Source organism: Campylobacter concisus (assembly GCF_003048605.1).
GTDB lineage: Bacteria > Campylobacterota > Campylobacteria > Campylobacterales > Campylobacteraceae > Campylobacter_A > Campylobacter_A concisus_BM.
The window spans coordinates 166,484-224,154 of sequence record NZ_PIRX01000002.1 but is presented as its reverse complement, the minus strand read 5'-3'; the positions used below and the strand labels follow the sequence as shown (position 1 = coordinate 224,154).

Annotated in this window: 47 protein-coding genes and 5 pseudogenes (2 of these 52 running past the window's edge); 41 read left to right on the top strand and 11 right to left on the bottom strand. The window is 41.0% G+C overall.

Annotated elements, in window-relative coordinates:
• Window positions 1-333 carry the beginning of a DNA polymerase III subunit beta gene (gene dnaN / locus CVS86_RS02350; protein ID WP_021088742.1) on the bottom strand. Its footprint begins 735 nt before the window's first position, so only the first 333 of its 1,068 coding nucleotides appear in the window; the start codon lies at window positions 331-333; its stop codon lies beyond the left edge, outside the window.
• Between the two features lie 153 nt (window positions 334-486).
• Window positions 487-1,797: a chromosomal replication initiator protein DnaA gene (gene dnaA / locus CVS86_RS02345; protein WP_103645462.1), complete on the bottom strand. Its 1,311-nt coding sequence runs from the start codon at window positions 1,795-1,797 to the stop codon at window positions 487-489.
• A 122-nt stretch (window positions 1,798-1,919) separates the two neighbouring features.
• On the opposite strand from dnaA, the gene ruvC reads away from it, so the two are divergent.
• From ruvC to CVS86_RS02320, 6 genes and pseudogenes are all read left to right on the top strand, one after another.
• On the top strand, window positions 1,920-2,399 hold the full coding sequence (ruvC, locus tag CVS86_RS02340) for a crossover junction endodeoxyribonuclease RuvC (protein ID WP_103567041.1): 480 nt from the start codon (window positions 1,920-1,922) through the stop codon (window positions 2,397-2,399).
• 16 nt (window positions 2,400-2,415) lie between these two features.
• A complete protein-coding gene (locus CVS86_RS02335; protein WP_107790847.1) occupies window positions 2,416-3,105 on the top strand; it encodes an MOSC domain-containing protein in 690 nt (229 codons plus the stop codon).
• Between the two features lie 105 nt (window positions 3,106-3,210).
• Window positions 3,211-3,942: pseudogene (locus CVS86_RS10215) on the top strand (cache domain-containing protein); the annotation flags it as partial.
• 822 nt (window positions 3,943-4,764) lie between these two features.
• A pseudogene (locus CVS86_RS10210) lies at window positions 4,765-5,136 on the top strand (methyl-accepting chemotaxis protein); the annotation flags it as partial.
• Window positions 5,137-5,233: 97 nt separating this feature from the next.
• Window positions 5,234-5,749 carry an S-ribosylhomocysteine lyase gene (gene luxS / locus CVS86_RS02325; protein WP_107790845.1) on the top strand — a complete coding sequence of 172 codons (516 nt, stop codon included), beginning with the start codon at window positions 5,234-5,236 and terminating at the stop codon, window positions 5,747-5,749.
• 1 nt (window position 5,750) lies between these two features.
• Entirely contained in the window at window positions 5,751-6,857 is a 1,107-nt protein-coding gene (locus tag CVS86_RS02320; RefSeq protein ID WP_107790844.1) for a DNA adenine methylase, read from the top strand.
• A 45-nt stretch (window positions 6,858-6,902) separates the two neighbouring features.
• Here the strand turns inward: CVS86_RS02320 and thyX are convergent, their stop codons facing one another.
• The 3 genes from thyX to CVS86_RS02305 all read right to left on the bottom strand — a co-directional run bounded on the left by thyX (window position 6,903) and on the right by CVS86_RS02305 (window position 11,574).
• Entirely contained in the window at window positions 6,903-7,532 is a 630-nt protein-coding gene (thyX, locus tag CVS86_RS02315; protein WP_103595906.1) for an FAD-dependent thymidylate synthase, read from the bottom strand.
• A gap of 103 nt (window positions 7,533-7,635) precedes the next feature.
• Window positions 7,636-10,080 carry a flagellar hook protein FlgE gene (gene flgE, locus CVS86_RS02310; RefSeq protein ID WP_107790843.1) on the bottom strand — a complete coding sequence of 815 codons (2,445 nt, stop codon included), beginning with the start codon at window positions 10,078-10,080 and terminating at the stop codon, window positions 7,636-7,638.
• Window positions 10,081-10,206: 126 nt separating this feature from the next.
• On the bottom strand, window positions 10,207-11,574 hold the full coding sequence (locus CVS86_RS02305) for a Na+/H+ antiporter NhaC family protein (protein ID WP_107790842.1): 1,368 nt from the start codon (window positions 11,572-11,574) through the stop codon (window positions 10,207-10,209).
• A gap of 119 nt (window positions 11,575-11,693) precedes the next feature.
• Here CVS86_RS02305 and pyrE point away from each other — a divergent pair, with 119 nt between their 5' ends.
• The 18 genes and pseudogenes from pyrE (at window position 11,694) to CVS86_RS02220 (ending at window position 28,949) form a co-directional block, all read left to right on the top strand.
• Entirely contained in the window at window positions 11,694-12,302 is a 609-nt protein-coding gene (gene pyrE / locus CVS86_RS02300) for an orotate phosphoribosyltransferase (protein WP_107790841.1), read from the top strand.
• 197 nt (window positions 12,303-12,499) lie between these two features.
• Window positions 12,500-13,354: pseudogene (locus tag CVS86_RS10205) on the top strand (cache domain-containing protein); the annotation flags it as partial.
• 351 nt (window positions 13,355-13,705) lie between these two features.
• Window positions 13,706-13,895: pseudogene (locus CVS86_RS10200) on the top strand (methyl-accepting chemotaxis protein); the annotation flags it as partial.
• A 485-nt stretch (window positions 13,896-14,380) separates the two neighbouring features.
• Entirely contained in the window at window positions 14,381-15,070 is a 690-nt protein-coding gene (locus tag CVS86_RS02290) for a response regulator transcription factor (RefSeq protein ID WP_107790839.1), read from the top strand.
• Window positions 15,060-16,487 carry a DUF3365 domain-containing protein gene (locus CVS86_RS02285; protein ID WP_107790838.1) on the top strand — a complete coding sequence of 476 codons (1,428 nt, stop codon included), beginning with the start codon at window positions 15,060-15,062 and terminating at the stop codon, window positions 16,485-16,487. The genes CVS86_RS02290 and CVS86_RS02285 overlap by 11 nt, the downstream gene beginning before the upstream one ends.
• Before the next feature lie 95 nt (window positions 16,488-16,582).
• Entirely contained in the window at window positions 16,583-18,649 is a 2,067-nt protein-coding gene (locus CVS86_RS02280) for a cytochrome c (RefSeq protein ID WP_009295151.1), read from the top strand.
• 44 nt (window positions 18,650-18,693) lie between these two features.
• Window positions 18,694-19,452 carry an FKBP-type peptidyl-prolyl cis-trans isomerase gene (locus CVS86_RS02275; protein WP_103638523.1) on the top strand — a complete coding sequence of 253 codons (759 nt, stop codon included), beginning with the start codon at window positions 18,694-18,696 and terminating at the stop codon, window positions 19,450-19,452.
• Between the two features lie 19 nt (window positions 19,453-19,471).
• A complete protein-coding gene (locus tag CVS86_RS02270) occupies window positions 19,472-20,143 on the top strand; it encodes a 4Fe-4S dicluster domain-containing protein (protein ID WP_199906503.1) in 672 nt (223 codons plus the stop codon).
• Between the two features lies 1 nt (window position 20,144).
• Complete coding sequence (nrfD, locus tag CVS86_RS02265; protein WP_107790836.1) at window positions 20,145-21,074, top strand: NrfD/PsrC family molybdoenzyme membrane anchor subunit; 930 nt, start codon at window positions 20,145-20,147, stop codon at window positions 21,072-21,074.
• 16 nt (window positions 21,075-21,090) lie between these two features.
• The gene (gene ccsA, locus CVS86_RS02260; protein ID WP_107790835.1) at window positions 21,091-23,715 is read left to right on the top strand and encodes a cytochrome c biogenesis protein; all 2,625 of its coding nucleotides are present in this window, start codon (window positions 21,091-21,093) and stop codon (window positions 23,713-23,715) included.
• A gap of 5 nt (window positions 23,716-23,720) precedes the next feature.
• Entirely contained in the window at window positions 23,721-24,548 is an 828-nt protein-coding gene (locus CVS86_RS02255) for an SEL1-like repeat protein (RefSeq protein ID WP_107790834.1), read from the top strand.
• On the top strand, window positions 24,548-25,087 hold the full coding sequence (locus tag CVS86_RS02250) for a hypothetical protein (RefSeq protein ID WP_107790833.1): 540 nt from the start codon (window positions 24,548-24,550) through the stop codon (window positions 25,085-25,087). Before CVS86_RS02255 ends, CVS86_RS02250 begins: the two co-directional genes overlap by 1 nt.
• Window positions 25,084-25,542: a nitrous oxide reductase accessory protein NosL gene (locus tag CVS86_RS02245; protein ID WP_107790832.1), complete on the top strand. Its 459-nt coding sequence runs from the start codon at window positions 25,084-25,086 to the stop codon at window positions 25,540-25,542. The genes CVS86_RS02250 and CVS86_RS02245 overlap by 4 nt, the downstream gene beginning before the upstream one ends.
• Before the next feature lies 1 nt (window position 25,543).
• Window positions 25,544-25,729, top strand: a complete 186-nt coding sequence (locus CVS86_RS02240) for a hypothetical protein (RefSeq protein WP_107790831.1) — start codon at window positions 25,544-25,546, stop codon at window positions 25,727-25,729.
• On the top strand, window positions 25,719-26,828 hold the full coding sequence (locus CVS86_RS02235) for an ABC transporter permease (protein WP_107790830.1): 1,110 nt from the start codon (window positions 25,719-25,721) through the stop codon (window positions 26,826-26,828). Before CVS86_RS02240 ends, CVS86_RS02235 begins: the two co-directional genes overlap by 11 nt.
• Window positions 26,825-27,493, top strand: coding sequence for an ABC transporter ATP-binding protein (locus tag CVS86_RS02230; protein WP_107790829.1), 669 nt, complete (start codon window positions 26,825-26,827; stop codon window positions 27,491-27,493). The genes CVS86_RS02235 and CVS86_RS02230 overlap by 4 nt, the downstream gene beginning before the upstream one ends.
• Window positions 27,490-28,443, top strand: a complete 954-nt coding sequence (locus CVS86_RS02225; protein ID WP_107790828.1) for a hypothetical protein — start codon at window positions 27,490-27,492, stop codon at window positions 28,441-28,443. Before CVS86_RS02230 ends, CVS86_RS02225 begins: the two co-directional genes overlap by 4 nt.
• Window positions 28,440-28,949 (top strand): hypothetical protein, encoded by a 510-nt coding sequence (locus CVS86_RS02220; RefSeq protein WP_107790827.1) that lies wholly within the window; start codon window positions 28,440-28,442, stop codon window positions 28,947-28,949. Before CVS86_RS02225 ends, CVS86_RS02220 begins: the two co-directional genes overlap by 4 nt.
• Window positions 28,950-29,006: 57 nt before the next feature.
• Here CVS86_RS02220 and CVS86_RS02215 read toward each other — a convergent pair whose 3' ends face one another.
• From CVS86_RS02215 to rsmA, 5 genes are all read right to left on the bottom strand, one after another.
• Window positions 29,007-29,837: a tetratricopeptide repeat protein gene (locus CVS86_RS02215; RefSeq protein ID WP_107790826.1), complete on the bottom strand. Its 831-nt coding sequence runs from the start codon at window positions 29,835-29,837 to the stop codon at window positions 29,007-29,009.
• Window positions 29,838-29,909: 72 nt separating this feature from the next.
• Entirely contained in the window at window positions 29,910-30,683 is a 774-nt protein-coding gene (locus CVS86_RS02210; RefSeq protein ID WP_009295179.1) for a pseudouridine synthase, read from the bottom strand.
• Between the two features lies 1 nt (window position 30,684).
• Window positions 30,685-31,638 carry a KpsF/GutQ family sugar-phosphate isomerase gene (locus CVS86_RS02205; RefSeq protein WP_107790825.1) on the bottom strand — a complete coding sequence of 318 codons (954 nt, stop codon included), beginning with the start codon at window positions 31,636-31,638 and terminating at the stop codon, window positions 30,685-30,687.
• A gap of 9 nt (window positions 31,639-31,647) precedes the next feature.
• Window positions 31,648-33,858 (bottom strand): ribonuclease J, encoded by a 2,211-nt coding sequence (locus CVS86_RS02200; RefSeq protein WP_199906502.1) that lies wholly within the window; start codon window positions 33,856-33,858, stop codon window positions 31,648-31,650.
• Window positions 33,824-34,666: a 16S rRNA (adenine(1518)-N(6)/adenine(1519)-N(6))-dimethyltransferase RsmA gene (gene rsmA, locus CVS86_RS02195; protein ID WP_107790853.1), complete on the bottom strand. Its 843-nt coding sequence runs from the start codon at window positions 34,664-34,666 to the stop codon at window positions 33,824-33,826. Before rsmA ends, CVS86_RS02200 begins: the two co-directional genes overlap by 35 nt.
• Window positions 34,667-34,772: 106 nt before the next feature.
• Here rsmA and CVS86_RS02190 point away from each other — a divergent pair, with 106 nt between their 5' ends.
• The 4 genes from CVS86_RS02190 to rlmN are packed head-to-tail and all read left to right on the top strand — an operon-like array spanning window position 34,773 to window position 40,631.
• Complete coding sequence (locus tag CVS86_RS02190; protein WP_107790824.1) at window positions 34,773-38,051, top strand: DEAD/DEAH box helicase; 3,279 nt, start codon at window positions 34,773-34,775, stop codon at window positions 38,049-38,051.
• 2 nt (window positions 38,052-38,053) lie between these two features.
• Window positions 38,054-38,809, top strand: coding sequence for an imidazole glycerol phosphate synthase subunit HisF (gene hisF / locus CVS86_RS02185; protein WP_021087091.1), 756 nt, complete (start codon window positions 38,054-38,056; stop codon window positions 38,807-38,809).
• On the top strand, window positions 38,809-39,489 hold the full coding sequence (locus tag CVS86_RS02180) for a purine-nucleoside phosphorylase (protein WP_107790823.1): 681 nt from the start codon (window positions 38,809-38,811) through the stop codon (window positions 39,487-39,489). The genes hisF and CVS86_RS02180 overlap by 1 nt, the downstream gene beginning before the upstream one ends.
• Window positions 39,486-40,631, top strand: coding sequence for a 23S rRNA (adenine(2503)-C(2))-methyltransferase RlmN (rlmN, locus tag CVS86_RS02175; RefSeq protein ID WP_107790822.1), 1,146 nt, complete (start codon window positions 39,486-39,488; stop codon window positions 40,629-40,631). Before CVS86_RS02180 ends, rlmN begins: the two co-directional genes overlap by 4 nt.
• 295 nt (window positions 40,632-40,926) lie before the next feature.
• Here the strand turns inward: rlmN and CVS86_RS02170 are convergent, their stop codons facing one another.
• A complete protein-coding gene (locus tag CVS86_RS02170) occupies window positions 40,927-41,850 on the bottom strand; it encodes a pseudouridine synthase family protein (RefSeq protein WP_107790821.1) in 924 nt (307 codons plus the stop codon).
• Between the two features lie 187 nt (window positions 41,851-42,037).
• Here CVS86_RS02170 and purB point away from each other — a divergent pair, with 187 nt between their 5' ends.
• The 13 genes and pseudogenes from purB to CVS86_RS02100 all read left to right on the top strand — a co-directional run.
• Window positions 42,038-43,369 carry an adenylosuccinate lyase gene (purB, locus tag CVS86_RS02165; RefSeq protein ID WP_107790820.1) on the top strand — a complete coding sequence of 444 codons (1,332 nt, stop codon included), beginning with the start codon at window positions 42,038-42,040 and terminating at the stop codon, window positions 43,367-43,369.
• 361 nt (window positions 43,370-43,730) lie between these two features.
• Entirely contained in the window at window positions 43,731-46,106 is a 2,376-nt protein-coding gene (locus CVS86_RS02160; RefSeq protein WP_103581244.1) for a ribonucleoside-diphosphate reductase subunit alpha, read from the top strand.
• Window positions 46,097-46,744, top strand: a complete 648-nt coding sequence (locus CVS86_RS02155; RefSeq protein WP_159070807.1) for a hypothetical protein — start codon at window positions 46,097-46,099, stop codon at window positions 46,742-46,744. The genes CVS86_RS02160 and CVS86_RS02155 overlap by 10 nt, the downstream gene beginning before the upstream one ends.
• A gap of 113 nt (window positions 46,745-46,857) precedes the next feature.
• A complete protein-coding gene (locus CVS86_RS02150) occupies window positions 46,858-47,373 on the top strand; it encodes a hypothetical protein (protein ID WP_107790819.1) in 516 nt (171 codons plus the stop codon).
• Between the two features lie 536 nt (window positions 47,374-47,909).
• Window positions 47,910-50,192 (top strand): annotated as a pseudogene (locus CVS86_RS02145) (ribonucleoside triphosphate reductase).
• A 68-nt stretch (window positions 50,193-50,260) separates the two neighbouring features.
• On the top strand, window positions 50,261-50,965 hold the full coding sequence (locus CVS86_RS02135; protein WP_107790817.1) for an anaerobic ribonucleoside-triphosphate reductase activating protein: 705 nt from the start codon (window positions 50,261-50,263) through the stop codon (window positions 50,963-50,965).
• Window positions 50,966-51,049: 84 nt separating this feature from the next.
• Window positions 51,050-52,195 carry an iron-containing alcohol dehydrogenase gene (locus CVS86_RS02130; RefSeq protein ID WP_107790816.1) on the top strand — a complete coding sequence of 382 codons (1,146 nt, stop codon included), beginning with the start codon at window positions 51,050-51,052 and terminating at the stop codon, window positions 52,193-52,195.
• Between the two features lie 29 nt (window positions 52,196-52,224).
• Window positions 52,225-52,866 (top strand): NAD(P)H-binding protein, encoded by a 642-nt coding sequence (locus CVS86_RS02125; RefSeq protein ID WP_107790815.1) that lies wholly within the window; start codon window positions 52,225-52,227, stop codon window positions 52,864-52,866.
• The gene (locus CVS86_RS02120) at window positions 52,863-53,633 is read left to right on the top strand and encodes an SDR family NAD(P)-dependent oxidoreductase (RefSeq protein WP_107790814.1); all 771 of its coding nucleotides are present in this window, start codon (window positions 52,863-52,865) and stop codon (window positions 53,631-53,633) included. The genes CVS86_RS02125 and CVS86_RS02120 overlap by 4 nt, the downstream gene beginning before the upstream one ends.
• Before the next feature lie 39 nt (window positions 53,634-53,672).
• Entirely contained in the window at window positions 53,673-55,109 is a 1,437-nt protein-coding gene (locus CVS86_RS02115) for a subtype B tannase (protein ID WP_107790813.1), read from the top strand.
• A 16-nt stretch (window positions 55,110-55,125) separates the two neighbouring features.
• On the top strand, window positions 55,126-55,614 hold the full coding sequence (locus tag CVS86_RS02110) for a hypothetical protein (protein WP_234399213.1): 489 nt from the start codon (window positions 55,126-55,128) through the stop codon (window positions 55,612-55,614).
• A 13-nt stretch (window positions 55,615-55,627) separates the two neighbouring features.
• A complete protein-coding gene (locus CVS86_RS02105; protein WP_107790812.1) occupies window positions 55,628-56,308 on the top strand; it encodes a putative quinol monooxygenase in 681 nt (226 codons plus the stop codon).
• 8 nt (window positions 56,309-56,316) lie between these two features.
• Window positions 56,317-57,671, top strand: partial view of a tannase/feruloyl esterase family alpha/beta hydrolase gene (locus CVS86_RS02100; protein ID WP_107790811.1) — the 5' portion only. The gene runs 217 nt beyond the window's last position; only the first 1,355 of its 1,572 coding nucleotides appear in the window; it begins with the start codon at window positions 56,317-56,319; its stop codon lies beyond the right edge, outside the window.

Below are 57,671 nucleotides of genomic sequence, written 5' to 3'. Positions count from 1 at the left end.
TTTATACATTGGAAGTTTGTATTTTGAGTTTTTTTGTTTGATGTAAAGATAGTTATTAACAGTTTCAAGCGTTACCTCTTCATCTTTTAGGCTTTTTATTATGTCAAGTAGCTTTTTACCATTTGCTGTTGCATAGCCCTCATCAACGATCTTTGCGTTGCTTAGTTTATATGCTAGTCCTATCTCATGATCAGTCGCTTTTATGTTTAAAACTCCATCTTTTGCAGAGATATAGATGTGAGAAGTGATAGCACTAAGATCTCTTTTTTCGAGATATGGATTAGTGTTTGTTACTATGCTCTCAAGCATGTTTTTGTTTATTAAAACCTTCATTAAATACTCCCTCTTATTTTTAATTTTCTTTTTGTTGTATTAGTTGGTAGCGTGAAAGTGTGAAAACCATCTTTTCTCACGCCAGCATCGTTATTTAAAATGTGAAAAGAATTTTTCATTTCTTCACATTTATTCACGAATTTCATTCTGTTTTTATCCTTTTGTTAAAATTTTGTTCTTTATCTCAGTCACTCTGAGATTGAAAATTTCGTTGCTCTCCATGAGCTCGTTTATCTTTTTTATGTTGTGACTAACGGCGCTATGGTCTTTCATACCAAAATAGTTTGCGATTTGAGGCATCGAATTTGCAGTGAGCATCTTCGCAAGGTAGATGATGATGCGTCTAGCTTCTACGATGTTTTGCACTCTTGACTTGCTTTTTATGTCGCTTGGCTTGATGTTTAGCTCTTTGCTAACGATCTCTATAATGGTTTCAAGATTTATATTTTCATGCTTCTCTTTGATGAGATCTTTTAGTGTATTTTTAGCAAATTCAAGCGTTATCTCAACTCTCATCAAGCTTGCATAGGCGTTTAAATTTATGATAGCGCCCTCGATCTCACGGATATTATCGCCCATGTTTGTAGCGATGTAGTCGATCACTTCTTTGTTTAGATAAATTTTATCAAATTCACATTTTTTGATGATGATAGCTATCTTTGTATCAAGCTCAGGTGGCGTGATATCAGCCATTATGCTTTGTTCAAACCTAGACTTTAGCCTCTCATCAAAGCCTTTTAGTATCTTTGCTGGGCGGTCTGAAGTCATGACGATCTGACCTTTTTTGGCGATGAGCTCGTTAAAGGTGTTGAAAAACTCCTCTTGAATTTTATCGGTTTTACCTAGAAACTGAACGTCGTCTATTAGTAAAACGTCGCAGTTTCGGTACTTTTCACGAAATTTAGTCATCGAGTGGCTATTTAGATGCGTGGTAAAATCAATCATAAACTGATCACTCGTCACGCAGATGACGACCTTGCCTTGATCTAGGCAATAATTACCAACTGATTGAAGCAGGTGCGTCTTGCCAAGGCCGGTTGTGCCATATATAAAAAGTGGGTTGTAAAGCACGCCAGGCTTGTCTGCAACTGCTTTTGCGTTTAGAAAGGCAAACTGATTTGAGTCACCGCAGACAAAATTTTCAAATGTATATCCAGGGTTTAAAATGCTGCTTTGCGCCTTGATCTGCTTTACATTTACTTGGTTTTGCTTTATGTTTTTTAGCTTTGTTTGACTAGTTATCTCGACCTCTGGCTTTTTGCCGGTTTTTACTTCGTAAAGGTAGGCGATCTTTTCTGCGTATCTAGTTTTTATAAATTTAGCCATCAATTCACTCGTGGCGTTAAAAACTATAAAATCTTCGTTTGAAGCCTTTTCATTAAATTTTAATTGTTTGATGTAGCAGTCAAATTCATTAGCTGATATTTTTGTCTGTAAAAGCTCTAAAATCTCGTCTGCTAGCAAATTTCAACCCTTTTTATTTAATGAATTTTATTAGCGATTTTATCTTAAATTTAATAAAACCTTTGTTAAACTCTGACAAACTTTTTCACGGCGTGAAAAAGTCGTGAAAAAGTATTGAAAAGATTGTGATGAAAATTTTAGGAATCGATCCAGGTACGAAAAATTGCGGTTACGCGATACTTGAAAAGAGCAAATTTAAAACTACTCTTCTTGAAGCTGGGCTTATAAAGATAAAGCCAAATACTCTTCAATACCAAATAACAGAGCTTTGCGAGGGGCTTGATCTCATCTTTAAAAACCATAAATTTGACGAGGTCGCGATAGAGGACATCTTCTTTGCCTACAACCCAAAAACGGTCTTAAAGCTCGCTCAGTTTCGCGGGGCACTTAGTCTTAAAATTTTGCAGCTTCATGGTGACTTTGCCGAATATACGCCACTTCAAGTGAAAAAAACGGTCACTGGCAAGGCAAAGGCTGACAAAGAGCAAGTGGCATTTATGGTGAAGAAAATTTTAGGCATAAACAAAGAGATAAAACCGCTTGATATCACCGATGCTATCGCGATCGCGCTAACTCATGCGAATAATTTAAGAATAAACTAAATTTGATAGGGATGAAATGGCAACACTAAAAGCTTTACTAATCGGAGGCGTGAAAAACTACGGCTCGCAAGGTGCGACTGATAAGCTAAATTTACCTTGGAGCTCGGCTATTTTTAAAGTAGCTCAAAATGGCGAAATTTTTGCAAATGAGCTTGGTTTTGAGGGCGATAGCGTCGCTGATACGAAGCACCACGGCGGCCCTGAAAAGGCAGTCTTTGCAAATTCGTTTGCAAACTATACCGAGTGGGAGAAATTTTTAGGATTAAAAAACATGGCTTATGGGGCGATGGGAGAGAATTTATGCGTTGATGGGCTTGATGAGAGCTGCGTCTATGTGGGCGATATCCATAAGATCGGCTCACTTGTGCTTCAAGTCTCACAGCCTAGAAAGCCATGTTTTAAGCTCTCAAAAAGATGGGGCAATGAAAATATGGCTACTCACATCTTCGAAACAGGCCTTACTGGCTGGTACTACCGCGTTCTTACGCCAGGCTCATGCAAAGCAGGCGACGCGATAGAGGTTATAGAAAGTGACCCAGTTCATATGAGCATTTTAGAGATAAATAGGCTATTTTACGCGCCAAGTGAAAATTTAAATTTACTAGAGAAATTTAACGCCCTCACCACTCTTACAAATGGCTGGCATGATGATATGAAAAGACGCATCGAGGGAATTTATAGCACCGAATTTATGAGAACACTATAAACATTTATACTTTTGCTCCGATTTTGTTTTGCAAATGGATTTCAAACAAAATTTAAAGGAGCAGAGGTGTTTCGTTCTATCACAAATAAGATAGCACTCGCCTTGATGATCTTACTCATCATCTCGTTTTGCGCTATCTCGGCGGTTAGTTATTTTACTTCAAAGGACAAGATCGTTGAGCTTGTCAGTGGCAAAGAGGATCAGGTTCTTAAAGATATAAAGAGTGTTGCAAACACTTTTTTTGATGAAAATTTAGAGTACGTCAAGAAAATTTCATCAGCAGTTGAAGGCGCTCAAAGTGGCGATGAGATAATGAATTTTGTCTTATTAGAAAAAAAGGTCGCAAACTCTGCGGTGAAATATGTCTATTACGGCGATGAGGATGGACACTTCTTTCAGTCAGATGGTAAAAGAACAACCGTAGCTGATAACTACGACCCAAGAACTAGAGGCTGGTATAAGAGCACAAAAGAGAAAAATAAAGAAATTTATACCGAGCCAAGGGTCACTTCTACAAATGATCTTGTTGTAAGTTTCACCGCTCCAGTTACTAAAAATGGTAAATTTGTTGGCGTTGCTGGCATAGATGTAGATGTAAAGAAAGTTAGCGACAAGATCATCGAGATAGGCAACACTGGCGATGGCGGATATGCTTATGTGATGAGAAAAGATGGCACTATGCTCTTTTCTGACGTAGCTTCAGAAGTTGGCACTATCTTGCCAGCTACAAAGGTCGTCTCAGAAAAATATGCCAATAAAGAATTTGACGAAAATGGTCTGATCTCATATAAAAACTCTAAAAACCAAGATGTAACGGCTAAAATTTTACCTATCAACGATGATGGCTGGCTTGCAACCGTCGCCATAGGTGCGGATACCTTTTCAAACCACACTATGCCTATCTTAAAAGCTCAGCTAATGCTTGCAGTGCTTTTCATAGTCATACTCTCAGCCATTGTTTTCGTGCTACTAAAACGCTCACTTAAGCCTATCAGCGTTATCCAAGAGAAGCTTTCTGATACATTTAAATTTATCACTTACGAGAGCAGCACCGCCCCAAGCAAGCTAGACATCCACACGACTGATGAATTTGGCGTAATGAGCGAAGAGATAAATAAAAACATAGACAAAGTCATAGCTGGCATCAAAAAAGATAACACCATGCTTGAAGAGCTAAATGTAGCTGCAAATAACATGATAAGAGGAAATTTAGGCGTCAAACTAAATGAGAATCCAAACAACCCATCACTTATCAAGCTAAAAGATCTACTAAATACCTTCTTTAGCTCTATCAGTCAAAATTTAGGCAGCGTCATAAATATCCTAAAAGCCTACTCAAATAACGACTATACCGCTAAGATCGAACTAAGAGATGATATAGAGGCTGACTTAAAAGCTATGATAGTTGGCATAAATAACGCAGGCGATGCTATAAGCGCTATGCTAAATAGCAACCTAAATCAAGCTCAAATTTTAGAAGAAAAAGCAACGATGCTTGCTGAGTCTATGAGAAATTTAACTGATGGTGCGAGCAAACAAGCTGACTCTATCCAAGAGAGCGCGGCTGCAGTTGAGCAGATGAGTAGCTCGATGAATGCTATCTCACAAAAGACAGGGGACGTCATAAGACAAAGTGAAGAGATCAAAAACATCATCGTCATCATCCGTGACATCGCTGATCAGACAAATTTACTAGCTCTTAACGCTGCCATAGAAGCGGCTCGTGCAGGTGAACATGGACGTGGCTTTGCGGTCGTGGCTGATGAGGTTAGAAAGCTAGCTGAGCGCACACAAAAATCTCTAGGCGAGATCGAGGCAAATACAAATGTATTGGCTCAGTCAATCAACGAGATGAGCGAATCTATAAAAGAGCAAGCTGAGGGCATAAATATGATAAATAGAAGTGTTGCCCAAATAGATAACGTCACAAAAGAAAATAGAAGCGTTGTTAGTAACACAAACGACGTAACTAGCGAGATAGACAGCATGGCGAAGGTCATACTAACAGACGTTAGAAAAAATAAATTTTAATACCCAAAAATACTACCAGGCTCATGTAAATTTACGTGGGCCTTTAAATTTTAAATCTTTTTTACGCTAAAATTACCAAAAATTTAAAGGAGAATATATGCCACTACTTGATAGTTTTTGCGTAGATCATGTGAAGATGAAAGCCCCAGGAGTAAGACTTGCAAAGAGTATGAAGACCCCAAAGGGCGATGATATCAGCGTTTTTGACTTGAGATTTTGCAAGCCAAATGAGGAAATTTTGCCAGAAAAGGGCACTCACACTTTAGAGCACCTATTTGCGGGCTTTATGAGAAACCATCTAAATGGCAACGGCGTTGAGATCATAGATATCTCGCCGATGGGCTGTAGGACGGGCTTTTATATGAGCGTGATCGGCACACCTAGCGAAGAAGCTGTAAAAAAGGCATGGCTTGCTTCGATGAAAGATATCTTAGAGGTTAAAGATCAAGATAAAATTCCAGAGCTAAATAAATTTCAATGTGGCACTTACAAGATGCACTCACTTGATGAGGCACACGCCATAGCAAGCAAAATTTTAGCACAAGGTCTAGTCATCATAAACAACGATGAGATCAAGCTCGATCTTGACGCTATGGGACTAAAAAAGCACTGATTTGAAACCAGTAAAACAAGAAAATCAAGCCTATCTAAAAGAGCAAATTTTAACCTATCTTGGTAACAAACGCTCTCTTTTAGGCTTTATCGAGCGAGGCGTAAAATACGCAAAAGACGAGCTTAAAAAAGAGAAGCTTAGCTGCTGCGACCTCTTTAGTGGAAGCGGCGTGGTGGCTAGGTTTTTAAAGCAAAATAGCGAATTTTTAGTCACAAACGACTTGGAGCTTTACAGCTTCATCACAAACTCATGCTATCTACAAAACGCCACAAATGAGCTAAGAGATGAGATAAATTTCTGGCAAAAAAAGCTTGAAAAAGAGATAGAAGATAAGCTTTCTGAGGGCTTTATAACAAGGCTTTATGCCCCGCAAGATGATGAAAATATTGCTTTTGGCGAGCGGGTCTTTTACACAAGGAAAAATGCCAAATTCATTGACACCGCAAGAAGGCTCATAGATGAGATGTTACCAGAGGAGATGAGAAAATTTTTCATAGCTCCACTACTTTATAACGCAAGCGTTCATGCAAATACGAGTGGAATTTTTAAAGGTTTTCATAAAAATAAAGATGGCATCGGTCAGTTTGGAGGACATGGGCAAAATGCCATCTCAAGGATCACTTCTGATATAAATTTGACAAAACCAATTTTTTCAAATTTTAGCGTGCCATTTGAGGTCTATCAAAAGGACGCAAATTTACTGGCAAAAGAGCTTGATAGCCTTGATCTAGTCTATCTTGATCCGCCTTATAACCAGCATCCATACGGCTCAAACTACTTCATGCTAAATCTCATCGCAAGCTATGAAGAGCCAAGTAAAATTTCAAAAGTCTCAGGCATCGTAAAGGACTGGAACAGATCAGTTTTTAATAAAAAATCATCAGCGAGCGAGGCATTTTTCGAGCTCATAGCAAATTTAAAGGCGAAATTTGTCCTTATCTCGTTTAACTCAGAGGGCTTTATCAACCAAGATGAATTTGATAAAAATCTAAATAAAATGGGCAAAGTTCATCTACTTCGCCAAAAGTATAACGCCTACCGCGGCAGTAGAAATTTAAAAGCTAGAAACATCCACGTAGACGAGCTTCTTTACGTTTTGAAAAAGTAAATTTAACGCTCATTTCATCACTTCTAAATCGCACTAATGTAAATGTTAGTTTTGCTCATCCTCAGGCAAGCACTTCTCAAAGATAAATTTATGCTCATTTGGCAAGGCGTCGTAGATAGCATTTGCTAAATTTCTTATCTCCCAAAGGGCTGACTTTGAGCTTCTTAGAGAGATGAAATTTTGCAAGCTTCTAGCATTTATGCTCCATGTAAGCTCGGTTTTATAACACTCTGGTAGGCAGTATTTAACTATATCAAGGCTTTTTGTGGTTGAGGCTAAAATTTCACGTAAATTTTCAAGCGCTTTTATGCTCGCGTTATCGACCATTTCGTCATTTGTTAGCACGATAAATTTAGCCGCACGCTCAAACTGCCCTACTTCAAATTTCTCCTCCTTTTTTAGCTCTTTTAGCGTGTAGCGGGTTGATTTGACGCTTAGGCTTGCCAATCGGTGGCGGGCTAGCTCTTGAAGTAGTGCGCGCGAGATGCCTTGGATGTAGAAGTTGTAGTAAAGATGCTCTAGCGTTGAAGCGTGTTTAAATTTATTACCCACCCTATCTATCAGTTCGACGTCTTTTTCGCCGCCATTGTCGCCTTTTTCAAAGCTTTGCCAGCATGTGCGGATCGCGTGAGAGCAGATATTTAGTGGGGTGTGATTTAGAAGTGTTACTTGCATATTTTCTCTTTTTGTGAAATTTTTTAGCATTTTACAAAAAGAAGGCTGATTTTATTTGTAAATTTAAAAGGGAGCAAGTGCCCCCCCCATGTTAGATATTAGATTATTGTTTTAGTTGAAGAAGTGTGTTTAGCATCTCATCACTTGTCGTGATCGTTTTTGAGTTTGCTTGAAAGCCTCTTTGGATGACGATAAGATCTGTTAGCGCACGGCTTAGATCGACGTTACTAGCTTCTAGTTTTGAAGCTGCGATCGTTCCTTTATCGCCTGTGCCTGCTGCGCCGATGACTGCTTCGCCTGAGTTTGCAGTTTGTGAAAAGACGTTTCCGCCCTCACTTTGAAGACCCTCGTTATTTGTAAAGCTAGCGAGTGCAACTTGAGCTAGACCAAAGCTTTGGCCGTTTGTAAATGCACCGATGATAGTGCCAGTTTCGTCGATCTTTAGGTCATTTAGTGTGCCACCTGTGTAGCCATCTTGTGAGATAGACTCAGTTGAAGAGTCTTTATCAAAGCTTGTTAGTCCGTTAAAATCAGTTCCCAAACCAAAATTTAAACTAACATTTTGACCACTTTGTGAGCCGTTGTTAGCTGAAAATGTTATCGTAGCTGGGTGAAAGCTAGCGAGTGAGCCGTTTGAGTTAAATCTCAATGAGCCAGTTACGACGTTGTCTGGACCCTCGCCTGTGTAGTTTATCTTAGCAGGCTCTGGCACTTGGATGATCATATTCCACTCAGTTCCACCATCTGTTGTAGTGCCTGTCTTTGCCCATCTGATACTAACTGTGTGTTTTGAGCCAAGTGAGTCAAAAATTTCAGCCGTTGAGCCGTGGCTTGACATCATCATCTTGCCACTTGCTCTTAGAGCTTGACCTGGGCTTAGTGCGCCATCAAGTGCTTTCATGATATTTGTAAAGCGAACGTTTTCATTTACTGCTGCGTTGTTTGTGCCTTGAGCTGGTTTTGTAAGACCAGTTGTAGTCATATAAAGAGCTTGATCAGCTATTTCATTTGTAGGGTTTTCTAGTTGAAATTGACCTAGTTTATTTACAGTTATTTTTACGCCATCGTTCGTATCATCTCCAGCTACTGCCTGAAGTGCAGCAACACCTGCTGCGTGTTTTTGATCAGGTGTGCCAGCTGCTGCTGCATAAGCGTTGTTATATGCTAGTGCATAGGCTGGATTTGTTATAGCTGCGCCACCTGTACCTGGAGCTACCTTGTGAGCAGCAGTTGCAAGTTTTGCTGCATCAAGAGCATCAGAGTTTGCTCTTATTTGACCATCGCCGTTATAATCAACGTGGTTTCTAGCATCCTCTTGCATAGCAGCACGAAGATCTTCTGTTGTTGTTATTTGTCTTGCGATTTTGTCGTTATTTGGGTGAACAGCTGTTGTTTGTGAGCTTGTATAGACATATTGATAAGCTGTGATGATATCTTTGCTAGCTAGACCGCCAACTGTGTTTCCAGCATTTACTGTTAGGTGGATGTTTTTTGTCTCTTCAGTTGTGCCTGAGTTGTTTCTGTTTATAAGCGTTAGTTTGTTGCCCTCTGAAATTTCAGCTCTAACACCAGTTTTGTTGTACTGAGCGTTGATAGCAGCTGCAACGTCACTGATGCTTGTCATTGTGCCAGCTTGAGTTTTGATGTTTTGTCCATTTAGTGTTATATCAAGTGTAGCTGGTGGGTTGATCTGACCGATGTTTTGTGCTAGAGCGCTACCTACTGAAAATTTCTCAGTCTTAGCATTTGCGTAGCTTACCCAGATACCTTGACCATCTCTTAGAGCAAGACCGTTTCCAAGCTCGTCAAATGTAACGCCAAGATCGACGCCACGCTCTGTTAAAATTTGCTCGTTTCTTGAGTTTGTATAAAATTCATCGTTGTTTGTATCGTTTTCGTTATGAACTTCGTTAGCGTTTAAAATTCCATCGTTATTAAAGTCACGTCCGCCAGCTATTGAATCAAGTGCGTAAATAGGGGTACTTCTTTGACCGATGCTGTTACCTGAGTCGAGGTTGCCTTTTATTTTAACTTCTGTTGTCGCTCTTGCTGGAGTTGTAAGGCCTTCTTTGATGACGATGTTGCTTATAGGACCTGTTGAGTCGATAGTGCCAGTCTCATCATCTCTAGTCCAGCCTTGAACGATATAGCCGCTGTTATTTACGAAGTTGCCAGCCTTATCACGAACAAAGTCGCCGTTTCTTGTATAGTATCTTGTCGTTCCGCCATCTGGAGAGACGACAAAGAAACCATTTCCTTGAAGAGCAAGGTCGGTTTGCTTATCAGTGGCTGTTAGTGTGCCTTGTGAGAAAATTCTTGTAGTTGAGTTTATAGTCGTTCCTAGACCTATTTGCATAGCGTTTTGACCGCCTAGCTGACCTTGTGGAGCGGTAGCTACTCTTGGAGTTTGGCTTAGTATATCAGCAAAATTTGCGCGGTTGTATTTAAAACCATAGGTATTGACGTTTGCGATATTGTTGCCTTCTACGTCCATGGCTATCTGGTGGGCTTGTAGGCCTGAAACACCAGACCAAAGTGATCTCATCATGAGCTTATCCTTTTTCTCGTTTTAAAATTTTTTAATAATCTTTCTAAAGCAAAAGATGTTCCAAAATTTATATCGGCAAAAAGAGAAAAAAGTAAAAGAGAAATTTGGCGCTTTTAACGCCAAATTTTATCCAAGTATCAACGCACCTACGACGCCACCGATGATAAGTGGGATGTTAAAAAATACAAATGTAGGCACGCAAGTATCATATATGTGGTTGTGCTCACCATCAGCGTTTAGACCGCTCGTTGGTCCAAGTGTGCTGTCGCTTGCTGGGCTTCCAGCGTCGCCTAGAGCTGCTGCTATGCCAACTAGCAAGATGATAGCTGGCACACCAAAGCCAAGGCTAAGGCAAAGCGGTACGTAGATAGAGGCTAAGATAGGGATAGTGCCAAAGCTAGTGCCTATGCCCATCGTGACTAAAAGTCCGATAAGTAACATCAAAAGTGCTCCGCCTATCTTGCCGCCAGATACCAAGCTAGCGTATTTTACAAGCTCGTCTATACCGCCACTCTCTCTTAAAATGGTGCCATATCCCGCAGCAACAAGCATGATAAATGCGATAAAGCCCATCATAGCAAGGCCATTATCCATGATCTTATCTACTTTTTTGTATTCGATGCCTCCAAAAACGACCATGACCAAAAGTCCAAGTAGCGCGCCAAGTGGCAAGAGCGAAGTATAAATTTGCACGACAAAGGCGACAACCGCACCAGCTAAGACCGCCCACTCTTTTTTAGTCATCTCAAGGCTTTTTGCGCGCTCGATCTCGTCAAGCTCGGCTTTTTCAAATTTAGATGTTTTATAAATTCTCTTTCTGCCGTAGACAAAAATGGCGATGATAAGACCAACTAACATCGAAGCCCCACCTATCCACATGACTGATGAGATGTCTGAGATGGTTGTATTTATGCCGTTGTTTGCTAGCTCTTTTTTAAGGATATTGTGAAAAAGCAGACCAAAGCCAACGCTAATGCTCACATAAGGCGCTTGCAGTCCAAATGTAAGAGCGCAAGCCACCGCACGTCTATCTATGCCCATTTTGTTCATAAGAGCAAGAAGTGGCGGGATCAAGATAGGTATGAAGGCTATATGAACTGGGATCAAGTTTTGAGACAAACAAGCGATAAACGCGATAGTTAGCGTAAAAATGACCTTATTTGAGCTAAGAAATTTACTCATTGCATTTATCAAAATGGCTGTTAAATTTGTATTTGCGATGGCAGCTGCAAGAGCACCTAGCAAGATGTAACTAAGCGATGTCTCAAGGTTGCCTTGCATGCCGCTTATAAGGCTTTGCGTGGTCTCTTTTAAGGCCGTAAAAAAGCTCTCAAAACCGCTTGCCAAACCACTTTCAAATCCACTAAAACCATGCTTATACATGACACCAGCAACAAGGGCTGAGATAAGGATAGAAAGCAGGATGTTAAAGCGCAGCAAACATAGCACCGTCATCACCAAAATGCTAAAAACAACAGGGTTAAAGAGAAGCATGAGTGTCCTTTTTGTATGAGTGCAAGAATTATACAAGCGTGGGGCTTATTAAATTTTAAAAAGAGTGGCTTAAGTGGGTATGTGTTAAGATTTTTGGCAAATTTTAAAAGGAAAAAGCGATGGATTTAGAGAAAATTTATAAGGATGCTGGGGCGTATTTAGAGGGGCACTTTTTGCTAAGTAGTGGCAACCACTCGCAGTTTTATCTGCAAAGTGCAAAGGTGCTTGAAGATCCTGCTCTTGCAGCAAAGCTAGCAGATGAGCTAGCGCGTGTGATAGAGAAATTTGGCATTAAATTTGATAGTGTTTGTTCTCCTGCACTTGGTGGAATTTTAGCTGGATATGAGCTAGCTCGTGCGGCAAAAAAGCGTTTTATATTTACCGAGCGCGTTGATAGAGTGATGAGCTTAAGGCGCGGCTTTGAAGTGAAAAAAAGCGAGAAATTTATAGTTTGTGAAGATATCATCACAACTGGTGGCTCGGCACTTGAAGCAGCTCGTGTCATAGAGAGCCTTGGGGGCGAGGTGGTTGGCTTTGCGGCACTTGCGAACCGCGGCTTTTGCAAGGTTGCAAATTTAGGTAATGAAGCTAAGGCAAATGCAAAACTGCCAAGTGATAAGCCATTTTTTGCTTTGGGAAATTTTGAATTTGAAATTTACGAGCCAGAGCGCTGTCCACTTTGTAAGAGTGGTAGCAATGCGATTAAGCCTGGAAGCAGAGGCAACTAAAGGCTACTAAATTTTACGTATTTTTTACGCTCAAAGCTTAAGATAATAATATTTGTAACTTATTCGTTATTTTGGGCTTTGAGTAAATTCTCTCATCAAATTTTCTCTTTTTTTCTTAAATTTAAAAAGTTAATTTATAATTAAGATTTGAATGTATAAAATGGCACAAAATTTTTAGGAGATCCCAAAATGCAAGGATGTGTGCTATGAAAATATCTACAAAGATAATTCTCACTTTTGTTTTCTCAGTTTTGCTTGTCAGCTGTTTGCTCATCTTTTTAAATAGCAAATTTTCAAGCGATCTAACTCAGTTTTTCACCCATAAGTCCTACGACGAGCTGGTAAATGCCAGAAAAGAAAATTTAAAAGATGACGTCGAGACAATCAATCAAATGATGCGTGAAATTTACAATGGCGGCAAAGAAAAAGGGCTAAGCGACGATGAGATAAAAAAAGAAATTTTTAGAGTCGTCTCAAAGCTAAAATTCTTTAGCGACAAGACTGGCTATATCTTCATCTATGACTATGACGGCGTTGTTTTGATGCACCCTGAAAAGCCATCGCTTGTGGGTAAAAATTTAATCGGCTTAAAAGATCCAAAAGGGCTACTTCTTATAAAAGAGCTCATCGAAAAGGCTAAACAAGGCGGCGGATTTGTCACATTTGGCTGGGCGAAAAAAGAGGGCGAGGAGCCAGTGGAGAAGCTTGGCTATGCTGCAAATTTTGAGCCATATAAGTGGATGCTAGGAAGCGGCGTATATGTCGATGACTTGGCAAACGAGATAGAAAAGACAAAGGTCGTGCTAAACGAGCAAAATAGCCAAAATACAAAAACCTTTATCATCGCTTGCGCCTTGATCACGGTTGTTTTGATAGCTATCGTGCTATTTATCTTAAGTAGGGCGATCATCAAACCTATAAAAAATATCGTTGCAAATTTAACCGAGATGTCAGATGAGATAAAAAGTGGCAGAGGCGATCTTACTAAAAAGCTAGAAATTAGCGGCAAAGATGAAATTTCAAACATCAAAAGCTCTATAAACGACCTAACAAGTGAGCTAAGATCTGTTATAGAAAGTGTTAAAGGCCTAGCGCATGAGAACTCTTCTATCGCCGAGCAACTCTCTTCAACATCAGCTCAAACTACAAATTTAACCAATAAATCTTCTTTAATCGTCACAGATACGACAAATATGGCAAAAAATATGTCTGAAGAGATAAAGAGCTCATTTGAAGAGGCTAAGAAGAGCAAAGAAAATCTTGAAAGAACCTGTCTATATATAAATGAAGTTTCAAACGATGTTTTGGGGCTTAGTAAAAATGTAGATGAGGCTGCAAATAGCGAAATTTCACTAGCTAGCTCTATGAAAAGCCTAGTTGATCAAGCTAAAAATGTAAAAGATGTCTTAAATATCATCGATGATATCGCTGATCAGACAAATTTACTTGCTCTAAATGCCGCCATAGAAGCAGCAAGGGCTGGTGAGCACGGACGTGGCTTTGCAGTCGTGGCTGATGAGGTTAGGCAGCTGGCTGAACGCACGCAAAATAGCCTAAGCGAGATAAATGCGACTATAAATTTAATCGTTGAAGCGATCTCAAACTCAAGCCAAACTATCGGTGATAATGCTAAAAAAGCTGGCGAGCTTTGCAAAAAATCAGCCCAAATCAATGAAAAAATAGAAAATATGAACCAGCTAATGAACGAGAGCGTTAGCTTAAATGAGACCTCTACGAAGGATTATCTAGAGACTGGAAATAAGGTCGAAGAGCTGATAAAAGGCATCGTAAATATCGATGAAATTTCAAAACAAAACTCAAAAAGCATGGATGAAATCTCACTTGCAGCCGCTCATCTTTCAAAGATGACTGATAATCTAAACACTAGCCTTTCAAAATTTAGAACCTGATAAATTTAGCCAAATCTTTGTCTAAATTTAACTTTTTCTTTTAAATTTATCACTTAAGTAGCGAACTGATTTTTTACTTTAAGCTTACGATCATGATGTAAATTTATGAAATAGTTTTTATTTTGTGTTATTTAAGTCGGCACTTTGGCTTAAGAGATGAGATGACGTATGCAAGAGTATGATATTTTAGATGTTTTATCAAACAAAAAGGTCCTTTGCTTAGAGGATGAAGAGGCGATTTTACGAAATATCTGCGCCTCGCTGGAGCTCTTTTTCGCAGAGGTTAAAGGCGTCACAGACGGCTTTGATGCGCTTGAGCTTGCTATTGGTGGGGCGTATGACGCGCTAGTGCTTGATATCAGCGTGCCAAATATCGATGGTCTTGAGATCGCTAAAAAAGTAAGAGCTATCAATCAAAAAATCCCTATCGTAATACTTTCAAGCCACGTCGAACAAGAGTATTTGTGGCGAGCAGTTGAGCTAAAGATCACAAGATATCTCGCAAAACCATATGATAAAAAGTCTTTCATCAAAGCGCTTGAAGATGTGGCTTTTGAGCTAGTTGGACGCACACCAACTATCAGGCTAAATGACGAGCTTGAGTATGATTTTGGCAAAAAAGCGCTTTATGTAAATGGCGAAATTTCTCATCTAAGCAAGAGCGAGAGCAAACTTTTGGAGTACTTTTTAAACAACAAAAACAAAACTATCACTTATGAGCAAATTTTTGACTACATATGGGACTACGAGCAGCCGACAAAAGAGGCGATAAAGACCATCGTAAAGGAGCTTAGAAGAAAGCTTGGTAAAGATGTGATCAAAAATTTATACGGCGTGGGCTATCTTTGTGAGATATAAATTTCAGCTAATTGTCGGTGCTTTTATCTTTGTCTATCTGCTAGTCTCAGCACTTGTTTTAAATTTCTACAACGATCTTGCGATGAAGGACGCCAAAAAAGAGGCGTATTATGTTTTAGAGGGCATAAATTCTGTAAGAGAGTACATCGCTGGAGTTCAGCGCCCACTAATCGAGCAGTTAAAAGAGCAGGGTATCTTAAAAGAGGACTTTTTTGACGAGAGACTTCTATCGTCCTCATATATAAGCCGTGAAATTTACAACATCCAAAAGAAAAAATATAACCTTGAATTTGACTACAAGCTAGTTGCTATCGCTCCGCTAAATAAGGCTCACCAGCCAAATGAATTTGAAGCTGGCGTCTTGCACGGCTTTAAAGAGAATAAATTTAAAGAATTTGTAAAGATAATAAAAGATGAAAATGGCTCACAGCTCTTTGTAGGTCTGCCTATAAAAAACCAAAGTCCAAGCTGTCTAGCCTGTCATAGCAGCGCAAATGCCCCACAACAAATGCTAGAAAAATACGGCATGGAGGGCATAGAGATCCCAGACGTGAATGAAACGGTCGCGATGATCTCTTTTAAGATACCAATCCGCGCTATTTTTACCTACCACTTGCAAGAGGTCATCGTCATAATGAGCGCTATAACGCTTATCTTTGGGCTATTTTTGCTACTTGTTTATAAGATGCATAGGCGCGGCGAGGAGAGCAAAAAGCAGACTGAGCAGCTAATGATACATCAAAGCCGCCTAGCCTCTATGGGCGAGATGATAGGCAATATCTCGCACCAGTGGAAGCAGCCGCTAGCGCAGATAAGCTCAGCTTTGATAAATTTAGAACTCTATCAAGAGAGAAAGAAGCTTGATGAGGCGAAAATTTATGAGTTTATAGAAGAGACAAGCAAGCAGATAAATTTCATGTCAGAAACCGTTGATGACTTTAAAAATTTCTTTAGTCCAAATACCTTGAGAAAAGAATTTAAGGTGCTTGAAGTGATAAATCAAACGATAAAAATTTTAAATGTAATGCTCAAAAAGTATCAGATCGAAGTGCAGCTTGATGTGAGAGAAAATTTTGAACTATTTGCAAATTTTAATGAGATAATCCAAATTTTAATAAACATCATAAACAACGCCAAAGACGCATTTAAGCAGAGCTACACAAAGCCAAGAGTGATAAAGATAAGCGCCTTTTTAAAAGATGATCGCAAGAATTTATGCGTGCAAAATAACGCAGGAGCGATAAAAAATTCATTTTTAAAGGTCATCTTTGAGCCACACTTTAGCACAAAAGAGAGCGGTAGCGGGCTTGGGCTATATATGAGCCAACTTATCGCTCGCAAAAACAACGCCCTAATCTTTGCTAAAAATGTGGATGAAAACCACGTTGCATTTACAATTAGTTTCGAAAATTTATAATTTGTTAATTTTCCCCCTTTTCTGCCCTTTTTTGGTGTTAAGATTATCAGTATGAAATCATTTTGATTTTAGGATAAAAATTCAAAGGAGGAGACGTGAGAAACTTACACAAAGCCTTAGCAGGCTTACTCATGGGTGTTAGTATCTTTGCTTCACAAGCCTGTTGCGAAGAGCATAATATGCAGATGTCCGATAAAGCACGTGATGTTATCGCAAATCCTAAAGGCACACTGCAAAGTAGAGGTGTTGTCTCCTTGCAAGACTACGTCGTAGAAGAGCAAGAGATGTATAACTGGCTATTTAAAAACCACCCTATTTTTACAAAGTATGGTGGCAAAACCGTCGGCAAAATGGTCGTTCATGACCGCGGCTTAGAGTGGCTTGCCGAGGGGCATGGCTTTGATATGTCAAAGCTTAGTAAAAGAGATGGCGGTAAGGGCTATAGCTCTATGATGTATAGAATTCCAGCCACCTCATCGCTTCAATTTCCTAATAAATTTGTAGGACCAGAAAAGTGCGGTGAGTGTCACCCGGCTCAGTATGAGGTCTGGAGCAGATCTCGCCACGCAACTACTATGCGCTTCCCTGGCGAGCACCCAGAGGTTAATAACAACCTAACTGAGCCAGTATTTGACAAAGATACCGCTTCTATCCTTCCAAAAGGTATCACTCCAGATGTAATCTACGCAACCGTTGGTCACTTAAGAACTAAGATGGGCTACGTCGATGCATGGCTACTTCGTGGTACTTATTACGTTGAGGGCGGATTGCTAAGAGATGGCACAGGTCAGATCGTAGCTGGCGGTAACCAATGGCAAAGAACATGGGCGTTAAATTTAGATGACGCAACTGTTAAAAAGATAAAAGAGCTTGTCCCAGAATTTCCTGGCACTCTTGAAGAGTACGGCGATAATGGCGGATATGTTAGAGGTCTTGCCTCATACGCCGCAAAACATAAAAAGTCGATGTTTTTCCAAGCAAACTCATCATATTGTGAGGTTTGCCACCCAGTTAAATTTGACTTTAAGTCAAAAGCAGAATTTTACGCAGCACTTGGTAATGCCAAAGAGCTTCAAAAACACACTATCTCAAAAGGCGTAAGCTGTGAGGAGTGCCACGGAGCTGGCGGTCACCTTGATGGAGCTACAAATTTTAGAACATCAAACTGCGAACGCTGTCACCAAAGATTTAACTTTAGCCCAGATCTAATGCGAGCCAACCCACTCAATAACGGCAAGCTTGATCTCTCACTTAGCTCTAAATTTAAATCAATGGGACCAGGATGCGGTTCTGAGGGCTCACAATCATACTTTACCGCTCACTACGATAAAGGCATGAGATGCGTCACTTGCCACGATCCACACGACAACACAGGTAACGTTGTAGGCGATAAAAGCGTAACTGGTATGAATTACAACCCAGATCAAGGTTATCTAAGTGCGTTCTACACTAAACCAAAGATCAAAAAAGATTGTAAAGATTGTCACGAGACTCAAGCATATATCGCATCAAAAGCAGATACTCATAAAAACAACACTTGTGCATCTTGCCACATGCCATTTATGATGAGCTGCGAGAATTTCTACGCTGTTCAGTTCCAAGACAACGCTGGCTTTGATACTCAAAGACGCTCTCACATCTGGAAGATCATGGTCGATCCAAAAGAGAAATCTCTTGTCCCAGGCGACGCAGCTAAAGGTCCAAGAGATGCTAAAGATTGGCACTTTGAGAGAGATAAAAATGGCCACAACTATGTTGATTTGATGTGGGCATGCGCTAGAACATCTTGGGCTGATAAAGATATGAAAGATAATAAAGGCTGCCATAGCCCAGTGCTATCTGAGCTAAAACCAACACTTCACTTCAAAAACCAAAAACAAGTTTATGATGAGGTTATGGGATGGCAAACTCCAGTTAAAAATGAATTCTCAGAGGTCAAAATAGGCATCGAGGGAATTTACTCACTACTAGAGACTAAAAAGCTAGATCCAAGTGATAAAGCAAGAGTTTATGAGCTTGTCCAAAACGCTCAAGAGATCATCGATATGGTCGAAAAAGATGGTTCGTGGGGTATGCACGGATTTAAATTTACTAAACAAAGACTAGATGCATCTAAAGAGTATATAAAAGAAGCTCAGAGAATTCTAAACAAAAATTTATAGCATTTAGGGGCTAGTTTTAGCCCCTTTAATCTTAAGGGTTTGAAATGAAAAATGCGTTTTTAAAATGTTCGCTACTTCTTAGCCTAAGCGTGGCTAGCCTCTTAGCAAATGTCGATACAAACGACTCTTATGCCATAGGCGCAACAAGTGGTGGATATGTTTTAAAAGGACTGCTAGATCAAAAGCAACTAGGTGTTGGCTATGACGCTGATGCAGTGATAAAAGGCTTTAGCGATGCGCTAAAGAGCGAGCTAAAACTAAGTGATGATGAGATAGCAAAGCTACTAAACAAAAGAGCTGAAAGCTTAGATAAGATAGTAAAAGAAAAAGAGGCTGCCAAGCTAAAAGAGAATTTAGCCCAAGGCAAAGCCTATATGGAAAAAAATGCAAAAAACAAAAATGTAAAAACAACAAAATCAAATTTACAATATGAGATCATAAAAAGTAGCTCAAAAGGGGCTACTCCAAAGCCTGAGAGCATCATCATAGTAAATTATAAAGCAAGCTTTGCTGGTGGCAAGGTCTTTGACGAGACAAAAGAGGCTCCAGCTCATCTTTCGATGCTAAATTTGATCCCTGGACTTGAAGAGGGACTTATGCTTATGAAAGAGGGCGAGAAGTTTAAATTTGTCATCCCGCCTGAGCTTGCATACGGCGATAGCGGCATGGAGGGGATACCTGGAGGCGAGACTATCGTTTTTGAGATAGAGCTTATTAAGGTCTTAAAGCCTGGCGAACTAGCTGAGGCAGCAAGAAAAATTCATGAAAAAGAGCAAAATGAGGGCATTAAAAAGCCTCATTAAGGCATAAATGGAGTTAAAAATGCAAAATCAAAATAGCAGAAGAGCCTTCTTTAAACGCATGGCAGTTGTGGCTGCTGGTGCTAGCGCGGCAAGTAGTGGTTTTGCTTTTAAGAGTGAAGAGAGTGCGAAAAAACCACATTTTGGCATGATATTTGACCAAAACAAATGCGTCGGCTGCACGGACTGTGAAGTGGCATGTAGAAAAGTAAATTTAGTCCCAAAAGGACAGATGAGACTTTTTGTAGAGGATAAGACTGATCCAAAGAATTTGCTCGATAAAAGATATGTAAGAGTATCTTGTCAGCAGTGCGAGGATGCGCCTTGCGTGGCTGTTTGCCCAACAAAAGCCTGTCACAAGGACATAAAAACTGGCATCCAAACTACAAACATAGATGACTGCATCGCCTGTAAATACTGCATCGTAGCCTGTCCTTACGACGTGAGATATATCGATAAGTTTAGTCACTCAGCCCAAAGCTGTAATTTCTGCATAGATACAAATTTAAAGGATAAAAAAGATCCAGCCTGCGTTGAGGCGTGCAGATATGAGGCTTTGGTATTTGGTGATTTAAACGATGAGAGCTCGCATATTAGCCAGTTACTAGCTGTCAAAGATAGCATAAGACTAAGAGCAGAACTTGGCACAAAACCAAGCCTTAGATATATTCCTAAAGTAAAAGCGGGGGTGTAAGATGGATGGTGCATTAAATTTCACTGCGACATTTTCGCACGCAGTTGAGTGGGGCTGGCCGATCGCTGTTTATCTTCTGCTAGCTGGCATGAGTGGCGGAGCGCTAATAGCTGCCATACTTCTAAAGCGCTACAAAAGACAAGAGAGCTTTAGTCCATTTTTCAAGGCCGCTTCGCTTTTGGCATTCGTTAGCATCATGCTTGGTATGGTTTGCTTGATAGCTGACCTTGAAAAACCACTTTTGTTTTGGAAAATTTTAATTAATTACAACTTCACGTCAGTTATGTCTATCGGTGTAGCCGCGCTTTGCGTATTTATACCGCTTAGCTTTTTGATGTGTCTATACGCCTTTGGCGCGGAGCTAAAGTCATTTTGCGGCTTTTTTGATGGCGTGATGAAAATTTTATCGCCACTTTATCCGCTCTTAAGTGCGCTTTGTTTGCTTTTTGCGGTTATCATTTGCGCATATACAGGCTTTTTGATCTCGGTGCTTATTAGATTTCCACTTTTAAACACCGCCGTTTTACCAGCGCTTTTCATAGCTTCAGGACTAAGTGCTGGCATAAGTGGTAGCAGCTTGATAGCGGCACTATTTTTCAAAGAAGATCCACACTCAAGCGACCTTGGCTCGCTTCATGGCGTGGAGTTTTACGTCTTATGCGCCGAAATTTTACTCATTTTAATGCTTTTTGTCTCACTTTTGCTTGGCTCAAGCTATCAGCAAGGCGCGGCAGTTGCATTTTATAGTGGAGTTTGGGCAAATTTCTTTTGGCTTGGGGTTGTTTTAGTTGGCTTTGTCTTGCCTCTTGTTTTAAATTTCGCACTTGGCAAGATGAAATTTAGCTTCTACCTTGGCTCATTTGCAGCAGTCGTTGGCGTTTTATTGCTTAGGGTTTTTATACTTTATGCAGGACAGACTTATAGCATTTAAGGCTTAAGGGCAGGTGATGAAAATTTTAAACATTTATCGCTTGTCTTTAATATTATTATTTATCCTTGCTTTTGGTGCAGGGGTGGCGACCTTTTTGGAAAATTTTTATGACACACAGACGGCTAGAGTGCTTGTTTATGAAGCACTCTGGTACGAGTGCGTCATGGCAGCTTGTGCCATTTGCTTAGCCATTAGCATCGTAAAAACCAAGATGTATAAGAAATTTGGCGCATTTTTGATACATCTTGCTTTTATTCTGATCTTCATCGGTGCTGCGCTTACAAGATACTTTGGCGAAGAGGGTGTATTGCATCTTAGAGTGGGCGAGAGCGGCAACTATATGCAAAGCACAAAGCCTTTTTTAAGAGTGCAAATTTCAAATGAAAGTTTTGAATATCCACTAAAACTTAGCCTGCTTGGCAAAAACGACTTTCGCTTCAAAAAAGATATAAATGGCAAAGAATTTGAGATAAAGATAACTGGCTACAAAAAAGATGAGAAAAACGCTCCAGCCACGCTTAGCATAGAGGCTGGCTTTGCTAATGAAAAGAGCAAGAGCGCCAAGCTAAAAGGCGGAGCTGGATATGATCTTGAGCCAAGTATTTTAAGCTTTGATGGGCAAGAGGCGAAATTTTACTTTAGCTCAAGGGCTATAAATTTACCATTTTCACTAAGGCTTGATAAATTTATCCTAGAGCGCTACGCAGGGCTAAATAGCCCGTCATCTTACACGAGCAGGGTAAATATCGCAGGCAGCGAGCATGAAATTTCGCTAAATCACCCACTAAGCATCATGGGCTATAAAATCTTTCAATCATCATACGACGCTGACGAGCTTGGAAGCGCCTTTGAGATCAGCTTTGATCCTGGCAAAGTGCCAACTTACATCGGATATTTTCTGCTTTGCCTTGGCTTTGTGGGAAATTTATTTAGCAAAAAGAGCCGATTTTTTAGACTTTGTAACTTCATAAAAGGCACGCAGCTTGCGCTTTTAGCCCTGCTTTTACTAAATGCCACGCCAAATTTCGCAAGCGATGAAGCCATAAATTTTAAAGCTCATACAGATAAATTTGCCAAAATTTTAGTTCAAACTGATAGCAGGATCGCCCCAGCTAGCTCTTACACAAGGGCGGTAATAAGCAAAATTTCAACCAAAACGACGCTATTTGGGCTTAGTAGCGATGAGCTCATGCTCTCTTTTGCCATCTCGCCACAAGAGTGGATGCAAAAAAGGCTTGTTAGGATCACAAACGATAGGATAAATGAGCTTTTAGGACTTGATAAGAGCGAGAAATTTGCTAGTTTTAGCGATGTTTTTAGCGAAGATGGCGACTATAAACTGGGCAAATTTGTAGAGGCTGCAAATGAAAAATCCGCCTCAAAAAGAGATAAATTTGATAACGACGTCATTAAATTTGACGAGAGGCTAAATGTCTTATACCTTGCGCTAAAGGGAGAAATTTTAAAATTTATCCCCGCTAAAAATGGTGATACTATCACGTGGCTAGGCGTAAATGAAGCCTTTGGCTCAAATGAAATTCTAAACGAATTTAAAAATGTTTTAAGTAGCTATATAGAAAATTTAAGCCTTTGCGTAAAAAGTGGCGAGTGCAAAGAGGCTGATAAGAGTTTGGAGCAAATTTCAAACTATCAAAGAAGCACTCTAGGCTCTCTTGCACCAAGCGAGGCAAAGGCCAGCATTGAAGTGCTTTACAACCAAATGGAGATATTTAAATTTCTTATCTATTTTTACATGATCCTAGCTCTTGCTTCGCTCGCTCTTGGCTTTTATAGGCTATTTTTTGGGAGGAAATTTAGATTTGAAAGAGCGATTAGCCTTGCGTTTTTTACCGCATTTATAGTGCATGCTCTAAATTTAGCCCTACGTGCCTACATCTCAGGTCACGCACCTTGGAGCGATGCTTATGAGAGTTTAGTTTATATCTCGCTTATAAGCGTGCTAGCTGGAGTGCTATTTTTCAAGCATCAAAGCTTCGCACTAGGCGCTGCTTCGCTCTTTGCAAGTGTTAGCTTGCTCGTTGCTCATCTAAATTTTATAAACCCTCAGATAACAAATTTAGTCCCAGTTTTAAAGTCATTTTGGCTTAGCGTGCACGTAAGCGTCATCACAGCAAGCTACGGCTTTTTGGGCTTTGGCTTTGTGCTGGGGCTTGTGGGACTTATCTTGATGGCTCTAAAAAATGACAAAAATGAGCAAAAACTTAGCGAGCAGATAAGATACCTAGCTGCAACCGACGAGCTAAGCCTCATCATAGGTCTTAGCCTGCTAACTATCGGAAATTTCTTAGGTGGCGTCTGGGCGAACGAGAGCTGGGGCAGATACTGGGGCTGGGACAGCAAAGAGAGCTGGTCATACATCACGATCATCATCTATGCCATAGTGCTTCACTTGAGGTTTATACCAAAGCTTAGGGGCGTTTTTGCCTTTTTAACGGCTAGCGTGCTATCATTTGCTTCGGTGCTTTTTACATATTTTGGAGTAAATTTCTACCTTAGCGGGCTTCACTCATACGCAAATGGTGAGAGCTTTGGCGTCTCAGGGCTAATATATTTGATCTTAGCGGCTCTTGCCTTGCTGATCGCCCTAGCCTACCGCGGCAGAGATATAAAAGTAGTTTAGGAGATATGATGAAGAAGAGTTTGGTTTTATTGGCTGCTAGTTTGTGCGTTTTAAATGCTGGCTACATCAAAGAGGCTTTAAACGCAAAAGATGATCACAACAAACTAGCGCAAATTTATGAAGATGCTTGCGACAAAGAGAAAAAGGCTTCAGGCTGCTACAACCTAGCAGTGCTTTACAGCAGGGGTGATGGCAACGTCAAAAAGGATGAGGCAAAGGCGGCTATGCTTTATGAAAAGGCTTGCGATCAAAATTTCTCTATGGCTTGTAGCAACCTTGGCTACGTCTATGAAAAGGGCAAAGGCGTAGAAAAAGACCTAGCAAAAGCAGTTAAATTTTATGAAAAAGCATGCAGCGACAACGAGGGCTGCACCGAGCTTGGCTTGCTTTATGCAAATGGCACTGGCGTAGAAAAAGATCTAAAAAAGGCAAAAGAGCTCTATGAAAAGGCTTGCAAGGCAGGTGACGGCATGGGATGTAGTAACCTTGGCTACCTATACGCTCAGGGCGAAGGCGCCGAGAAAGACTACGCAAAAGCCAAAACATACTATGAAATGGCCTGCGCAAATGAAGCTGGCATAGGATGTGACAACCTTGGCTTTTTATATGTCTATGCCCAGGGCGTCGATCAAAATTTAACAAAAGCGACAAAACTTTACGAGCAAGCGTGCATATACGCCTATGAAAAGGGCTGCAACAACTACGCTATCATGCTAGCTGAGGGCAAAGGCGTGAAAGAGGATGTAGAAAAAGCACGTGAAATTTTCACTAAAAGCTGCAAAAATGGCCTAAAAGAGGCGTGCGAGAATTTGGAAATTTTAGGAAAACATTGATGAGTTTTAAAAACTGGGGCAATAAAGAGGCAAGCCTTGAGGCACTTTATCTACTTGATAGTGCCTTTTTAGAGCCAGATGAAGAGTATCTAAGGCTCATTTCTAAAAAAGAGGATGAAAATAGCCTAAGATACGTGGTAGATAACGGGCAGGGCGATCTACTTGATGTGATATTTACGCGTGAGGCGGTGCTTGTTAGAGGGTTTGATCATGAAAATGAGCTAAATGTGCTTAGCATGGCAGACAAAAGCGTGATAGAGCAAATTTATAGTGGCGAGGCTGCTAAATTTCGCTCTTACTTCTTGCCAGATGAGATAGAGCAGACGACCTTTTTTATCTGGTATGACGGGGCGGAGCATCAAAATTTAGTCGGTGGCAATAACGGCGGACGCTGGCTGCTTGGCTATGCCTTTGATGAGTTTGATAAATTTAGCGAGTTTGTAAAGGGCTATTACGAGATAGAATTTGATGATGAGATGTTAAAAAAGCTCTATGAAAAGGGCGAGTTAGAAAAAGAGAAACTAAAGGAGATAAGATGAAATTTATAACTTTGTTACTTAGTGCGGTTTTTGCCTTGTGGGCTGGAAATTTGACGAGTGAGGCAAACATAAATGCCTATAAAGGGGCAAAAGAGCGCATCGAGCTACCAAAGGATGCAAGATGTGCAGTGTGTGGCATGCCTATAAAAAACAAGCAGTGGGCGACGCTTATCAAGGCTGGTGGCAAGGATTATTACTTTGATGGTGTAAAAGATATGGCGCACTTTTACTTTGCTGATGAGGTGGCGAAAGAGGCTTATGTGAGTGATTATTACACGCTTGAAAAGCTTGATGCAAAAGAGGCGTTTTACGTTCATGGCTCAAACGTTTTTGGACCGATGGGCGAGGAGCTTATCCCGTTTAAAGACGAAGCAAAGGCAAATAGCTTTATGAAAGATCACGCTGGCAAAGGTGTCATAAAATTTGACGAGATAAAGACATTTATCGGTAAATAAAGTGAAATTTCTAGCATTTTTGGCGTTATTTTTTGGACTCTCTTACACGCTTTTAGCGGCGCACTACCTTAGCTTTGACTACAAATCAAAGCAAGATGAGCTAAGAGAAATTTCAAAGATAACAAGGGCAAATTTAGCTTCTAGCTTTAGCCTAAAAGAGCAAAAGGGCTTTGTCTATGATAAGTAGAAATTTCATAAACTACGCCGTGATCTTGCTCTTTAAAGACAAAAAGGATCATCTCTTTAGCTTTTGCCTCTTTGCACTCATTATCTTCGTGCTAAGCTCGGTGCTTTTCATCTCTGGCTCGATCCAGCATGATCTTATAAACTTAGTAAAAGATAGATCAAGCATCGTTGTTAGCGCCTTTCGTGCTGGTAAAAGAGACCTCATGCACCCTGGCTACATCTACGACATCTCAAAGATCGATGGTGTGGCTGATGTTAGAGGTGTGGCGGAGGGAGAGTACTACTTCGTGCAAAAGCGCATCTGGTTTCATCTATATGAGGATGAAAGCTTGAAAGAAGACGAGATGATCGTTGGCGAGGGCGTAAAAGCAGCTATGAACGAGCTTTACTACGATGAGAGCTTTAACTTCTTAACAGAAGAGCGCATGATACCAGTAAAGATAGTAAAAACCATGCCAAAACAAAGCGCTCTTATCACAAATAACGCCATATTTTTGCATCCAAAAACCTTGCGAGCTATCTTAAATTTAAAAGATGAAGAATACACAAAGCTATATGTCGATGTGCCAAATAGCGAAGAGATCAGCCAAGTGGCTTTAAAGATTGAGAATTTATATCCAAACTCATTTGCCATTAGCATAGAAGACGAGGTGGCAAACATTAGGCATCTTTACTACTATAAGGGCGGAATTTTTATGAGCATTTATGTTAGCGTTATGCTAATATTTTTCGTGCTGCTTAAAAACCAAATTTCACTTGCTTATGGCAGTAAAAAGCGTGAGATAGCCATTTTGCGAAGCATCGGCTTTAGTATAAAAGAGATCATCTTTTTAAAATTTATACAAAATTTTATCGTTAGCGTTAGCGCATTTTTGCTTGGCGTTATGTTAGCTTATCTCTTTGTATTTGTTTTTAATGCTCCATTTTTAAAGGGGATATTTTTAGGCGACGAGCTTTTAAATTTTACAAATTTCACGCCTATTTTGGAGTTTGATAAGCTCTTTTTGATCTTTGTCTTTGGCGTCATACCATTTTTGGCATTTGTCCTTATCCCGTCGTGGCGTGTGGCGTGTGGCGACATAAATGAGGGGCTAAAATGATAAATGTAAGAGGCGTTAGCCTAGTTTATAACCAAGGCAAACAAAACGAGTTTTGCGCTCTAAAAGATATAAATTTAGACGTTAATAACGGCGAGTTAGTGATACTAAAAGGCGTTAGCGGAAGCGGTAAAAGCACCCTGCTCTCGCTCATAGCCCTACTTCAAAAGCCAACTAGCGGAGAAATTTTGATAGACGGCACTAACATTGCAAAGCTGCCTGACGCATTTTGCTCTGAGTTTAGGCACAAAAGGCTTGGGCTTGTCTTTCAAAATTTTAACCTCATCGAGGGCTTAAGCGTCTATGAAAATTTGTTAGCTCCGTTTTCTCTAACAAATTTCAAAGCAAATGTGCGTGAAGAGATGATAAAAAAGGCTCTTGAGCTCGCAAACATCTCTCACAAAAGAGATGAAAATGTATCAAATTTAAGCGGTGGCGAGCGTCAAAGATGCGCGGTGGCTAGGGCTTTGTCAATGGATGCTGATATCATTTTGGCTGATGAGCCAACGGCAAATTTAGATAGGCAAAATGCGCGTGCATTTTTAGGATTGTTAGAGTCATTTAAAGCGCTTAAAAAAAGCGTCATAGTCGCGACTCACGATAGCATTTTTGACGAGTTAAGCGCCACAGATAGAGTTGTTAGCTTGCAAAACGGAGAGATAGTATGAGCGTATTTTTATCAAACGCCGTTATCGCCTTTTTGTTAGCGGAGTTTGTGCTGTTAGTTTTGATGGGCATTTCGCTATTTTACGTCGTTAGGATAGTAAGATCGTGGGACTATAACGCGCTAACATCGCTTCAATACTCACTTGAAAAGCAAAACTACCTTGTAAATACGATCTTGCTCTTTAGCGTCTGCACAAAGATCGTTTTGTTTATATTTTTCGCACTTTGTCTAAACGAACTCTCTGACATCGTGCCAGGGGCTATGTGCTCAGCTGGCGTGATCGGCTCAAATAAATTTGGCGGCATCTTGATGCTCACTAAAATTTTGCTGATATTTGGGCTTGGTATCTGGCTGGTTATAAATAAACTCGACTTGCAGGCTCTAAATTTCCCATATCTAAAGAAAAAATACGCCATTTTCATCTGCCTTTTTGTGATGATATTGATTGAACTTGGCATAGAAATTTCATTTTTTTATAACATCCCGCTAAAAGTGCCAGTCTTTTGCTGCTCGGTCACTTTTCAGGCTCCAAAGCTGCCATTTGGCTATACAAATTTTGGCTTAGTGAGCGTATTTTTCGTGCTATTTTTTGTCATTTTGGTGCTAAATTTCTTAAAGCAAAGCATGGCAAGCTTTGTGGCAAATTTGCTATTTTTGGTGCTTAGCTACTATGCTATCACCTACTTTTTTGGGCTTTATGTTTATGAGCAGCCAAATCACAAGTGCCCATACTGCATGCTAAGAAGCGACTATTTTTACGTTGGCTACCTTATCTGGGGCAGTTTGTTTTTGGGCATTTTTTACGGCCTTATGCCATATCTTGTGGAGATCATCACAAAGACAAACTACTCGCACAAGCTTAAATTTTCATCGATCTGGCTAAGTGTTTGCGTGCTGATCTGCTCGCTTTACGTGCTCAAATACTATTTGTTAAGAGGATTTTTATTTTGATAAAGCAAATTTTTTCTCTTTGTTTGTTGGCTCTAGTCTTAGCCGTTCTCGCCTATAATGCTGATATAAGCGACGATAAAATTTTAGTTTCACATAGTGACAAATCAGAGCCGATCGAGGTGCTCATGCCAAATAAATATATATGTTATGAGAGCAGGACGCTCATTGCTGATAACAACGACACAGCCCAGGCGATCATGTCAAATGGCGACATCTACTTTTTTAACGACGTCACAAATTCTTTCATCTGGTATATGGCGCAAAAGAGCAAAGATAAGATCAAGCTGTTTGTCTATTCAAGAGATACAAACCGCTACATCCCAGCGCAAAATGCCTGGTACTCGAGGGTCGATATCACGCCGATGGGATACGGCATAGGGGCGTATGAGTTTCACACTTACGGCATAAATGACAACTACTTTAAAGAGGTCTTGCTCTATGCAGCACGTGGCGAAACGCTGCTAAATCCATATATAAACATCCTACTTTCAGAAAATAGGATATAAATTTAGAGAAGCTCTAAATTTGTTAGAGCTTACTAGATTGTTTTTAGTATCAAGGCACTATTCGTTTAATTTTTTGTAAAAATCGCATCCTGATTGAAACCCTAATTTGCAAGCCTTACCAAAATATTCTTTTGCTATGTGATAGTCTTGTTTTGCGCCTTTGCCTTTTAGATAAAAAGCTCCTAAATTAAAACAACCGCGATTGTATCCATTATTGCAAGCTTTTTCATACAATTCTGCTGATTTACTGTAGTCTTGTTTTACACCTTGACCGTTTTCATATAAAATTCCTAAACTAGAACAGCTATTACTAACTCCATCATCACAAGCTTGTTTGTATAGATCGGCTGCTTTATAATAGTCTTGTTTTACACCTTGACCAATATTGTATAAAATCCCTAAATTGTAACAACTAGTGCTATATTTGTCACTGCAAGCTTTTTGCCATAATTGAGCTGCTTTATAATAGTCTTTCTCTACGCCATGACCGTTTATATATAAAACTCCCAAATTATGGTAGGCTTGGGCAACATTGCCATCACAAGCTTTTTTGTATAGTTTGACAGCTTTGGTATAGTCTTGCTCTACTCCTTGCCCTCTTTCATAAAAACCACCTAGATTATAGCAACCAATAGCATCTTTACTATCACAAGCGTGTTTATACAAGGCGGCTGCTTTATTATAGTCCTGCGCCACACCTTGACCGTTTTCATATAAAGTTCCTAAATTAGTGCAACTATCAATATCCCCACCATTACAACCTCTTTGCCATTGCTTGGCAGCTTTATCAAACTCGCCTTTATTATAAGCTTCAAGCCCAAGCTCAAAAAGATCTTCGCAAAAGCCAGTGGTTAACAATATCGCAGATAAAAGAACAGCCTTTTTCATTTTTTCTCCATTTTGCAAATTCGTAGTTATTGTGGTCTGGCCTGCCTCTTTGTTAGAGAAGCAAGCCTGATGTTAGTATCTAACGTTATTAACTTTTAAAAAGTCTCTTAGGTCTTCGTATTCGCTATTTTCAAAGTAGCGCCATTTGCCAGGCTTTAGCATATCAAGGCTAACACGCCCAAAACTAACACGTTTTAGATCCATCACTTCAAGGTCAAAGTAGCCAAAGAAGCGGCGTAGCTCTCTGTTTTGACCCTCGTTGATGATGACCTTTAGTTTTGTGTAGCCACCGCTTGAGCCAAAGACTTTATAGGCTAGAAATGGCTTAAATTCCATTGATTTTATAGTGGTTTTTGCGTGCGCGCCTTTGGTGGCATCCTTGGCGAAAAAGCCATTTGTCATCGCCTCTATCACCTCTTTTGTCACCTCACCTTTTACTTTTAGGTAGTATTCGCGCTCTAGGTCACTATTCATGAGTGCTGTGGCAATAGCTGGAGCGTCAGTTAGCAAAAGTAGCCCCTCGCTTGCGTAGTCTAAGCGCCCTACGCTAACAAATTTTGCAAATTTCTTATCTAACGTATCATATATCGTCTTTCGTCCGCGGTCATCTTTTTTGCTAACTAGCTCGCCCTTTTGTTTGTGATAAACGATAACGGTAAATTCCTTTTTTAGCTTTATCAAACGGCCATTTATGCGCACTTTGTCATCTTCATCCACGCTTGTAGCAAGGTCGCTAACCACACGCCCTGCTATGCTAACCTTGCCAGCTTTTATCAGCTCATCTGCCTCACGGCGTGAGTAGTTTGTGTTATGTGAGATAAATTTATTTAGTCTTGTTTTTTCCATTTTATAGTCCTAAATTTGCAAGGTCGTGGATGTGTAAAACACCCACAGGCACGCCATTTTCTACGACAGCTAGAAGCTGAATTTTATACTTTTCTATTAAAGCTAACGCATCTACGGCTAACATCTCTTTGTCATTTATCTCTTTTGGATGCATGGTTGCAAATTTCATCGCTGGCTCTTCTAGGTCAAAGTCCTCTCTCATAAGCGCGCGCCTAAGATCGCCGTCACTTAAAAGAGCGTCTAGCACACCATCTTTATCGACGATGAGAACCGTGCCAAGCTTGCCATGTGTCATAGTATCGATCGCACTTTTTAGGCTTGCATTCCAGCGGACTATCGGTAAATTTTCGCTTCTCATCACATCTTTGACCTTCAAAAATAACCTCTTGCCAAGGCTGCCACCTGGATGAAAATTTGCAAAGTCCTCTTTTTTAAAGCCGCGCTTTTGCATCAAGCAAACAGCTAACGCATCGCCAAGAGCTAACGTTAGCGTTGTTGATGCTGTTGGGGCGGCATTTAGTGGGCACGCCTCTTTTTCTACATTTATATCTATAAAAGCGTCGCTAAATTTACCAAGTGAGCTTGTCTTGTTCCTTGCCATGGCGACGATTTTTACGCCAAAGCGCTTTACATGAGGCAAAATTTTGATAAGCTCATCGCTCTCGCCACTAAAACTAATGGCTAACAAGATGTCGTCTTTTTCTATCATGCCAAGGTCGCCATGCATGGCCTCTGTCGGATGCAAGAAAAAGCTTGGCGTGCCAGTGCTTGCAAGTGTGGCAGCGATCTTTGCGCCCACGTGACCGCTCTTACCCACGCCTGTTACTATGACTTTGCCTTTTGCGTTAAATATCAAATTTACAGCATCTTCTATCTCTACGCTTTTAGCGTGTCTTAAAAGCTCGTTTGCTTCTATCTCTAAGACTTCAGCGGCGATTTGGTTGGCTTTTTGCATAAATTTTCCTTACATTAGATAGATGATCGGCACGATAGTTGGGTACTTTTTGACCTTTCTAAATATGTGCTTTCTGATCACTTGGCGCACTTGTGACTCAAGTAGTCTGCTATCTTTCAAAAGCTCCTCTTTGACGTTGCTTAGGTACTGCTCTAGCACGCCCTCCATCTCTTTTCTAAACTCGGCGTCTTGCTTATCGCCCACAAGGCCGTAGCTGATGACGCGAGGTTTGTTGATGAGTTTTGCACCGTGACGTGAAATTTGAGCGATTATCATGACGACACCTGCTTCAGCTAGGTTTTGTCTGTCAATGACGACGTCGTCTGCGATTTGTTTATTTATTTGATTATCTATGAAGACTTTGCCAGTTTTTACCGTTTTTACACGTTTTAGGTACTTTTGGCAAACCTCCATCTGATCGCCGTCGCTCATTAAATAGATATTTCTCTCATCCACACCACAGCTAATGGCCGTCTCTTTGTGCTTTGCGATGTGGTTGTACTCGCCATGCACTGGCAAGAAAAATTTTGGTTTTATGAGGCGAAGCATCAGCTTTTGCTCTTCTTGCGCTGCGTGACCGCTGACGTGGATCTCGCTAAAGTCTTGATAAGCGACGCTCGCACCTGATTTTAGTAAGAAATTTAGCACCGTTGAGACGCTGTTTTCGTTGCCTGGGATCGCTTTTGAGCTGATGATTATCTGATCGGTCGGCTTTATCTTTATATATTTGTGCTCATCTGTCGCCATGCGGTAAAGCGCGCTCATGGTCTCACCCTGAGAGCCAGTAGTGACGATAAGTACCTCGTCATCTTTAAATTTACCAACCTCGTTTGCATCGATAAAAATTTTCTTATCGAGCTTGATGTAGCCAAGCTCCATCGCAGTGTATAAATTTCTCTCCATTGATCTGCCGATGACACAGACTTTGCGGTTGTATTTTAAGCCCCACTCGATCGCTTGATAGACGCGGTGGATGTTTGAGCTAAATGTACTCATTATGACGCGGCCTTTTGCTTTTGAAAATATCGCGTCAAAGGTCTTGCCAACGCTACTTTCGCTCTTCGTAAAGCCCTCTTTGTAGCTGTTTGTGCTATCGCTTAATAGACAAAGCACACCACGCTCGCCATAATACGCTAGTCTGCCAAGGTCTGTTGGGTAGCCATCTATCGGCGTGTGGTCGATCTTAAAATCGCCCGTGTGGATGATCGTGCCAGCCTTTGTCGTGATCGCAAGTGCCGAAGCGTCGATGATAGAGTGGGTTATATGTATCCATTCTACCTCAAAGTCACCTATGAGATATGGCTTTCTTTTTTCGACTGAGCGAAAGAGTGAGCGCTCTTGCTTTAGTCCGTGCTCTTCAAATTTATTATTTATCATGCCAAGTGGTAATGGTGTGGCGTAGATAGGAAATTTAAACTCTTTGTAAAAGTAAGGCACCGCGCCGATGTGATCCTCATGTGCGTGAGTGATGATGACGCCTTTTATCTTATCTTTTATCTTGCGAACATAGTCAAAGTCTGGGATGAGGATATCCACGCCGTGCATGCTCTCGCTTGGAAAGCTCATGCCGATATCAACGATGATGGCGCTAGTTTCTGTCTCAAAGACCGTCATATTGCCGCCGATCTCGCCAAGACCGCCAAGTGGCGTTATGCGAATTTTATGCTCGCTTGAGTTTAGATATTTTAGTGGCTCAAGTCTTAGCTCGTGAGTGGCTTTGTTTGCCTCCATCGCGCTTGCGATGTCTTGTTGCCACTGCTCGTTGCCATTTAGCTTTGCGGGTAAATTTTTCTTTGGTTTTTTAGCCTTTTTTGGCTTTTCTTTTTGCTCTTTTGTCTCGTTTTTAGCTTCAGCTTTTGACTCTTGTTTTGGCTTTTCTTTTTGCTCTTTTGTCTCGTTTTTAGCTTCAGCTTTTGACTCTTGTTTTGGCTTTTCTTTTTGCTGTTTTTGCTCTTTTGGCTTATTGTTTTCGCCAGTTTTGTTTTGATTTTTGTTATTTCTTTGCTTTTTTGGGCGAGGATTTTGACTCTTTGGCTCGGCGTGCATTTTGGCTTCAGCCTGCTCTGCTGCAAAGAAGTTATCTATCACGCTTTTGCTTGCCAGTGAGGTTTGCTCGGTAGTTTCGCCCTCTTGTTTTGGCTTATTTTTTGGTCTAAATCTTCGTCTTTTGTTGTTTTTGCTTTGGTTAGTTACAACTTTCTCTTCGTTTTTGTCGTTCATTATCTTCCTTTAATCTTTCAAATACTTTTAGATAAGAATCGACATCTAGTTCGTGTGGACGTAAATTTTGAGCTAAGTCCAGGTCTTCAAAAATTTCTTCTAACGCCTTTTTGTCAAAATTTGTGGATAAATTTTTCAAAAGCGTCTTTCTTGGCGAAGCAAACGCAGCTCTTAAAAATGCTTTAAAAGCCTCGTATTGTTTTGCATCTTTGAAAATCCCGTCTTTGCCAAAAATCTTTTTTGTTTTTTGTAGTTTGATGACTGAGGATGTGACCTTTGGAGGTGGATTAAAAAGTTTTGCATCCACGTCAAACAAAAGCTCACACCTGCCTTGTAGTGAAGCGAGGATCGATAAAGCGCTAAATTCTTTATCCTTGCTCTTTGCACTAAATTTAAGAGCAACCTCTTTTTGTATCATCACAATAAGCCCAAGGCATTTTTCGTCATCTATCGCATTTAGTATCATCTTCGTAGCAACGTAATAGGGCAAATTTGCGACTAAAAAGTAGTTCTGGCTACTTAGTCCGCCCTCTTGCTGCCACTGCTCTAAAGCATCTTTACAAAAAAGTTTTAATTGTCCATTTTGGATCTCATTTGCAAATTTGACCTTTAAAATTTGAAACAGCTCACAATCTATCTCAAAAGAGGTCGTCTTATAAATTTGCAAAAGTCTAAATGTCAAATCACCTAAGCCAGGCCCAATCTCAACGACGTTTTCTACGTCCTTGGGTATCGCTTGGATGATCTTATCTAGTGTCGCTTTGTCTTGTAAAAAATTCTGTCCAAAGTGCTTTTTTGCCTTTATCATAGCCGCGATATTAGCCAAAAATTACTTATACAATGATTACAAGTTTAGTTTAATCATATATAAAATGGACTATAATCACTAAATAACAACAAAATAAGGCGCAAATTTGAGTAGGGCAAATACCTTAAAATACTTTTTATTATCACAATATTTAGAGCCAAAAACCTTAGACGAGCCAAAAAAGACAAATAGCAAATTTAAAAAATCAATGGACCTTGAGATCGCAAATTTCGATGAGAAATTTATGCAAATTTTAAGAGCATTTGACAGGTCGCTTTTAAAAAATGGTATAGAAATTTCGATTTATGGTGGCATTTTTGAGACGGACTTGCTTGCCCTTGCGATATCAAAGCTAGCAAAGGTGAAATTTGAAAAAGAGCAAATTTTAGAGGAGCTACGCTCTGAGCAAACGAGCTTTGAAAAGGCATTTTGTTATAAGCTTAAGCTCTCTGGCGATCTAGTTTTTTGCAAAAATGAGCAAAATTTTGCTCTAAAAGATGCAAATTTAGATAATGAGCTAAGCCCATTTTTCACGCCAAACTCATCAAATGAGCTTTTCATCCCAACGGCTCCTTGGGCGATGGTGCGCCTAAACCACCTAAAAGAGATCAGCCAAAACGACTTTAACAAAGAGTGCGAGCACATCAAGGATAAAATTTCTATCCACAAAGAGAAAATGAAGCTTAGCGACTATGTAAAAGCAGTCCATGAGGAGCTAAAAAGCTCGCTAAAGACGCCATTTTGCAAAGACGTGATCAGGCTTGAAGTAAGGATCGCTGATCCAAATTTTAAAGAGAACGACGCCCTTTTAAATAGCTTTTTTATAGATGATATAAATTTACTTATCAAATTTTATGAGTCAGGCAGGACGCACGAGCTGACGGATCAGTTTTTAGACGAGGGTAGTGAGAATAAATTTGAGAGGATTGATGTTAGAGATGAGCTAAATCAAAGGGCAGTAAGGGACTTTTTTAAGGCTGAGCGCTACCCAAGATCGGCTTTTGCAAGTGATTTTGCCTTAAATTTCTCACAGCAAATGGCGTTAAATAACATCATAGAGAAATTTAAAGAAGGTAACGGCGGGATTTATAGCGTAAATGGTGCTCCAGGCACTGGTAAAACGACACTTTTAAAGGACGTGATGGCTGAAGTGGTGACGCTTAGGGCTATGAAGCTCGCGCAAATGAGCAGGCACGATATCTTTGAGCCAGTTTATGACAGTGATGAAAAAGCGCTTTATTTTAGACTAAATGACGAGTTGCAGGGCTATGAAATGGTCGTTAGTTCTTGCAACAATGGCGCGGTTGAGATTTTGAGCAAAGAGCTAAGCCAGCTAAAGAGCATAGGTGATTATGCGGGCGAGATTGAATATTTTAAATTTATAGCCACAAGGCTGCTCTCGGCTGATGAAAAGAGTGAATTTGGCGAGAAGTCCTTTATCTCAAAGCCAGCTTGGGGGCTTTTTTGCGTGGCGCTTGGCTCAAAGCAAAATAAGTCAAATTTTGTTTTTAACGCAATTAATGGCGTAAAGATCGAGGCTACTCACAGCCAGTATGATGAGATCACAAAAGAGTATGGCGAGTTTTTGGAGCAAGATGGCTTTTTGATGGGGCTTGGCAAATATCTGGCAGTAGGCGAAGGCGTCGATGACTTTGACGAGGCAAAGGAGAAATTTAACCTTGCACTTCACGAGGTAAATTTACTTTTTAGCGAGATTAGGATCAAAGAAGAGGAGCTAAAGAGCCTTAAAACAGAACTAGCTGATGTCGATAGGAGGCTTGAGAGCTATAACTCAGCTAAGCAGATAGAGGAGCTTTTATCTCCGCTTGAGAGCGAATTTGCTAGCGTTAGTGACGAGCTTGAAGATAAAAAGGCGGAGGCAGAGGAGCTAACAAGGCTTGTTGGTCAAAATGAGGCCTTGCAGGAGTATTTAAACACACCAGAAAAGCCGCCCTTTTTTCTCTTTCAGCAGATTTTTAAGACAGAGGCCTTTGAAAAGTATAATGACGAGGCGCTAAAGGTTGGTGAGATAAACCGCCAGATAGCTGAGCAAAATTTAAAAGCTAGCAAGCAAAATGGCGAGAGCAAAGAGAAAAACGAGGCAAGGCTAAATGAGCTAAAAAGCAAGATAGCAGGGCTTGAGAGCAGGGCTGCAGAGCTTGGCACTAAGATAAATCTTTACAAAAGGCTGCAAAGCGACTTTGCTAGACGCCAAAAGATACTTGGTAGGAGTGAGGAGCTAGATAACTTTTTAAATGGCAGCTTTAGCGAGAGTAATGACGAAATGCAAAAGAGTATGCCATTTATGATGGAATTTGGCATAGATGAGAAATTTCACAAGACAAAGCTTTTTAAGGCTAGGATAGAGCTTTTCAAAGAGGCGCTAAATTTGCACAAAGCTGCCATTTTTGCTTGCAAAGAGGCTGTTAGGACAAATTTACGTGCCCTTAGCGTTATCTTTAACGATGAAAAGATGGCTGAGAAAAACGGCTTAGAGGCAAAGCATAGACGTGAGATCATCAGGGGGCTCTTCTTGCTAACGCCTGTTGTTAGCTCGACTTTTGCCTCGTTTAATAACACCTTTAAAGACCTTTTAAATGGCGATATAGGCATGCTTTTGATAGATGAAGCAGGGCAGGCAAATTTAACTAACGCGTTAGGCGCATTACTTCGCTCAAAGATGGCTGTGGTTGTTGGCGACCCACTGCAGCTTGAGCCTGTCGTAACGCTGCCTGTTAGTTTAAATAACGCGATACTTAGCTACTGCGAGGCAAAAGAGGAGTTTAACTTGCTTAGATCCTCTGTGCAATTAAGAGCTGACAAGGCGCAGAATATCGGCACATATATAAAAGGTAGCGGCGAAAGTATCTGGGTCGGCTCACCACTGATCGTGCATAGAAGGTGCGCTAACCCTATGTTTGAGATATCAAACGAGACTACCTACGATGATATGATGATACTTGGCAGAAGCGCGGCTAGTAATTTTGCAAACACTAACGTGCAAACAAAGTGGATAGATGTTAGAAGCGAGGAGTGGATAGGCAACTACAACAAAGTCGAGGGCGAGGTGGTTAAAGAGCTCTTGGCAGGCGAGCTAGCTAGCCAGAAAAATAACATCAGGATAATAACGCCATTTAAAGATGTTTGTAGAAATTTAAAAGGTGCTGGCACTATCCACACTATGCAAGGTAAAGAGGCTGATGTTATCGTGTTTGTGTTAGGGGGAGCGACAAAGGGTGCTAGAGCGTGGGCTGCTAGCAAGCCAAACCTGCTAAATGTGGCGCTAACAAGAGCAAAAGAGGTTATTTACATAGTTGGAAACCGAGAAAATTGGGCTAATTTGCCATATTTTGAGGTGGCAGCTAGAAAGATAGACAAAGGATAAATTTGAATCATTTTGCAAAACGCATAATCCCGTGCCTCGACGTAAAAGATGGCAGGGTCGTAAAAGGTGTAAATTTTGTTGGACTTGTCGATGCTGGAGACCCAGTCGAGATAGCTAAAAGATACAACGACGAGGGCGCTGACGAGCTTTGCTTTTTGGATATAACAGCCTCTCACCTTGGCCGTGATACGATAGTTGATGTGGTAAAAAAGGTCGCAAGTAAGCTTTTTATACCCCTAACCGTTGGCGGTGGCATACGCACGATCGATGATATCTCTCGCCTTTTGAATGCGGGCTGCGACAAGGTGAGCCTAAACTCATCGGCGATAAAAGATCCAAATTTGATCGACGAAGCGGCTAAGAAATTTGGCTCGCAGTGTGTTGTCGTGGCGATAGACGCTAAAAAGATCGAAAATGGTTATAGTGTTTTTATAAATGGCGGCAGGATCGACACTAAAAAAGATGCCTTTGCTTGGGCAAAAGAGGTCGAGTCGCGCGGAGCAGGGGAAATTTTGCTAACGTCTATGGATAATGACGGCGTCAAACAGGGCTTTAGTCTGGAACTAACAAAGATATTTAGTGCGCTTTCTATACCGACTATCGCAAGCGGAGGTGCTGGGAAAATGGAGCATTTTAAAGATGCTTTTGAAGCTGGGGCTGATGCGTGTCTTGCTGCTTCGATATTTCACTTTGGAGAGATCGAGATAAAAAAGCTAAAAGAGTATCTTAAGGCAAACGGCGTTGAGGTTAGACTTTGATGTTAGTTATCTCGGCTGGTAAAAATGAAATTTTTGACTTTGCCTTGCCAATGGGGGTGGGGCTAGTCGATATGGCGATAAATTTGACAAAGTTTTTGCAAAAAAGATCGTGCGTGGGAGCAGATGAAAAGAGTATAAATTTAAAAAATATTGACCCTCACTACCTTGCAAAGATCGAGGCTAAATTTGCAAACTCATCAAACCCAGAGTTGCAAAATCTAAGCCAAAATTTGTCAAAAAATCCCGAGCGAAATTTATATCAGATGCCAGAAAAGATAGTTTTTGTAGGTTCAGCTGGTCTATATAAAGATGGTGAAATTTTGCAAATTTATGAAAGCTCGGTTGGGGCAAATGTTGAAATTTCTAGCATAGAAAATAGATCTTACTCGCCCATCGAGTGTGAAATTTCTTCTATCGTTTCACGTGGAACTATCAAAACAAATTCATCAAATTTCATAACGACAGACAAAAATTTGGCTCATAAGATGTTTGAAAAGGGGTATTTTTTAGAAAATATGGAGTTTTTTTCTGTTCTAAAAGTGGCTCAAATTTTTAAAATTCCAGCTTATGGAATTTTCGTAGCGACAAATTTTTGTGATGAAAATGCGCATGCTGATTTTATAAAAAATCACTCTGCGGCTAAAGAGCTACTAACAAAATATGTAAAGGAAAATATGTGAAAAATTTGCTTGACCTTAGCATCGAAGAGTTAAAAGAGCTTGTCTCTCCCTCTTTTAGAGCGACGCAAATTTATGAGTGGATATACAAAAAAAATGCGACAGAATTTAGCCAAATGCTAAATTTGCCAAAGGATATGCGTCAGGATTTGGCTGAGAAATTTTATCTCGATCCTCTAAAATGTGTGAAATTTGAGCAAAGTAGCGACGGCTCTATTAAGTATCTTTTTGAGCTAAAAGATGGGCTGAAAATAGAGAGCGTTTTGCTACCTATGAAAGAGGAGATTAGCGACGAAGATGGCAAGGTGAGCCGCCATGCTCGTTATACCGTTTGTGTTAGTTCGCAGGTTGGTTGCAAAATGGGCTGTGCTTTTTGCCTAACAGCAAAGGGTGGGCTTGTTAGAAATTTGACTGCTGGCGAGATCGTAGGGCAAATTTTGTGGATAAAAAGAGAGAATAACATACCATACGAGAGGCGCATAAACGTTGTCTATATGGGTATGGGCGAACCACTTGATAACCTTGCTAACGTTAGTAAAGCGATCAAAATTTTAGCTCTTAATGAAGGCCTAGCCATATCGCCACGCCGCCAAACAGTTTCAACTAGCGGCCTTGGTAGCCAGATAAAAAAACTTGGCGAGATGGACCTTGGTGTCTTGCTGGCCATATCGCTACATGCTGTTACTAACGAGCTTAGAAGCCGCCTGATGCCGATAAATAAGGCGTATAATATCGAGGCTGTTATGGACGCTGTTAGGGGATTTCCTATCGATATGCGAAAGCGTGTGATGTTTGAATATCTTGTTATCAAAGACTTAAACGATAGTGTTAGTGACGCAAAAAAGCTGGTTAAACTGTTGCATGGTATCAAGGCAAAGGTAAATTTGATCTACTTTAACCCGCATGAAGGTAGTGAATTTGGACGGCCTGAGCTTGCTAGCATGCTAAAATTTCAAGAATATCTAAGAGATCATGGCGTCACTTGCACGATCAGACAGAGCAAAGGGCTTGATATAAGTGCAGCTTGCGGACAGCTAAAACAACGAAATGAAAATCCTAAATTCAGAGCTAACGTTAGCGATAAGAGTGCAGCTAAAGCAGAAGAAAAACCGACTAACGATAAAACTAACGTGAGTAAAAAATGACAGCTCTTGATATCGCTGAGATAATTTTTATAGTGTTGGTTGCTGGCATTGGACTTGGGCTAATCATGAAAGTTTTAAAAGAGGAAAATAAAATTTCAAAATAAATCTAAAAAATTTGGTATGAAATTTTGTGAGTTAAAAACTAAAACGCAAAGTCGATTGTCAAAATTTAATTCACGATGTGGTGACACTAAAAATCTAATTCTATTTTTCAATAAAAACTCTATTTCAAATTTAAAAGCAAAATTACGAAAAATTTTTGTAGATTATTTTTACTAGAAAGACTTTTTAAAATTTAAATATTTTGATTATTTGCTTCTTTTGCAAATTTATAAAACTCACCTTCGGCATCAAATTTGCTTTTTATCTTGTAAAAAATTTCATCAAATTTAAATGAAATTTCGTCCGAGTGAAGCAAGAGTCTTTTTGCGCCAGTTAAATTTATCCGTTCACGCTCGCTCATCTCTTTATCTAAAATTTTCTCGATTTGCGAACGCGACAAACCATAAAGTGGTTCGCCAAGGATCTTGTGTTTCACATGAAACAAATGCAACCGAATTTGATGCTGCCTGCCAGTGAGTGGGATAGCTCGAATTAAAGTCGTATTGATATCATCAAAATATCTGATCGGCAAAATTTTAGTCACAGCGCTCTTGCCATTTTCGCAAATTTGCATTCGCATTTTTACATCGTCGTAGTTGTTTGCCAGATCCATCTTAGCATCGATCGTAAATTCTCGCTCGACCTTGCCTTGCACCATCGCGACATAGCTTTTAGAAACCTCTCTGTTTTCAAAGATTTTCTTTAGCTTTATCGTAGAATTTCTATCTTTGCCCACGACTATCACGCCGCTTGTTTCAAAGTCCAGCCTATGTGCTACGCTCGCATCTCGCCCAAAAAGTGTGTAAATTTCATCGTTTAGCGAGTAGTCGCAGTGCCTGCCATTTGGATGGCTGAACACCCCACTTGGCTTGTCAAATACTGCAAAGCTCTCGCACTCAAAGATCGGCTTTAGCCCCTTTGGCGCCGCCTCATAGTCGATCAAAAAGATATCGCCACACAAAATGGCATTTTTCTCGCTCACGACACTGCCTTCGCATATCAGCCTGCCTTTATCGATGAGGCGCTGGGTTTGGCTCATGTTAAAGCCATTTTGCAGTAAAATTTCATAAGCTTTTTGGTGATCTGCAGTAATGATAAATTTATTTACGTAGGGCAAAAATGATCCTTTCGAAAAACGAGCGAGCTATCTTAAGCCCAAATTTATAAGCGTATAACCGACATTTCAGCCCGGATTTTATATAATCAAAACTTAAATTTAGAGAAATTGCACGACGTGATTTCTGGCCCAAAAAGCCAAATTTATACTTTCAGGACAAAAGCAAACTAACACAAAAGGTTCAACAATGGTCGAAAGATATTCACGCAAAGAGATGGCTGAAAAGTGGAGCATACAAGCAAAATACGACGCTTGGCTCAAGGTAGAAAAAGCTGCCGTTAAAGCTTGGAATAAGCTTGGCTTTATAAACGACAGCGACTGCGAGAAAATTTGCAAAAACGCTAAATTTGAAGTGGCTCGCATCGACGAGATAGAAAAGACGACAAAGCACGACGTCATCGCATTTTTAACAAGCGTCAGCGAGAGCCTTGGCGAGGAGAGCAGGTTCGTGCACTACGGCATGACCTCGAGCGACTGTATCGACACAGCCGTCGCACTTCAGATGAAAGAGAGCCTAGAGCTCATCATCAGCGACGTAGAGGAGTTTATGCAGGCGGTCAAAAATAGAGCAAACGAGCACAAGCATACGCTCATGGTCGGCAGAAGCCACGGCATCCACGGCGAGCCGATAACTTTTGGCCTTGTGCTTGCCATCTGGTACGACGAGATCGCAAGGGCGCTAAAGCTCATCAAAGACGCAAAAGATACGATCAGCTACGGCAAACTCTCAGGTGCTATGGGAAATTTAGCCCACGCTCCTATGGAATTTGAAGAGCTAACTTGCGAGGAGCTTGGTCTCAAAGCTGCTCCAGCCTCTAATCAAGTGATCCAGCGCGACCGCTACGCCCATGTGGTGAGCGCCATGGCTATCCTAGCCTCTACTTGCGAGAAGATCGCAGTTGCCATTAGACACTACCAAAGGACCGAAGTTTATGAAGCGGAGGAGTACTTTAGCCCAGGACAAAAGGGCTCAAGTGCTATGCCACACAAGCGCAATCCAGTCCTTAGCGAAAACATCACCGGCCTTTGCAGAGTGCTACGCTCATACGTCACTCCTTCTCTTGAAAACGTCGCCCTTTGGCACGAGCGCGACATCAGCCACAGCTCGGTTGAGAGATTTATCCTGCCAGATATGTTTATCACGGCTGATTTTATGTTAGTTCGCATCAAAAATTTGATAGCAAATTTAGTCGTATATCCAGAAAATATGATGAAAAATTTAAATTTAACAGGCGGACTAGTCTTTTCACAGCGCGTGCTTTTGCAGCTGCCACAGCGTGGGATTTCTAGGGAGGACGCCTACAAGATCGTTCAGCGCAACGCCATGAAGGTCTGGGCGGACTTGCAAGAGGGCAAAAAAGCGATCGACGAGCAAGGCCACAGCCTATTTTTACAAAATTTGCTAAACGACGAGGACCTAACTAAGAGCCTTAGCAAAGATGAGATCAAAGAGTGCTTTGACTACAACTACTACACTAAAAACGTAGATAGAATTTTCGCCAGAGTTTTTGGCAAATAAATTTAAACGCAAGGGGTAAATTTAGCCCCTTGCAAATACCCTAACACAAAACTCACTTTAAATTTAGCTTGCAAAATTTATCAGCCAAGGGCGGCACTTTTCAAGTAGCTTTTACAAGTGTCAGCAAAATTTAGTGGCAATGTTGGCGCATTTAACTTTTAGTCGTTAAAGCCAACCCAAAAGTTCATCACGTTTAACGCCTTCGTCGCTCTCTCAGACTAAAAAACGATAGTTTTAACAAGCCTTTATCCTTCTCATTTTGGCTCTGAATTTTATATTTAATGAGTAGTTTTTGGTAAAGAGAGTTTTTATATCTTTTTGGATAAAATCTCAAATTAAAATTTAACACGGAGAGACATTTTTGAAAGTTATAAAACGTAATGGCAGAACAGAAGAGCTTGATATCAGCAAGATCAAAAAATACACAAACGAAGCCGTCCTAGGTCTTAACAACGTAAGTCTTAGTGAGCTTGAGGTAGATGCGAAAATTCAGTTTAGAGATATGATAACAACTGAGGAAATTCAGCAAACTCTTATAAAAACAGCAGTTGATAAGATCGACATCGACCGCCCAAACTGGACATTTGTCGCAGCAAGGCTTTTTTTGTTCGACCTTTATCACAAAGTGACTGGCTTTAACGGCTACAACCACCTAAAAGACTACCTAGCAAAAGGCGAAAAAGTAGGCCGCATCATCCCTGGGCTAAAAGAGAAGTACGACCTTGAGGATCTAAACGCCTACATAAAGCCTGAGCGCGATCTTCAGTTTGCATATCTTGGTATCAAGACGCTTTATGATCGCTACCTTATCAAAGACAAGAGTGGTATGCCTATCGAGCTGCCACAGCACATGTTTATGGCGATTGCGATGTTTCTTGCGCAAAACGAGCTAGATAGTCAAGGCTGGGCTAAGAAATTTTACGACCTCATCTCTAAATTTGAAGTGATGTTAGCCACGCCAACGCTCTCAAACGCAAGGACTACGCGCCACCAGCTAAGTAGCTGTTACGTAGGCAGCACGCCTGATAATATCGAGGGCATTTTTGATAGCTATAAAGAGATGGCGCTACTTTCAAAATTTGGTGGCGGTATCGGCTGGGACTGGAGCAAGGTGCGTGCGATGGGTGGCAGTATCGACGGACACAAAAACGCAGCTGGCGGTATCATACCATTTTTAAAAGTGACAAACGACATCGCAGTAGCGGTCGATCAGCTAGGCACTAGAAAGGGCGCGATCGCTGTTTATATCGAGCCTTGGCACATGGATGTGAGCGATTTTCTCGATCTTCGTAAAAACTCAGGCGAAGAGAGACGCCGCGCGCACGAGCTTTTCCCTGCGCTTTGGATAAACGACCTATTTATGAAGCGTGTCAAAGAAAATGGTCGCTGGAGCCTATTTGACCCAGCTCAAGTAAGCGACCTTTGCGACCTTTATGGCGAGGAGTTTGAGAAGAGATACTTAGAGTATGAAAACGACGAAAATATCCAGAAAAACACCATCCTTGCAAAAGAGCTTTGGAAGAAAATTTTAACTAGCTATTTTGAAACGGGCATGCCATTTTTATGCTTCAAAGATAACGCCAACAAAGCAAATCCAAACGACCACGAGGGCATCATCAGAAGCTCAAATTTATGCACCGAAATTTTCCAAAACACAGCGCCAAACTACTATAAGATCAAGATCACTTATGAAGACGGTGGCGAGGAGCTATTTGACGAAGAAGAAGACGTCACGGTCGATAGTGGCATAACTAAAAAAGCCAAAAAGCTTAGCGCGCTTGATAGCCTAAAAGGCAAGCAAATTTTCATCGTAGAAAAAGAGAGCATCGAGGGCAAAACGGCAGTTTGCAACCTTGCAAGTATAAATTTAAGCAAGATAAACAGCAAAGAGGACATCGAGCGCGTCGTACCGATAGCTATCAGGATGCTTGATAACGTTATAGATCTAAATTTCTACCCACACAAAAAGGTAAAACACACAAACCTTGCCTCTCGCTCGATCGGCCTTGGCGTCATGGGCGAAGCGCAAATGCTAGCTGAGAAAAACGTAAAATGGGGCAGCTATGAGCATTTGGCGCTCATTGATAGCATAATGGAAAACATAAGCTACAACGCGATCTATGCTAGCTCAAATTTAGCCGTAGAAAAGGGCATCTATCCAAAATTTGAAGGCTCAAAATGGAGCAAAGGCATCATGCCGATAGACACCGCAAACGAGAACGCAAAGGCGCTTTTAAACGACAAAGGCGGGCTATTTGACGAAAATGTCTGCGACTGGGACAAGCTAAGAGAAAAAGTCAAGCGCGACGGCATGAGAAACGGCTACCTAATGGCGATCGCTCCAACTAGCTCGATCTCGATCCTTGTTGGCACCACTCAGACCATCGAGCCAGTCTATAAGCGCAAGTGGTTCGAGCACAATCTAAGCGGTATGATCCCAAATGTCGTGCCAAATTTAAGCCCTGATACTTGGCAGTTTTACACGCCAGCTTACGAGCTTGATCAGAGAATTTTGATAAAAGCAGGCGCAATCCGCCAAAAATGGATCGATCAAGGTCAAAGTCTAAATATCTTCATGAGCTTAGACAAAGCAAGTGGCGGATATCTAAGTGAAATTTATACGCTTGCATGGGAGCTTGGACTAAAATCAACCTACTATCTACGCTCTGAAAGCCCAGACAGCGAAAAGCTAAACGACGTGGCCGACCGTTCGATCGAATGTGAGGGTTGTCAGTAGGTAAATTTAAGATGGTCTTTTGCTTTGGCACACTAGCCAAGGTAAAAGACCTATTTGTAAGTGATAAAACAGAGAGAAGCTCACGTGGCATCTCAGGTCTTATTGGCTACGTAAGTGCATCATACCTATATAAGATAGTCTTAGACTATATGCCTTTTACTGTTGGCATTGTAGCTGGAGCACTAGCCTTTATAAGCTATGTTATAGAGCTAGCTAAGTTTTACTACATATCACCATTTGTTACAGCCTTTGCTGTCACTATGGGTAAAACAAACAAGATAGTTGACTTCTTAGTAGGGGCACTATCTATATTCTTTAAACCTATCTTGATAGTTATATTTATCTACTTTGGTCTATTTGTCTATGGTATATTTAAAGATATATTCTTACTCTATGCCGAAGAGCAGATGAATATGATGTATGAGCTTCAAAGTCAGTTCTTCTTAACAATTATGCTTCATATATTTATGGCACTACTACATATCATAGGTGCAATAGGTGGTGCTTATATGCTTTGGAAGATCATACTTCATGCACCAACATGGGTTTTAAAGATGGTAGGTCTAAGTGATAGTGGAGCAAGCTTTGCTTCTCAAGAGTTGGCACGCAACCTAGAGAAATATACCTTCCATATGTAACAAAAATGAAATATTTATCTAAAAAAGCTACAATGCTTTGATACCAAACAAGAAGAAAGGATAAGAGATGAGTACAAAAACCTTAAACCAAACAAGAAGAAAGGAAAGTTAAGATGAGAAATAAAGCATTAATTACAGCATTTGTTGTAGGATTTGCTGGTTGCATAAATTTAAATGCCTATGATGGATCTGATGTTTTTAATAAACATTTAAGAGGAGAAGCTAAAGAAGAAGTAGTTGATTGTGATGATCCAAAAAATAGACCTAATTATATTGGTGGTTCAATAGTAAGTGGTAAAGAAGAGTGCGGTGTTAATCGTGGAACCGCTGCTAGAGCTAAACGCGAACTAGATAGGACTATCGGTAGAAACCCAGTCACTGGTAAGGTCACATCAAAGGCTGAGCTACTAGGTGGCAACAAAGCTACAAATAACCTTGAAAAAGCACAAAAGAACTATGGCAAAAAGGAATTTGAGCTTGAAGAAGCAGAAAAAGCCTATGCTGATAACCCAAGTGTCAAAAACTCTAACCGCTTAGAAAAAGCACGTAAAGCCTTTAAAAAAGCACAGCTTGACCTTGAAGCAGCAGAAGAGATAAAAGCAAAAGACGATAGAAGAAACACAAAATAGTAGTGGCGTGGTCTTTCACGCCTTTGGTTTAAATTCTCTGAAGCTTCAAAGCTTTTTTGAGAGTAGAATATTAAAATATTTTCAAGGTCTGATTGAAAGCGTTTGCTTAATAAAAGCTTCTTTTAGACCTTTCTTTTTTTAAATAGGGTCTCATTTCTAGGTCAAATTCATCTAAATTTACACACTCTAACTCGCCACGTTTTTTAGCATTTATTAGCCCAGCCAGATCCTTTTGATCTGCTTCATCTAAATATCCGTCGTCATCATAATGATACCCAAATAAGCTTGATTGACCTGTAAAATTTCAAATCTACTATTTTAAAAACTAAAATTAAAATAATTATTTAAGTAAAAATAATCAAATTTAGTTTAAAAAACCTAAAATACGCAAAAATATACTTAATAAAACTCTCTAAAATTTTATATTTTTTGATAAATATTATTAAACAAAATAAAATAAGTTTTCTATATTTTAAGCTTTCTTGTCCTATACTTTTACACTCCATATCAAAAAAATAATCAGAAAAGAGCAAGTGATGCGTGAAATTTTAAAACGAGATGGCACAAGGCAAGAATTTGTAGCATACAAGATAGTAGATGCTATAAAAAAGGCATTTGCCAGCGAAAATAAAGCTTATGACGAGCAAGTTTTTACAAATGTAGTCCAAGATATCTTTCAAAAATCAAGCGCGATAACAGTCGAGGACATCCAAGATGCGATAGAAAAAGAGCTATTTGACGGCGGACATTTTGAAGTACTAAAGAGCTTCATGCTCTACCGCCACACCCACAAGCTCCAACGCGAGCAAATTTTAGGGCTAAACGAAGATACGACCTATATAAACTCAACCCAAACTATAAATGAGTATATAAACGGCACTGATTGGAGAATTTCTGCAAACTCAAACACGAGCTACTCAAACGCAGGCCTTATAAACAACACCGCCGGCAAAGTCATAGCAAACTACTGGCTAGACGCTGTTTATAGCAAAGAAGAGGGCTTAGCGCACAGAAACGGCGACTACCATATCCACGACCTTGACTGCCTCACAGGATACTGCGCTGGCTGGAGCCTAAGGGCTTTACTAAACGAGGGCTTTAACGGCGTTCGTGGCAGGGTCGAGAGCAAGGCGCCAAAGCACTTTAGAGAGGCGCTATATCAGATGGCAAATTTCTTAGGAATTTTACAAAGCGAGTGGGCGGGTGCTCAGGCGTTTTCTAGCTTTGATACCTACCTTGCGCCTTACGTCTTCAAAGACGATCTAAGCGACGCCGAGATCAAAAAGGCGATAACTAGCTTCATTTTCAACCTAAACGTGCCTGCGCGCTGGGGACAAAGCCCATTTACAAACGTAACCATAGACATCACCTGCCCAAGCGACCTAAGGGATCAGATCCCGACGAGCGATGACATACACCTTTTTACAAATGTAAAAGATGAGAAAATTTTGAAAAAAGCAAACGAGCGTGGCAGGAAAAATTTAGTCGATATGACCTACAAGGACTTCGAGCCTGAGATGGCGCGCATAGACAAAGCATTTTACGAGGTTTTGACAGCTGGCGACAAGTGCTCGCAGCCTTTTACATTCCCTATACCAACGGTAAATATCACAGAGGATTTTAACTGGGATAGCGAAGTAGCAGACGTGCTCTTTGAAAATACCGCAAAAATGGGCTCAAGCTACTTTCAAAATTTCATCGGCTCACAATACACTTATGACGAAAATGGCAACAAGATAGAAAACGAAAACGCCTACAAACCAGGTCACGTGCGCTCTATGTGCTGCCGCTTGCAGCTTGATCTAAGAGAGCTTTTAAAGCGTGGTGGCGGTCTTTTTGGAAGCGCTGAGATGACTGGCTCGATAGGCGTTGTGACTATAAATTTAGCCCGCCTAGGCTATAACTACAAAGGCGATAAGGTCGCACTTTACAACAGACTAAGCTATCTTTTAAACCTAGCTAAATCAACCCTAGAGAAGAAGCGTAAATTTATCCAAGAGATGTATGACAGAGGGCTTTATCCTTACACAGCTAGGTATCTAAAGCACTTTAACAACCACTTTAGCACGATCGGCATAAATGGTATGAATGAGCTACTTAGAAATTTCACTGGCGACAAAGAGAACATTTCAACTAAATTTGGACGAGAATTTGCCCTTGAGATGGTTGGCTTTTTACGCGATAAGATAAGGACATTTCAAGAAGAGAGTGGAAATTTATACAACCTTGAGGCAACTCCAGCTGAGGGCACGACCTACCGCTTTGCCAAAGAGGATAAGAAGCGCTATCCAGACATCATCCAAGCAGGCGAGGGGGACAATATCTACTATACAAACTCAACCCAGCTACCTGCAAATTTCACAGACGACGCTTACGAAGCGCTTGATCTGCAAGATGAGCTACAAAGCGCCTACACTGGTGGCACCGTCTTTCACCTATATATGAAAGAGCGCATAAGCTCGGCTAAAGCTTGCAAAGAGCTTGTAAAGAGTATAATCTCAAACTACAAACTCCCATACATCACGATAACGCCGGTCTTTAGCGTCTGCGCAAAGCATGGCTACATAGCTGGCGAGCATGAGTTTTGCCCGCTTTGTGATGCAGAGCTTATAGAAAATGAAAAGAAAAAATCCAAATAAGGAGAGGAAATGACAGAAAAAGAAATTTTAGAAAAAGTGCAAGACAAACGCACAAGATGCGTGGTCTATACTCGTGTTATGGGTTATCACAGACCAGTTGAGAGCTTTAATCTCGGTAAAAAAGGCGAGCACAAAGAGCGTGTTAAATTTGACGAATACGCAAGTTGCTGCAAGAGATAAATTTCTTGCCTAAAAACAATAATAAATTTAAAAAAATCAACTAAAATGCAAACCAAAGGCACGCCCCTGTGCCTTTTAGTTTAAAAAAGGGTCAAAACTTGCAAAAAGTCTTTAGTATAACGCCATTTACGACGCTTGACTACCCAGACAAAGTGGCAGCTGTCATTTGGTTTGCAGGGTGTAATATGCGCTGCGGATACTGCTACAACATCGAGGTTGTAAAGTCAAATGGCACTATAAGCCTTAGCGAAGTTTGCGACTTTTTGGACCGCAGGGTCGGCAAGCTAAATGGCATAGTCTTTAGCGGCGGCGAATGCACGGCAAACCCTCTCTTTTTAAGGCTGGCACGCGAGGTAAAGGCGCGCGGCTTTAGCTTAAAGGTCGATACTAACGGCTCGTATTGTGACGTCTTAAAAGAGGCGATAGATGAGGGGCTGATTGACTACATCGCGCTTGATTTTAAAGCTCCAAAAGAGAAATTTATCGGTATCACTGGCTCAAATTTATATGAGAAATTTGCTGCCACGCTTAGATACTTGCTTGAGATAAATTTTAAATTTGAAGTGAGAACGACCGTGCATGCGGACTTGCTAAGCGAAAAGGATATCAGCGAAATGTCTGAGCTACTTTACGAGCTTGGATACAGAGGCGACTACTTTTTACAAAAATTCTTTAACACTGGCGAAAATTTTGGAGGCTTAGGCGATCCAAAAAACAGCTTCGATCCAGATAAGATCACATCAAAACTACCTATCAGACTAAGAAATTTCTAAATTTAGCTCAGATAAAAATAGCTAAAAATAAGAAAATTTAACTAAAATTTAACCCAAACCACAAAAACAAACGAGGAGAAAAATATGCAAAATTTCAGCTTTTTAAACCCTACTAAAATAGAATTTGGCAAAGACAAAGAGCAAAACATCGGCAGATATATGAAAGAATTTGGCGTAAAAAAGACGCTCATAATATACGGCAGTGATAGGATCATGAAAAACGGACTTTTTGACGTTGCCACAAAGAGCTTAAGCGCAAATGGCATCGAGTTTTGCAAGATAGGCGGCGTGAAGTCAAACCCAGTGCTAAGCAAAGTAAATGAGGCTATAAATTTAGCTAAAAAAGAGGGCGTCGATAGCGTGCTAGCCATAGGCGGTGGCTCGGTGCTTGATAGTGCCAAGGCCGTGGCTGCAGGCGTGAAGTATAACGGCGACGTTTGGGACTTTTTTACTGGCAAATGCCCAAAAGAAGCGCTTATGATCTTTGACATCATAACACTAGCTGCAACTGGCTCAGAGATGAACGGCGGCGCAGTCGTCACAAAGGAAACCACAAAAGAGAAATTTGCCATGCATGGTGCTTGTCTTTACCCAAAAGTGTCGGTGATAAACCCACTTCTTCAAGCAAGCGTTAGCAAGGAGTACTTGGTCTATTCAGCCTCAGACATCATCGCTCACAGCATAGAGGGCTACTTTACGGCGAGCATCCAGCCTGAGATCATAAATTTATACATCGAAGCAAACATCAAAACGGTTATGAAAACGACTGAAATTTTACTAAAAGAGCCAGATGATTACGCCGCTAGAAGCGAGTTTGCATGGGCTGCGACAATGGCGCTAAATGGCCTAACTTACGTTGGCACGGCTGGCTACTCTTATCCAAATCACATGATCGAGCACGCCATAGGTGCGGTGGTTGATTGCGCGCATGGGGCTGGGCTAAGTGTGGTGATGCCAGCTTGGATGAAGTGGTATAAGAGTAGAAATTTAAAGGCATTTAAGCGCTTTGGCAAAGAAATTTTTGGCGTAGATGACGCAGACGAGGCTATTAAAAAGCTAAAAGAGTGGTTTAGTAAGATCGGCACGCCAACAAGCCTTATCGAAATCGGCGTTGATGAGTCAAATTTAGACGAGATCATGGCGCTAGTTTATGACTATGCCAAGGGCAGGGGCTTGGAGCAAATTTATACAAAAGAGGCCATAAGCGAAATTTTTGCCTTAGCGAGATAGAATTTATCCAAAATTTACAAAGGATAAACATGAAAAAAGTCGCCCTTATAGCAGGAGCCAGCGGCGCTGTGGGAAGTGAAATTTTAAAAGATTTATGCGAGAGTGAGCACTACAACAAGGTGGTCGCCCTTGTTAGGCATGAGCTAGAATTTAGCCATGAAAAGCTTGAAGTAAAGATAGTAAATTTTGATGATTTTAAAGATGAGGTGCCATTTATCGCTGATGATGTTTTTTGCGCGCTTGGCACGACGATGAAAGCAGCAAAGCACAAAGAGCAGTTTTACAAAGTCGATGTGACCTATCCGATAAATTTTGCCAAATTTGGCTTGGAGTGCGGCGCAAAACGCTTTGTCTTGCTCTCGGCTGCAGGGGCAAATAGAAAGTCAGGCTCGTTTTACCTAAAGGCAAAAGGTCAAGCAGAAGCAAAGATAAAAGAGCTTGGATATAGCTCATTTCATATCGCTAGGCTGCCACTTATCGAAGCTGAGAGAAAGGAATTTAGACTTGGCGAGTATCTGGCGATAAAGGCGTTTAAATTTATCCCAAAAGGCTTTTTTGACGAGTATCGTCCGATGAAGGCGGCTGATATCGCTAAAGTGATCGTTCAAGTAGCGCAAGATGACCACAGCGAAGGTGTCAAAATTTATAGCCCAGTGGAGTATGCGAAGTGAAAAGATACATCGCCATCACTGGAGCAAGCTCAGGCATAGGAGCTGCCGCGGCAAAAGCTTTTGCAAGGCGCGGGGAGAATTTGATCCTTATCGCAAGGCGGGGCGAGCTTTTAGAAGAGCTAAAAAGCGAGATAGCTAAATTTGCAAATGTCGATGTGGTGATAGAGCTTTGTGACCTCTCAAAGCAAGAAAATGTCCTAGCTCTTTGGCGAAATTTAGAAAAATTTGAGCTAAAAGCGCTTATAAACAACGCTGGCTTTGGCGACTATAACAAGGTCGGCGAGCAAAATTTAGACAAGATCACGCAGATGATAAATTTAAACATCATAGCTCTTGTCACGCTCTCAACGCTCTTTACTAAAAAATATAAAGACAAAGATACGCAGCTTATAAATATCTCTTCAATAGGTGGCTACAAAATCGTGCCAAACGCCGTGACCTACTGCGCTAGCAAATTTTTCGTAAGTGCCTTTAGCGAGGGACTTTACCACGAGCTAGCGCAAGATAAGCAGGCGAAAATGCAGGCAAAAGTGCTAGCACCAGCTGCCACAAAGACAGAATTTGGCATGGTGGCAACTAGCAAAGAGAGCTACGACTACGACAAGGCGTTTAAAAAGTATCACACGAGCGAGCAGATGGCGGAGTTTTTGCTTCGCCTTTATGATAGCCACTACTGCGTTGGCGCGGTGGATAGAGATAGCTTTGAGTTTAGCCTAAGTAAGCCAAAATTTGACTATGCGGTCAAATACGAGCCAAAAGATAACTAGGCGTTAAAGCAAAAGTAGAACAAAATAAAAAGGCAGATCATGAAATGCGTTAGAGTTGCTATTTTAGGGATTTGTTTAGCAGGCGCTTGCTTTGGTGGTGAGCTTAAATTTGATAAAAAGAAATTTGAGCTAAAAAGCGTGCAAGTTGGCGAGAGAACGCTTAAATTTAGAGCATATGAAGGCATAGTCTATGTGGCAAAGCCAGCTAGCGACTATGAGGTCTTAAATTTTTATGTGCCAGAGGGTAAATTTAGTGACCAAAAAGGGGCTATCTTTATGCCAAATGCTATCGGCGGCTACATGAGCGCAATGCCACAAAAGCCAGAAATCCAAAACGAAAAGCCAAATACCACTCTTGAAGCGCTTCTTAGAGGCTACGTCGTGGCAAGCGTTGGCGCTAGGGGCAGGACGCTAAAAGAGGGTGGGCGTTTTATCGGCAAAGCGCCAGCTGCGATAGTCGATCTAAAAGCAGCCGTTAGATATCTTAAATTTAACGACAAATTTATGCCAGGCGACGCAAACAAGATCATCTCAAACGGCACGAGCGCAGGCGGTGCGATGTCGGCACTTCTAGGCACTAGCGCAAACGCAAAAGAGTATGAGCCATATCTTAGCGAGCTAGGCGCTGCAAAGGCGGACGATCAAATTTATGCCGCTTCTATCTACTGTCCTGTGACAAATTTAGAGCATGAGGACGAGGCCTATGAGTGGATGTTTGGGGCTCTTGATAAATTTGAAAGGATAGACTTTTCAAGCTTTGACGCAGCTAGTTTTAACGACAGGAGCAAAAAGCCAAAGACGATATCAGGCGAGCTAAACGCCACGCAAAAAGAGCTCTCACGCGAGCTAAAAAGTAAATTTCCAGCCTATCTAAACTCGCTAAATTTAAAAGACGCCAAAGGCCACGCACTAAGCCTTGATGAAAATGGCGAGGGCAGCTTCAAAGAGTATATAAACGCCCTCATCTCAAAGGCATTTACCGCTACAAAAAACAGCGATAAAAGCACGCTCACGCCTAAATTTATAACTCTTGACACGCAGGGCTGCGAGCTTGGATATACGTTTAAGCTAGAAGACTTTATCGCCTCGCTTAAGCGCGCCAAAGCAGTAGTTGCCTTTGACGGCCTTGCTCTTGAAAATGCTGAAAACGACCTTTTTGGCGATAGCAAAACGCCTGCGAAGCACTTTACTAAATTTGCAAAAGATCGAAGCGTGGGTGAGATGGCGGAGGCTAGCATCATAAAGATGATGAATGCGATGAACTACACCGCAAACAAAGAGGCAGCGAAATTTTACCGTATAAGGCAGGGCACAAACGACACCGACCTAGCCCTTGCCGTGCCTGCTATGCTCGCACTCTCGCTTAAAAATGCTGGCAAAGAGGTTGATTTTGAAGCGGTCTGGGGACAAGGACACGGCGGCGACTACGACCTAGACGAGCTTTTTGCTTGGATGAAAAGAGTTTTAGAAAAATAAATTTAAAGGAGAAAGTATGAGAAATTTAAAATCCAAAGGAGAAAAGATGAAATTTATAAATTTGTTGATAGTAGCGGCTTTGGGAGTTACACTTAGCTATGCAAAAGAAGAGGTTGATTGCAGTGATCCAAAAAATTTACCGCTTGATATAGGTGGCACACTAATTGGAGGAAAAAAAGAGTGCTTTGTCAATCGCGGAACAGCTGCTAGAGCTAAACGCGAACTAGATATGACTATCGGTAGAAACCCAGTAACTGGCAAGGTCACATCAAAGGCTGAGCTACTAGGTGGCGACAAAGCTACTAATAACCTAGAAAAAGCACAAAAGAACTATGGCGACAAGAAATTTAAGCTAGAAGAGGCAGAAAAAGCCTATGCTGATAACCCAAGTGTCAAAAACTCTAACCGCTTAGAAAAAGCACGTAAAGCCTTTGAAAAAGCACAGATCGATCTAAAAGGTGCAGAAGAGATAAAAGCTAAGGCTGATATGAAAAAGGCGAAGTGATAAGGGGAATTTGATGTTTAAAAAGCTATTTTTACTAGCGGTTTTGGCAGCTTTTGCCTTTGGGGCGGAGGCGAAAGTGAGCTTGCAGGAGCTGCTTTCAACGCCAAATAACAAGAGTTTGTTAAAAGAGCTTTGTAGGGAAAATATACTAAGCTCAAAGAGCGAGCCAGACACGCAGACTATATTTTTTATGAGCGCAAAGAGCAAGCCAGAGCTATTTTATCTGATCGAGTTTTACAAGGACGAGGCGGCTTATAAAAAGCATATAAGCTCGGCGCACTATAAGAAATTTGTAAGTGCGAGCGCTGAAATTTTGGCTAGCAAAAAGGCTATAAGCTTGAAAAAACGGGCTGCGTTTTCTAAAAATTTAACCCCAGAGAGGCTAAAAGATAGCTACTTTCACATCACAAATTTAAGCCTTTTGGCAAAAAGCGATGCGAAATTTGAAAAGATCATCAAAAAATATATGCAAAAAAGCGTAGATGAGGGTGCTTACGCGCAGTTTGCTTTTAGTCAAAAGGATGCGCCAAACAAGTGGGTGCTGGTTGAAATTTACAAAGACGAAGCTAGCTTTGAAAGCTACCGCCACAGCGAAAACTACAAGGCTTACGCCAAAGAGCGAGCTGGGCTAATAGATGAATTTGACGGCTTTGGTCTTAATAATGAGACCTCATTTAGCAAGGTAAAATTTTAGGAGATGTTATGAAAAAAATTTCACTTTTTTGCGCACTTGCACTCATTGGTAGCACGGCTTTTGCCCTTGATAGGGCTGGATGTGAGAGTTTAAAAGATGTAAAAATTTTAAACAACGAGATGATAGATGCACTGTGGAGTGAGAGTGGCGAAGTATCAGCCGATAAGATGTCTGCGCTAACTGGTGGCAGTAAAAACACTATCAAAGCAAAGCCTCACTGCGTGGTGCATGGCAAACTCTATAAGCGCACTGGAAGTGACGGCAAAGAGTATGCGATAGACTATGAGCTAAGGCTGCCAGAGCAGTGGAATGAGAAGTTTTTATTTCAAGGCGGGGGCGGTATGGACGGCTTTGTAGCGCCTGCTCTTGGCGCAGTGCCGATACGCACAAGCGCAGCCACGCCAGCGCTTCTTAGAGGTTACGCGGTAGTTACTACAAACTCAGGACATCCAGAGCCAACGGCTGAGTTTGGGCTAGATCAGCAAGCAAGGCTAGACTACGCCTATCAGGCGATCGGCAAGGTCACGGACGCAGCTAAGCAAATTTTAGCCACCGCATACGCCAAAAAGCCAAAACATAGCTACTTCATGGGCTGCTCAAATGGCGGCAGGGCAGCACTAATCGCAGCCCAGCGCTATCCACTAGAATTTGACGGCGTCATCGCTGCAAACCCTGGCTTTAGGCTATCTCGCGCGGCGATCGCTCAGCAGTGGGACAACCAAGCCCTTATGAAGATAGCTCCGAAAAATGAAAAAGGCGAGAAAATTTTTGCAAATGCCCTAACGCAGGACGACCTTGACAAGCTAAGCCACGCCGTGCTAGAAAAATGTGACGCCTTGGACGGACTAAAAGATGGGATCATCAATGCTTGGGAGGCGTGCAAATTTGACCCAAAAAGTCTAAATTTAGATAAGCAAAAGATAGCAGCGATAGAGAAAATCTTTAATGGAGCCAAAAATAGCAAGGGCGAGCAAATTTATAGCGGCTGGTTTTACGACTCAGGCGTGAGCGCTGAGGGCTGGAGGCAGTGGAAGCTAGGCGACTCACAAAGTGCTAAGCCAAACGCTAGAAACATCACGCTTTCAAGCGGCTCGGTGAATTATTATTTTCTAACGCCTGCGCAGCCAAATTTCGACACGATAAATTTCGACTTTGACAAAGACACGCCAAAGACTTTTGAGACCGCAGCGATAAATGACGCTATCTCAACAGACCTTAGCACATTTAGCGCAAATGGCGGTAAGCTCATAATAGTAACTGGCGTTTCAGACCCAGTTTTCTCGGCAAAAGATCAAAGGGATTGGTTTAAAAAGCTAGAGGCTGATAATGAAAATAGCCAAAATTTCGCGGCATTTTTTGCGCT

Bases quoted from the DNA above. Each gene is read 5' to 3' on its own strand.
- nrfD (WP_107790836.1), top strand. From the start codon at position 20,145: ATGGATGGTGCATTAAATTTCACTGCGACATTTTCGCACGCAGTTGAG.
- CVS86_RS02235 (WP_107790830.1), top strand. From the start codon at position 25,719: ATGATAAGTAGAAATTTCATAAACTACGCCGTGATCTTGCTCTTTAAA.
- CVS86_RS02215 (WP_107790826.1), bottom strand. From the start codon at position 29,837: ATGAAAAAGGCTGTTCTTTTATCTGCGATATTGTTAACCACTGGCTTT.
- CVS86_RS02290 (WP_107790839.1), top strand. From the start codon at position 14,381: ATGCAAGAGTATGATATTTTAGATGTTTTATCAAACAAAAAGGTCCTT.
- CVS86_RS02305 (WP_107790842.1), bottom strand. From the start codon at position 11,574: ATGCTTCTCTTTAACCCTGTTGTTTTTAGCATTTTGGTGATGACGGTG.
- CVS86_RS02225 (WP_107790828.1), top strand. From the start codon at position 27,490: ATGAGCGTATTTTTATCAAACGCCGTTATCGCCTTTTTGTTAGCGGAG.
- flgE (WP_107790843.1), bottom strand. From the start codon at position 10,080: ATGATGAGATCACTTTGGTCTGGTGTTTCAGGCCTACAAGCCCACCAG.
- CVS86_RS02150 (WP_107790819.1), top strand. From the start codon at position 46,858: ATGAGAAATAAAGCATTAATTACAGCATTTGTTGTAGGATTTGCTGGT.
- CVS86_RS02130 (WP_107790816.1), top strand. From the start codon at position 51,050: ATGCAAAATTTCAGCTTTTTAAACCCTACTAAAATAGAATTTGGCAAA.
- CVS86_RS02200 (WP_199906502.1), bottom strand. From the start codon at position 33,858: ATGAACGACAAAAACGAAGAGAAAGTTGTAACTAACCAAAGCAAAAAC.
- CVS86_RS02180 (WP_107790823.1), top strand. From the start codon at position 38,809: ATGTTAGTTATCTCGGCTGGTAAAAATGAAATTTTTGACTTTGCCTTG.
- thyX (WP_103595906.1), bottom strand. From the start codon at position 7,532: ATGCAAGTAACACTTCTAAATCACACCCCACTAAATATCTGCTCTCAC.
- CVS86_RS02105 (WP_107790812.1), top strand. From the start codon at position 55,628: ATGTTTAAAAAGCTATTTTTACTAGCGGTTTTGGCAGCTTTTGCCTTT.
- CVS86_RS02245 (WP_107790832.1), top strand. From the start codon at position 25,084: ATGAAATTTATAACTTTGTTACTTAGTGCGGTTTTTGCCTTGTGGGCT.
- CVS86_RS02335 (WP_107790847.1), top strand. From the start codon at position 2,416: ATGGCAACACTAAAAGCTTTACTAATCGGAGGCGTGAAAAACTACGGC.
- rsmA (WP_107790853.1), bottom strand. From the start codon at position 34,666: ATGATAAAGGCAAAAAAGCACTTTGGACAGAATTTTTTACAAGACAAA.
- CVS86_RS02115 (WP_107790813.1), top strand. From the start codon at position 53,673: ATGAAATGCGTTAGAGTTGCTATTTTAGGGATTTGTTTAGCAGGCGCT.
- CVS86_RS02230 (WP_107790829.1), top strand. From the start codon at position 26,825: ATGATAAATGTAAGAGGCGTTAGCCTAGTTTATAACCAAGGCAAACAA.
- CVS86_RS02110 (WP_234399213.1), top strand. From the start codon at position 55,126: ATGAGAAATTTAAAATCCAAAGGAGAAAAGATGAAATTTATAAATTTG.
- CVS86_RS02250 (WP_107790833.1), top strand. From the start codon at position 24,548: ATGAGTTTTAAAAACTGGGGCAATAAAGAGGCAAGCCTTGAGGCACTT.
- CVS86_RS02125 (WP_107790815.1), top strand. From the start codon at position 52,225: ATGAAAAAAGTCGCCCTTATAGCAGGAGCCAGCGGCGCTGTGGGAAGT.
- CVS86_RS02270 (WP_199906503.1), top strand. From the start codon at position 19,472: ATGCAAAATCAAAATAGCAGAAGAGCCTTCTTTAAACGCATGGCAGTT.
- ccsA (WP_107790835.1), top strand. From the start codon at position 21,091: ATGAAAATTTTAAACATTTATCGCTTGTCTTTAATATTATTATTTATC.
- luxS (WP_107790845.1), top strand. From the start codon at position 5,234: ATGCCACTACTTGATAGTTTTTGCGTAGATCATGTGAAGATGAAAGCC.
- pyrE (WP_107790841.1), top strand. From the start codon at position 11,694: ATGGATTTAGAGAAAATTTATAAGGATGCTGGGGCGTATTTAGAGGGG.
- CVS86_RS02210 (WP_009295179.1), bottom strand. From the start codon at position 30,683: ATGGAAAAAACAAGACTAAATAAATTTATCTCACATAACACAAACTAC.
- CVS86_RS02205 (WP_107790825.1), bottom strand. From the start codon at position 31,638: ATGCAAAAAGCCAACCAAATCGCCGCTGAAGTCTTAGAGATAGAAGCA.
- purB (WP_107790820.1), top strand. From the start codon at position 42,038: ATGGTCGAAAGATATTCACGCAAAGAGATGGCTGAAAAGTGGAGCATA.
- CVS86_RS02275 (WP_103638523.1), top strand. From the start codon at position 18,694: ATGAAAAATGCGTTTTTAAAATGTTCGCTACTTCTTAGCCTAAGCGTG.
- CVS86_RS02255 (WP_107790834.1), top strand. From the start codon at position 23,721: ATGATGAAGAAGAGTTTGGTTTTATTGGCTGCTAGTTTGTGCGTTTTA.